59 protein-coding genes and 1 pseudogene (1 of these 60 running past the window's edge) are annotated in these 57,671 nt (G+C 47.6%); 52 read left to right on the forward strand and 8 right to left on the reverse strand.

The window, feature by feature from the left end; all coding sequences use genetic code 11:
* Positions 1–101: 101 nt before the first annotated feature.
* Positions 102–632 carry a DUF2529 domain-containing protein gene (locus V7126_RS00610; RefSeq protein WP_046130281.1) on the reverse strand — a complete coding sequence of 177 codons (531 nt, stop codon included), beginning with the start codon at positions 630–632 and terminating at the stop codon, positions 102–104.
* Between the two features lie 178 nt (positions 633–810).
* Between V7126_RS00610 and spo0F the strand changes: the two genes are divergently transcribed.
* The 10 genes from spo0F to V7126_RS00660 all read left to right on the forward strand — a co-directional run bounded on the left by spo0F (position 811) and on the right by V7126_RS00660 (position 11,564).
* A complete protein-coding gene (gene spo0F, locus V7126_RS00615) occupies positions 811–1,185 on the forward strand; it encodes a sporulation initiation phosphotransferase Spo0F (protein ID WP_046130282.1) in 375 nt (124 codons plus the stop codon).
* Positions 1,186–1,390: 205 nt separating this feature from the next.
* On the forward strand, positions 1,391–2,248 hold the full coding sequence (locus tag V7126_RS00620) for a class II fructose-bisphosphate aldolase (RefSeq protein ID WP_046130283.1): 858 nt from the start codon (positions 1,391–1,393) through the stop codon (positions 2,246–2,248).
* Between the two features lie 174 nt (positions 2,249–2,422).
* Positions 2,423–3,058: a fructose-6-phosphate aldolase gene (fsa, locus tag V7126_RS00625; protein ID WP_046130285.1), complete on the forward strand. Its 636-nt coding sequence runs from the start codon at positions 2,423–2,425 to the stop codon at positions 3,056–3,058.
* 253 nt (positions 3,059–3,311) lie between these two features.
* A complete protein-coding gene (locus tag V7126_RS00630; RefSeq protein ID WP_046130286.1) occupies positions 3,312–4,601 on the forward strand; it encodes a UDP-N-acetylglucosamine 1-carboxyvinyltransferase in 1,290 nt (429 codons plus the stop codon).
* A gap of 63 nt (positions 4,602–4,664) precedes the next feature.
* Positions 4,665–5,630 (forward strand): class II fructose-bisphosphatase, encoded by a 966-nt coding sequence (glpX, locus tag V7126_RS00635; protein ID WP_046130287.1) that lies wholly within the window; start codon positions 4,665–4,667, stop codon positions 5,628–5,630.
* A gap of 441 nt (positions 5,631–6,071) precedes the next feature.
* Complete coding sequence (rho, locus tag V7126_RS00640) at positions 6,072–7,355, forward strand: transcription termination factor Rho (protein ID WP_046130289.1); 1,284 nt, start codon at positions 6,072–6,074, stop codon at positions 7,353–7,355.
* A 120-nt stretch (positions 7,356–7,475) separates the two neighbouring features.
* A complete protein-coding gene (gene rpmE / locus V7126_RS00645) occupies positions 7,476–7,676 on the forward strand; it encodes a 50S ribosomal protein L31 (protein WP_006639435.1) in 201 nt (66 codons plus the stop codon).
* Between the two features lie 82 nt (positions 7,677–7,758).
* Positions 7,759–8,343 carry a thymidine kinase gene (locus tag V7126_RS00650; RefSeq protein ID WP_175076684.1) on the forward strand — a complete coding sequence of 195 codons (585 nt, stop codon included), beginning with the start codon at positions 7,759–7,761 and terminating at the stop codon, positions 8,341–8,343.
* A 350-nt stretch (positions 8,344–8,693) separates the two neighbouring features.
* The gene (gene malS, locus V7126_RS00655) at positions 8,694–10,397 is read left to right on the forward strand and encodes an oxaloacetate-decarboxylating malate dehydrogenase (protein ID WP_046130291.1); all 1,704 of its coding nucleotides are present in this window, start codon (positions 8,694–8,696) and stop codon (positions 10,395–10,397) included.
* 207 nt (positions 10,398–10,604) lie between these two features.
* Positions 10,605–11,564 carry an AEC family transporter gene (locus V7126_RS00660; RefSeq protein ID WP_046130292.1) on the forward strand — a complete coding sequence of 320 codons (960 nt, stop codon included), beginning with the start codon at positions 10,605–10,607 and terminating at the stop codon, positions 11,562–11,564.
* Positions 11,565–11,611: 47 nt separating this feature from the next.
* Here the strand turns inward: V7126_RS00660 and racA are convergent, their stop codons facing one another.
* A complete protein-coding gene (gene racA / locus V7126_RS00665; protein ID WP_046130293.1) occupies positions 11,612–12,163 on the reverse strand; it encodes a chromosome-anchoring protein RacA in 552 nt (183 codons plus the stop codon).
* Between the two features lie 134 nt (positions 12,164–12,297).
* On the reverse strand, positions 12,298–12,681 hold the full coding sequence (gene gloA2 / locus V7126_RS00670; RefSeq protein ID WP_046130294.1) for an SMU1112c/YaeR family gloxylase I-like metalloprotein: 384 nt from the start codon (positions 12,679–12,681) through the stop codon (positions 12,298–12,300).
* 121 nt (positions 12,682–12,802) lie between these two features.
* Between gloA2 and prfA the strand changes: the two genes are divergently transcribed.
* Both prfA and prmC read left to right on the forward strand, forming a co-directional pair.
* Positions 12,803–13,873 carry a peptide chain release factor 1 gene (gene prfA, locus V7126_RS00675; protein ID WP_046130295.1) on the forward strand — a complete coding sequence of 357 codons (1,071 nt, stop codon included), beginning with the start codon at positions 12,803–12,805 and terminating at the stop codon, positions 13,871–13,873.
* Position 13,874: 1 nt separating this feature from the next.
* Positions 13,875–14,756, forward strand: coding sequence for a peptide chain release factor N(5)-glutamine methyltransferase (prmC, locus tag V7126_RS00680; protein WP_046130296.1), 882 nt, complete (start codon positions 13,875–13,877; stop codon positions 14,754–14,756).
* 95 nt (positions 14,757–14,851) lie between these two features.
* Here the strand turns inward: prmC and V7126_RS00685 are convergent, their stop codons facing one another.
* On the reverse strand, positions 14,852–15,841 hold the full coding sequence (locus tag V7126_RS00685) for a LacI family DNA-binding transcriptional regulator (RefSeq protein ID WP_046130297.1): 990 nt from the start codon (positions 15,839–15,841) through the stop codon (positions 14,852–14,854).
* 353 nt (positions 15,842–16,194) lie between these two features.
* Between V7126_RS00685 and V7126_RS00690 the strand changes: the two are divergent.
* The 27 genes and pseudogenes from V7126_RS00690 to V7126_RS00820 all read left to right on the forward strand — a co-directional run.
* Positions 16,195–16,506, forward strand: a pseudogene (locus tag V7126_RS00690) (DegT/DnrJ/EryC1/StrS family aminotransferase); the annotation flags it as partial.
* Entirely contained in the window at positions 16,493–17,341 is an 849-nt protein-coding gene (locus tag V7126_RS00695) for an HAD-IIB family hydrolase (protein WP_046130299.1), read from the forward strand. The pseudogene V7126_RS00690 and the gene V7126_RS00695, both read left to right, overlap by 14 nt.
* Positions 17,342–17,754: 413 nt before the next feature.
* Complete coding sequence (locus V7126_RS00700; protein ID WP_175076685.1) at positions 17,755–18,939, forward strand: MFS transporter; 1,185 nt, start codon at positions 17,755–17,757, stop codon at positions 18,937–18,939.
* Between the two features lie 120 nt (positions 18,940–19,059).
* A complete protein-coding gene (gene spoIIR, locus V7126_RS00705) occupies positions 19,060–19,719 on the forward strand; it encodes a stage II sporulation protein R (protein WP_046130355.1) in 660 nt (219 codons plus the stop codon).
* Positions 19,720–20,056: 337 nt separating this feature from the next.
* Positions 20,057–20,500, forward strand: coding sequence for a GNAT family N-acetyltransferase (locus tag V7126_RS00710; protein WP_046130301.1), 444 nt, complete (start codon positions 20,057–20,059; stop codon positions 20,498–20,500).
* 158 nt (positions 20,501–20,658) lie between these two features.
* Positions 20,659–21,702 carry an L-threonylcarbamoyladenylate synthase gene (locus V7126_RS00715; RefSeq protein ID WP_175076686.1) on the forward strand — a complete coding sequence of 348 codons (1,044 nt, stop codon included), beginning with the start codon at positions 20,659–20,661 and terminating at the stop codon, positions 21,700–21,702.
* 70 nt (positions 21,703–21,772) lie between these two features.
* Positions 21,773–22,333 (forward strand): manganese efflux pump MntP, encoded by a 561-nt coding sequence (locus tag V7126_RS00720; protein ID WP_046130303.1) that lies wholly within the window; start codon positions 21,773–21,775, stop codon positions 22,331–22,333.
* Positions 22,334–22,475: 142 nt separating this feature from the next.
* Complete coding sequence (locus V7126_RS00725; protein WP_046130304.1) at positions 22,476–22,928, forward strand: low molecular weight protein arginine phosphatase; 453 nt, start codon at positions 22,476–22,478, stop codon at positions 22,926–22,928.
* Between the two features lie 166 nt (positions 22,929–23,094).
* Positions 23,095–23,544 (forward strand): ribose 5-phosphate isomerase B, encoded by a 450-nt coding sequence (gene rpiB, locus V7126_RS00730; RefSeq protein ID WP_046130305.1) that lies wholly within the window; start codon positions 23,095–23,097, stop codon positions 23,542–23,544.
* Between the two features lie 15 nt (positions 23,545–23,559).
* Positions 23,560–24,102, forward strand: a complete 543-nt coding sequence (locus tag V7126_RS00735) for a TIGR01440 family protein (protein WP_175076687.1) — start codon at positions 23,560–23,562, stop codon at positions 24,100–24,102.
* Positions 24,103–24,335: 233 nt separating this feature from the next.
* Positions 24,336–25,583: a serine hydroxymethyltransferase gene (gene glyA / locus V7126_RS00740; RefSeq protein ID WP_046130307.1), complete on the forward strand. Its 1,248-nt coding sequence runs from the start codon at positions 24,336–24,338 to the stop codon at positions 25,581–25,583.
* 149 nt (positions 25,584–25,732) lie between these two features.
* Positions 25,733–26,362 carry a uracil phosphoribosyltransferase gene (gene upp, locus V7126_RS00745; protein WP_046130308.1) on the forward strand — a complete coding sequence of 210 codons (630 nt, stop codon included), beginning with the start codon at positions 25,733–25,735 and terminating at the stop codon, positions 26,360–26,362.
* Between the two features lie 398 nt (positions 26,363–26,760).
* Positions 26,761–27,144, forward strand: a complete 384-nt coding sequence (locus tag V7126_RS00750) for an ATP synthase subunit I (RefSeq protein ID WP_175076688.1) — start codon at positions 26,761–26,763, stop codon at positions 27,142–27,144.
* Positions 27,145–27,151: 7 nt separating this feature from the next.
* A complete protein-coding gene (gene atpB, locus V7126_RS00755; protein ID WP_046130310.1) occupies positions 27,152–27,886 on the forward strand; it encodes a F0F1 ATP synthase subunit A in 735 nt (244 codons plus the stop codon).
* 48 nt (positions 27,887–27,934) lie between these two features.
* On the forward strand, positions 27,935–28,147 hold the full coding sequence (gene atpE, locus V7126_RS00760; protein ID WP_020453260.1) for a F0F1 ATP synthase subunit C: 213 nt from the start codon (positions 27,935–27,937) through the stop codon (positions 28,145–28,147).
* A 162-nt stretch (positions 28,148–28,309) separates the two neighbouring features.
* Positions 28,310–28,828 carry a F0F1 ATP synthase subunit B gene (gene atpF, locus V7126_RS00765; RefSeq protein WP_046130311.1) on the forward strand — a complete coding sequence of 173 codons (519 nt, stop codon included), beginning with the start codon at positions 28,310–28,312 and terminating at the stop codon, positions 28,826–28,828.
* Positions 28,825–29,379 carry a F0F1 ATP synthase subunit delta gene (locus V7126_RS00770; protein WP_046130312.1) on the forward strand — a complete coding sequence of 185 codons (555 nt, stop codon included), beginning with the start codon at positions 28,825–28,827 and terminating at the stop codon, positions 29,377–29,379. The genes atpF and V7126_RS00770 overlap by 4 nt, the downstream gene beginning before the upstream one ends.
* A gap of 7 nt (positions 29,380–29,386) precedes the next feature.
* On the forward strand, positions 29,387–30,895 hold the full coding sequence (atpA, locus tag V7126_RS00775) for a F0F1 ATP synthase subunit alpha (protein WP_046130313.1): 1,509 nt from the start codon (positions 29,387–29,389) through the stop codon (positions 30,893–30,895).
* Positions 30,896–30,983: 88 nt separating this feature from the next.
* Entirely contained in the window at positions 30,984–31,838 is an 855-nt protein-coding gene (gene atpG / locus V7126_RS00780) for an ATP synthase F1 subunit gamma (RefSeq protein ID WP_046130314.1), read from the forward strand.
* 25 nt (positions 31,839–31,863) lie between these two features.
* Positions 31,864–33,285, forward strand: coding sequence for a F0F1 ATP synthase subunit beta (gene atpD / locus V7126_RS00785; protein WP_046130315.1), 1,422 nt, complete (start codon positions 31,864–31,866; stop codon positions 33,283–33,285).
* Between the two features lie 23 nt (positions 33,286–33,308).
* Positions 33,309–33,704, forward strand: coding sequence for a F0F1 ATP synthase subunit epsilon (locus V7126_RS00790; RefSeq protein ID WP_046130316.1), 396 nt, complete (start codon positions 33,309–33,311; stop codon positions 33,702–33,704).
* 328 nt (positions 33,705–34,032) lie between these two features.
* Positions 34,033–34,266 (forward strand): DUF1146 family protein, encoded by a 234-nt coding sequence (locus V7126_RS00795; protein WP_046130317.1) that lies wholly within the window; start codon positions 34,033–34,035, stop codon positions 34,264–34,266.
* 145 nt (positions 34,267–34,411) lie between these two features.
* Positions 34,412–35,152 (forward strand): YwmB family TATA-box binding protein, encoded by a 741-nt coding sequence (locus V7126_RS00800; protein ID WP_046130356.1) that lies wholly within the window; start codon positions 34,412–34,414, stop codon positions 35,150–35,152.
* Positions 35,153–35,184: 32 nt separating this feature from the next.
* Positions 35,185–36,492 carry a UDP-N-acetylglucosamine 1-carboxyvinyltransferase gene (murA, locus tag V7126_RS00805; protein ID WP_046130318.1) on the forward strand — a complete coding sequence of 436 codons (1,308 nt, stop codon included), beginning with the start codon at positions 35,185–35,187 and terminating at the stop codon, positions 36,490–36,492.
* Positions 36,493–36,694: 202 nt separating this feature from the next.
* Complete coding sequence (gene spoIID / locus V7126_RS00810) at positions 36,695–37,711, forward strand: stage II sporulation protein D (protein WP_216899294.1); 1,017 nt, start codon at positions 36,695–36,697, stop codon at positions 37,709–37,711.
* Positions 37,712–37,987: 276 nt separating this feature from the next.
* On the forward strand, positions 37,988–38,680 hold the full coding sequence (locus tag V7126_RS00815; RefSeq protein WP_046130320.1) for a VWA domain-containing protein: 693 nt from the start codon (positions 37,988–37,990) through the stop codon (positions 38,678–38,680).
* Positions 38,681–39,021: 341 nt separating this feature from the next.
* On the forward strand, positions 39,022–39,717 hold the full coding sequence (locus tag V7126_RS00820; RefSeq protein ID WP_046130321.1) for a VWA domain-containing protein: 696 nt from the start codon (positions 39,022–39,024) through the stop codon (positions 39,715–39,717).
* A gap of 50 nt (positions 39,718–39,767) precedes the next feature.
* On the opposite strand, the gene V7126_RS00825 is transcribed toward V7126_RS00820, so the two are convergent.
* Entirely contained in the window at positions 39,768–42,119 is a 2,352-nt protein-coding gene (locus V7126_RS00825; protein WP_175076689.1) for an FdhF/YdeP family oxidoreductase, read from the reverse strand.
* Between the two features lie 13 nt (positions 42,120–42,132).
* A complete protein-coding gene (locus tag V7126_RS00830) occupies positions 42,133–43,395 on the reverse strand; it encodes an L-lactate MFS transporter (RefSeq protein WP_175076690.1) in 1,263 nt (420 codons plus the stop codon).
* A gap of 194 nt (positions 43,396–43,589) precedes the next feature.
* Between V7126_RS00830 and fdhD the strand changes: the two genes are divergently transcribed.
* From fdhD to V7126_RS00845, 3 genes are all read left to right on the forward strand, one after another.
* Positions 43,590–44,381, forward strand: coding sequence for a formate dehydrogenase accessory sulfurtransferase FdhD (gene fdhD / locus V7126_RS00835; protein WP_046130324.1), 792 nt, complete (start codon positions 43,590–43,592; stop codon positions 44,379–44,381).
* A gap of 14 nt (positions 44,382–44,395) precedes the next feature.
* Positions 44,396–45,421, forward strand: coding sequence for a GTP 3',8-cyclase MoaA (gene moaA, locus V7126_RS00840; RefSeq protein ID WP_175076691.1), 1,026 nt, complete (start codon positions 44,396–44,398; stop codon positions 45,419–45,421).
* Positions 45,422–45,609: 188 nt separating this feature from the next.
* Positions 45,610–46,089: a hypothetical protein gene (locus V7126_RS00845; RefSeq protein WP_046130326.1), complete on the forward strand. Its 480-nt coding sequence runs from the start codon at positions 45,610–45,612 to the stop codon at positions 46,087–46,089.
* A gap of 39 nt (positions 46,090–46,128) precedes the next feature.
* Here V7126_RS00845 and V7126_RS00850 read toward each other — a convergent pair whose 3' ends face one another.
* Complete coding sequence (locus V7126_RS00850; protein ID WP_046130327.1) at positions 46,129–46,512, reverse strand: GRAM domain-containing protein; 384 nt, start codon at positions 46,510–46,512, stop codon at positions 46,129–46,131.
* Positions 46,513–46,671: 159 nt separating this feature from the next.
* Between V7126_RS00850 and V7126_RS00855 the strand changes: the two genes are divergently transcribed.
* Positions 46,672–47,079: an Rrf2 family transcriptional regulator gene (locus tag V7126_RS00855; protein ID WP_175076692.1), complete on the forward strand. Its 408-nt coding sequence runs from the start codon at positions 46,672–46,674 to the stop codon at positions 47,077–47,079.
* 70 nt (positions 47,080–47,149) lie between these two features.
* The gene (locus V7126_RS00860; protein WP_046130329.1) at positions 47,150–47,791 is read left to right on the forward strand and encodes an NAD(P)-dependent oxidoreductase; all 642 of its coding nucleotides are present in this window, start codon (positions 47,150–47,152) and stop codon (positions 47,789–47,791) included.
* Between the two features lie 40 nt (positions 47,792–47,831).
* On the opposite strand, the gene V7126_RS00865 is transcribed toward V7126_RS00860, so the two are convergent.
* A complete protein-coding gene (locus tag V7126_RS00865; protein WP_236809791.1) occupies positions 47,832–48,212 on the reverse strand; it encodes a DUF5362 family protein in 381 nt (126 codons plus the stop codon).
* A 267-nt stretch (positions 48,213–48,479) separates the two neighbouring features.
* Here V7126_RS00865 and btr point away from each other — a divergent pair, with 267 nt between their 5' ends.
* The 8 genes from btr to V7126_RS00905 form a co-directional block, all read left to right on the forward strand.
* Positions 48,480–50,072, forward strand: a complete 1,593-nt coding sequence (btr, locus tag V7126_RS00870) for a bacillibactin transport transcriptional regulator Btr (protein ID WP_175076694.1) — start codon at positions 48,480–48,482, stop codon at positions 50,070–50,072.
* A 91-nt stretch (positions 50,073–50,163) separates the two neighbouring features.
* A complete protein-coding gene (locus V7126_RS00875) occupies positions 50,164–51,117 on the forward strand; it encodes an ABC transporter substrate-binding protein (protein ID WP_046130331.1) in 954 nt (317 codons plus the stop codon).
* Between the two features lie 7 nt (positions 51,118–51,124).
* The gene (locus V7126_RS00880; RefSeq protein ID WP_046130332.1) at positions 51,125–52,129 is read left to right on the forward strand and encodes a FecCD family ABC transporter permease; all 1,005 of its coding nucleotides are present in this window, start codon (positions 51,125–51,127) and stop codon (positions 52,127–52,129) included.
* Positions 52,130–52,133: 4 nt separating this feature from the next.
* Positions 52,134–53,141: a FecCD family ABC transporter permease gene (locus tag V7126_RS00885; RefSeq protein WP_175076708.1), complete on the forward strand. Its 1,008-nt coding sequence runs from the start codon at positions 52,134–52,136 to the stop codon at positions 53,139–53,141.
* A 41-nt stretch (positions 53,142–53,182) separates the two neighbouring features.
* Complete coding sequence (locus tag V7126_RS00890) at positions 53,183–54,049, forward strand: alpha/beta hydrolase (protein ID WP_335496048.1); 867 nt, start codon at positions 53,183–53,185, stop codon at positions 54,047–54,049.
* A gap of 193 nt (positions 54,050–54,242) precedes the next feature.
* Complete coding sequence (locus tag V7126_RS00895) at positions 54,243–55,013, forward strand: 2,3-dihydro-2,3-dihydroxybenzoate dehydrogenase (RefSeq protein WP_046130335.1); 771 nt, start codon at positions 54,243–54,245, stop codon at positions 55,011–55,013.
* A gap of 25 nt (positions 55,014–55,038) precedes the next feature.
* A complete protein-coding gene (dhbC, locus tag V7126_RS00900; RefSeq protein ID WP_175076695.1) occupies positions 55,039–56,256 on the forward strand; it encodes an isochorismate synthase DhbC in 1,218 nt (405 codons plus the stop codon).
* 20 nt (positions 56,257–56,276) lie between these two features.
* Positions 56,277–57,671 carry the 5' portion of a (2,3-dihydroxybenzoyl)adenylate synthase gene (locus V7126_RS00905; RefSeq protein WP_175076696.1) on the forward strand. 237 nt of this gene lie beyond the right edge of the window, so only the first 1,395 of its 1,632 coding nucleotides appear in the window; it begins with the start codon at positions 56,277–56,279; the stop codon falls past the right edge of the window.

Consider the following 57,671-nt stretch of genomic DNA (forward strand, 5'->3'; position numbering starts at 1 on the left):
CTTTAGGGGAGCATATCAGTTTGCTGACAGGCTTTTTTCAGCTTTTGCCGCATATGTAAGGCCGGCCTCATCCATGATTAGTTTCCTATAGGCAGCTATTTTTATTGGTATTCCTGCAAAATTTCCTTTAATGTAAAGGACAGGGCATGATATACGTAAAGGCAGACCATCAGGGACGGAAATCCGAACCTTGTTCCGTCTTCATCCGGAAGAAGCGGCATTTTCAGCTTAGAATCGATATGGACGTCGGCGAATGCAGCGATCGGCGCGCCGTCTTTTCCCGAAGGGGATACGGCCACGAGCCCGACCCCTTTTTCATTCAGCTTTTCCGCCATGTTCAGCTCGTTTTCATCCGCTGAAGCCGCACAGAACATCAGCACTTTGTCCGCCGTTTGAAAAGCCGGCCAGTTTTCTTCATCCTGCGGAAGCGGTTTGACGGAAGGAAACGGTTCAGAACTGTAAAGCGCTTCTTTTAAAATGCCCTCCAATTCATTTTTTCCATATACATAAACCGAGTGGTCGCTGATGACCGCCTGAGCCAACAGCCGGGCTCCGTCTTCGATCGATTGGGCTTCCCCCTCTTGAATCCGATTGAAGATTCCCGACAATTGAGTGGTGAAAATTTTAAGCAAGCTGACTCCTCCTTTTTTACTGTCTGTTCATTATATAACAAAAGAGAATCATGGGAAAAATCCTCTAAATATGTCGCAAACTTAAATTTTTTAATTAAAGGAAAAGGGAAAAACAAAACAGAATAGATAAACTACTGCTTAATTTTGGCGAAAATTATAATTATAGAGGTGTAGAAAAATGAATGAAAAGATTTTAATTGTCGATGACCAGTACGGGATTCGGGTTTTGCTTAATGAGGTTTTCAATAAAGAAGGGTACAAAACCTTCCAGGCCGCAAACGGAATCCAGGCTCTCGATATTGTCAAAAAAGAACGGCCCGACCTGGTTTTGCTTGATATGAAAATACCGGGAATGGATGGAATCGAAATTTTAAAAAGAATGAAAGTCATAGATGAAGGCATCCGCGTCATTATTATGACGGCGTACGGAGAGCTCGACATGATTCAGGAATCAAAGGAGCTGGGCGCCCTGACCCACTTTGCAAAGCCTTTTGACATCGATGAAATCCGCGATGCGGTCAAAACGTATCTTCCCATTAAATCCAACGGCTGACAGAACGAAAAGTTTTTGATCTTGTCACAAGCGATGATGTTGCCGATTTGTCGATAAATTGTTATTCTATATAAGTAGAGAAAAGCTATCTAACGTTTAATGAACAAAACATTTTACATATGGCAGGTTTTTCTGGTCATGCTAGATAGGTGAGGAAGCTTTTTTCGAAAAAAGCAAATCAGGCTACATAAGGAGGACTTTCGACATGCCTTTAGTATCTATGACGGAAATGTTGAACAAAGCAAAAGAGAACGGATATGCTGTCGGACAATTTAATCTAAATAACCTTGAGTTTACACAAGCGATTTTACAGGCTGCTGAAGAAGAAAAATCCCCTGTTATCCTTGGCGTATCTGAAGGTGCCGGACGCTACATGGGCGGATTCAAAACCGTCGTTGCGATGGTAAAAGCGCTGATGGAGGAATACAAAGTGACCGTTCCGGTTGCGATCCATTTAGACCACGGTTCAAGCTTCGAATCTTGCGCCAAAGCGATCCATGCGGGATTCACTTCAGTTATGATCGACGCTTCCCACCATCCTTTTGAAGAGAACGTTGCAACAACTGCAAAAGTGGTTGAGCTTGCTCATTTCCACGGTGTCTCAGTTGAAGCTGAGCTTGGAACTGTAGGCGGACAGGAAGACGATGTCGTTGCTGACGGCGTCATCTACGCAGATCCAAATGAATGTAAGGAGCTTGTTAAGCGCACAGGCATCGACTGCCTTGCACCTGCATTAGGTTCGGTTCACGGCCCTTACAAAGGCGAGCCAAACCTTGGCTTCAAAGAAATGGAAGAAATCGGAAAAACAACTGGTCTTCCGCTCGTTCTTCACGGCGGCACAGGCATTCCGACTGCCGACATTAAGAAAGCAATTTCTTTGGGTACGGCAAAAATCAACGTGAACACTGAAAACCAAATCGCTTCCGCGAAAGCTGTTCGCGAAACGCTGGCTGCAAAACCGGAAGAGTACGATCCGCGCAAATACCTCGGACCTGCTCGCGATGCGATCAAAGAAACGGTTATCGGCAAAATGCGCGAATTTGGTTCTTCAAACAAAGCATAATGACATTTTGAAAAACGTCCGCTTCTCCGTGGAGCAGGGCGTTTTCGGGGAGACACAAGTTTCCCGCCCGGTTAAAAGCCGCCTGGTAGCGACAGGCGGTTTTATCCATATCATCCGGAAAGCGCAAACATGTTCCACAGTTCAGACATTTTCATGACAGGAGGTTTTATCAATATGCTGTTTTTTATTGATACCGCAAATATTAACGAAATCAAAGAGGCTCATTCTCTCGGCGTGCTTGCAGGGGTTACGACAAACCCCAGCTTAGTGGCAAAAGAAAACGTTTCGTTCCATGATCGCCTGCGTGAAATTACCGAGGTGGTTTCAGGTTCCGTCAGCGCTGAGGTTATTTCCCTGAAAGCGGAAGAGATGATTGAAGAAGGAAAAGAACTTGCGAAAATAGCGCCGAACATTACGGTGAAAATTCCGATGACGCCGGACGGTCTGAAAGCCGTTAAAGCGTTGACAGATCTCGGCATCAAAACAAATGTAACGCTGATCTTCAGCGCAAACCAGGCGCTTTTGGCAGCAAGGGCGGGCGCTACTTATGTTTCCCCGTTCCTCGGGCGGCTGGATGACATCGGTCATAACGGCCTTGATCTCATCAGCGAAGTCAAACAGATTTTTGATGTGCACGGTTTGGATACGCAAATCATCGCCGCATCAATCCGCCATCCGCAGCACGTGACAGAAGCTGCATTAAGAGGGGCGCACATCGGCACGATGCCGCTGAAAGTCATTTACCAGCTGGCGAAGCACCCGCTGACTGATAAAGGAATCGAGCAGTTTTTAGCTGACTGGAATAAATAAAGCAAAGAGGCTGAATGTGAGTGGCAAGTGGAGGCGATCCCTCCGTTTGTCACCATTTTGTCTTGCAAAGAGAATTGACGGTTTTAACGCAGAGAACCTTGCCGCGCGAGAGCCCCGCAATATCTTCCTGATAAATTTTGAAATGTGTTGTATTCTTTCTCTTTTAATTGGATAGATTTTGAAAAGAACCATCTATTTTTAGTTAAATCATTGTACGCTCCATTAGCTATCTTCTTTAAGGAAGGAGACGATCATGGAAAAGTTAAATATAGCTGGTGGCGATCCTTTAAATGGAACAGTGCATATAAGCGGAGCCAAAAACAGCGCTGTCGCACTCATCCCCGCAACAATTTTGGCTGATTCGACGGTTACCCTTGAAGGCCTTCCCCACATATCCGATATTCTCACGCTTCGAGATCTGCTGAGGGAGATCGGCGGGAATGTTCATTTCGAAAAGGGAGAAATGGTCGTTGATCCTGCACCGATGATCAGCATGCCCTTGCCGAACGGGAAAGTCAAACAGCTTCGGGCTTCTTACTACTTGATGGGAGCGATGCTCGGCCGCTTTAAAAAGGCGGTTATCGGCCTTCCTGGAGGCTGCCATCTCGGTCCGAGGCCGATTGATCAGCATATCAAAGGTTTTGAAGCGCTCGGAGCAGAAGTGACGAATGAACAAGGTGCGATTTATTTGCGTGCAGAGGAATTAAAGGGCGCGAGAATTTATCTTGATGTCGTCAGTGTTGGAGCAACGATCAACATTATGCTGGCTGCAGTACTCGCCAAAGGCAGAACCGTGATTGAAAATGCTGCGAAGGAACCGGAAATCATCGATGTTGCCACCCTGTTAACGAGCATGGGGGCAAAAATCAAAGGAGCCGGAACGGATGTGATTCGCATCGAAGGCGTCGAATCTCTTCACGGCTGCCGCCACTCGATTATTCCGGACCGGATTGAAGCCGGGACCTTCATGATTGCAGCTGCTTCCATGGGGCAGGAAGTGCTGATTGATAATGTGATACCGACGCATTTGGAATCATTGATCGCCAAGCTTCGCGAGATGGGCGTTCGAATCGAGGAGAGCAGCGAGCAGATTCTGATGATCGGCGGACAGAAGGAGCTGAAGCCGGTCGACCTTAAAACGCTCGTGTATCCGGGATTCCCGACGGATTTGCAGCAGCCGATGACTTCGCTTTTAACGAAGGCAAACGGGACAAGCGTTGTCACCGACACCATTTATTCCGCGCGCTTTAAGCATATTGACGAGCTGCGGCGGATGGGTGCATCGATGAAGGTTGAGGGAAGATCGGCGATCATTACGGGGCCAGTTCCCCTTCAAGGCGCAAAAGTAAAAGCGAGCGATCTCAGAGCCGGAGCCTGTCTCGTCGTGGCCGGACTGATGGCGGAAGGAATCACCGAAATTACCGGTCTTGAACACCTTGACAGAGGATACAGCATGCTCGAGGAAAAGCTGACAAACCTCGGTGCGACGGTCTGGCGCGAGAAGCTGACAGATCAGGAAATTGAGCAGCTCCAGAATTCCTAGCGGATGAAAACAACGAATGATCATACACAAACCGATTTTAGGGTGAGAGGAGATTAGATAGGAATGGAAAGAAGCTTATCAATGGAACTTGTACGTGTAACGGAGGCGGCGGCGCTGAAGTCGGCCCGTTGGATGGGAAGGGGTAAAAAAGACGAAGCGGATGACGCGGCCACAAGTGCCATGAGGGATGTATTTGACACCATTCCGATGAAGGGGACGGTCGTCATCGGGGAAGGCGAAATGGATGAAGCTCCTATGCTTTATATCGGAGAAAAGCTTGGGAACGGCTATGGCCCCCGTGTGGACGTAGCGGTTGACCCCCTTGAGGGGACAAATATCGTGGCGAGCGGCGGCTGGAATGCTCTCGCCGTTATCGCTGTAGCTGATCACGGGAATTTGCTCAATGCGCCTGACATGTATATGGATAAGATCGCCGTGGGCCCCGAAGCGGTCGGCTGCATCGATATTGAGGCGCCTGTGATTGATAATTTGAAGGCTGTGGCGAAAGCGAAAAACAAAGATATCGAAGATGTCGTGGCGACCATTTTGAACCGTCCGCGCCATGAGAAGATCATTCATGAACTCCGGGAAGCCGGCGCGAGGATCAAGCTGATCAATGACGGCGATGTAGCCGCAGCGATCAACACTGCTTTTGACCATACGGGCGTTGATATTTTATTCGGATCAGGAGGCGCGCCGGAAGGGGTTTTATCCGCAGTTGCCCTGAAAGCCCTCGGAGGAGAAATCCACGGGAAGCTGCTTCCGCAAAATGAAGAAGAGCTTAAACGATGCGAGAAAATGGGTCTTGATACGTCAAAAGTGCTTCGGATGGAGGACCTCGTCAAAGGCGATGATGCGATTTTTGCCGCGACGGGCGTGACGGACGGAGAGCTGCTGCGCGGCGTCCAATTTAAAGGATCTGTCGGAACCACGCACAGCGTCGTCATGAGGGCAAAATCAGGAACCGTCCGATTTGTAGACGGAAGACACAGTCTCAAGAAAAAACCGAACTTGGTCATCCGGCCTTAAAGGGAAAGAAAAAGCGGGGAATATTAACCCGCTTTTCCCCTGTATATAGCCATATGAATTGAACGAATATCGATCCTCTGATACAATTCAGGCAGCCTTCGTTTTCAAAACAGGGTCATCTCTATCAATTTTATGTCAAAACACAAATCAAGTTGAATATGATCGTCAAATAAGGTAAAAATAAAGAGTGCTGCGAAATTTGTTCCGGGCACCCCGAAGAGGGAGCCAAAATTCCTGCCGCATCAACACGATATGCGATAAAATCTTCTCTTGTTTCAGTCCTCGCTTCTTTCTCGACCATACTTATAATCCTTTTCAATTCGACGATATATATGGGTGGAAGCGTTGCCGATAGAAGCTGAATCGGCTGTATCAATAAAATCGTCTCTTTTAGTATGCTAATGGGACGAAAGCAAATATTTATGAAGCGTGGTGTTCTTAGTGAAAGATGTATCCATTTCATCTTTGGAAAATATGAAATTAAAAGAGCTGTATGAGCTGGCAAGGCACTATAAAATCTCGTATTACAGCAAACTGACAAAAAAAGAGCTGATTTTTGCCATTCTGAAGGCCAATGCCGAACAGGAAGATCTTCTGTTTATGGAAGGCGTCTTGGAAATCATCCAGTCGGAAGGCTTTGGATTCTTGAGGCCGATTAATTATTCCCCGAGCTCAGAGGATATCTACATTTCCGCATCCCAAATCCGCCGTTTCGATTTGAGAAACGGTGATAAAGTATCCGGGAAGGTCCGACCTCCAAAAGAAAATGAACGGTACTACGGTCTGCTCCACGTTGAAGCCGTCAACGGAGATGACCCCGAATCAGCCAAAGAACGCGTGCATTTTCCGGCCTTAACGCCTCTGTACCCGGATCGCCAAATGGTGCTGGAAACGAAGCCTAATCATCTGTCAACACGCATCATGGACATGATGGCGCCTGTCGGCTTTGGCCAGCGCGGTTTAATTGTCGCTCCGCCTAAAGCGGGTAAAACGATCCTGTTAAAAGAAATCGCTAACAGCATCACGACCAATCATCCGGAAGCAGAGCTGATCGTGCTTCTGATTGATGAAAGACCTGAAGAAGTCACCGATATTGAACGCTCTGTGGCCGGTGACGTTGTCAGCTCGACGTTTGACGAAGTGCCGGAAAACCATATTAAAGTGGCCGAACTCGTATTGGAACGTGCCATGAGGCTCGTCGAGCATAAAAAAGACGTCGTCATTTTAATGGACAGCATTACAAGACTGGCCCGCGCGTACAATTTAGTCATTCCGCCAAGCGGCAGAACCTTGTCAGGGGGAATTGACCCAGGGGCATTCCACCGTCCGAAACGCTTCTTTGGGGCAGCCCGGAACATTGAAGAGGGCGGAAGCTTAACGATATTGGCAACAGCTCTCGTCGACACGGGTTCACGCATGGATGACGTCATTTATGAAGAGTTTAAAGGAACAGGCAACATGGAGCTTCACCTTGACCGTTCTCTTGCAGAAAGAAGAATTTTTCCTGCCATTGATATCCGCCGTTCGGGTACGCGCAAAGAAGAGCTTCTCGTTCCGAAAGAACATCTTGACCGCCTGTGGTCCATTCGCAAAACGATGTCAGACACGCCGGACTTTGTCGAGAAATTCATGAGAAAAATGAAAAAAACCAAATCAAATCAGGAATTCTTCGATATGCTGATCCAGGAATGGAAACAGTCCAACATGTCAGCTGCAAGACGCTAAACTTTCGTTTGCAAAACATCCGGAACGCTGTTATAATTCTATCATGTGCGTTCCGGAGATTTTGTCCGGAATAATAACTCTGTTTCCGAATTGGATTCAGGGCGGAAGGAGATGACAGACATGAAAGCAGGAATTCATCCTAATTTCAAAAGAGCAACAGTGAAATGCGCTTGTGGAAACGAATTTGAAACAGGTTCAGTAAAAGAAGAGGTACGCGTTGAGATTTGTTCTGAATGCCATCCGTTCTACACTGGCCGCCAAAAATTCGCTTCTGCTGATGGTCGTGTTGATCGCTTTAATAAAAAATACGGTCTTAAGTAATAATAGATACTACCAACAGGCAGGAATTGTTTCTTGCCTGTTTTTTACGTGCCGAAAATCGCTGGAGAGGGGTTATAGTTGAATGTACGTCATGAAGCAAAGCGGCTGGCTCGAACTCATCTGCGGAAGCATGTTCTCGGGCAAATCGGAAGAGCTGATCCGCCGGGTCAAAAGGGCGACCTTTGCAAAGCAGGAAGTGAAAGTGTTCAAGCCTGCGATCGATAATCGCTACAGCCGCGATTCCATCGTGTCTCATAATGGGACAGCCATTGTGTGCCACTCAATCACGTCTCCAAAAGAAATATTCGAACACATTAGCGAAAAAACGGATGTGATCGGCGTTGATGAAGTGCAGTTTTTTGATGAAACGATTGTCACAGCTTTAAACACCCTTGCCGATCAAGGTTACCGCGTCATTGCCGCCGGACTTGATCAAGATTTTCGCGGAGAGCCGTTCGGCGTTGTACCGGATCTCATGGCTTTGGCGGAAACGGTGACAAAGTTGCAAGCAGTATGTTCTGTATGCGGCTCACCTGCAAGCAGGACACAAAGGCTGATCAATGGAAAACCGGCCTCATATCACGATCCGATTATTCTGGTGGGCGCATCTGAAGCGTATGAAGCGCGCTGCCGTCATCACCATGAAGTTCCGGGTAAACCTGAATAGATTTTTTCAGGGAAACATCAAATACGTTTTGCAGAAAAAAATGGGGGAAAACACTTGGTAATAACAAGTGTTTTTTTTATTGAGTCCATATTATGGGATTAAGTGTAATTAAAAAACTTATTTAAGAATACGAAAAAATTATCTAATTTTCATCGCTTGAATTATGACAAAAGCAGGCATAAAATGACTTACTGTAGTAACAAAAATGTAAATAGATTTTAGGTATTGTTCAGATTATTGTCAAAAACGCGCGTACACATTTGACAAATCCAAGTGGAGAAGACAAATGCCTCTATCAGTCAGAGTAATTATTTCACCTTATTAACATTTTGAGAAAGAAGGTAATTAGCGTGAATAACATGAAAAGAACGAAGGAAGGATACTTAGAAACTTCTTTAAGAGGAAAAGACGTACTATCGATTCCTGCGTTAAATAAAGGGGTTGCATTTTCTCCTGAAGAGAGAAAGGATCTCGGCCTTGAAGGTTTGCTGCCTCCAACAGTACTTAGTCTTGACCAGCAGGCGGAACGTGCTTATGAACAATTTTCGAAACAGCCTGACCGTCTTCGCCAAAACGTATACTTAAACGACCTTCAAAACCGAAACGAAGTTCTATTTTATAAATTATTGCAAAATCACCTGCGCGAAATGCTTCCGGTTGTTTATACACCGACTGTCGGGGAGGCGATTCAAGAATACAGCCATGAATATCGCAGACCGCACGGTGTCTATTTATCTATCGATGATATTGACGGCATTGAAACAGCGTTTAAAAACCTTCAAGCTTCAGCCGATGATATCGATTTGATCGTTGCAACAGACTCTGAAAGCATTCTCGGCATCGGCGACTGGGGTGTCGGAGGCATCAATATTGCGATCGGTAAGCTTGCCGTTTACACAGCAGCAGCTGGAATCGATCCAAATCGCGTAATTCCGGTTGTGCTTGATGTCGGAACGAACAACGAAAAGCTTCTGAACGATCCGTTATACATCGGAAACCGCCATCCTCGCGTAGAGGGCGAGCGCTATGACGAATTCATAGATGCTTATGTCAACACAGCATTAAAATTATTCCCTAATGCGCTTCTGCACTGGGAAGATTTTGGGAATAAAAACGCCCGCAAAATTATGGGTAAATATACTGATAAGATTTCAACGTTTAATGATGATATCCAAGGAACAGGTGCGGTTACGCTGGCGGCTGTTTTAGCGGCTGTTAAGAGAACCGGCACATCATTAAAAGATCATCGCGTCGTCATCTTCGGACCGGGTTCAGCCGGAATCGGAATTGCTGATCAGATCCGCGACACAATGGTTCTTGAAGGGCTGTCTGTTGAGGAAGCAAATCGGGCGTTCTGGACAGTCGATTACAGAGGATTGTTAGTCGAAGGCATGGACGATATCCGCGACTTCCAAGAACCATATTTGCGCAAAACGGACGAAGTGGCTGACTGGAAACGCAACGAAAAAGGCGAGATTTCTTTCGAAGAAGTCGTTCGCCAAGTGAAGCCGACGATCTTAATCGGAACATCCGGTGTGGCGGGAGCCTTCACTGAAGAAATCGTCAAAGAAATGGCGGCTCATACTGAACGTCCGGTTATTATGCCGATGTCCAACCCGACACCGCTTGCTGAAGCTGTTCCTGAAGACCTGTTCAAATGGACTGACGGAAAAGCGCTGGTCGCAACGGGAAGCCCGTTCGAGCCTGTCAATTACAACGGTGTAGCGCACGAAATCGGACAATCCAACAACGCTTTTGTATTCCCTGGACTGGGACTTGGAACGATCGTCGCAAAAGCGAAATTGATTACCAACGGAATGTTTGCAGCATCCGCAAATGCAGTTGCAAAAATGGTTGATAATGAGAAGCCTGGCGCAGGGCTTCTTCCAAAAATTGACGATCTCCAAGCCGTGTCCATTCAAGTGGCAATAGATGTTGTCAAAGCAGCTATTGAAGACGGAGTGGCACAAGTTCAGCCGGAAGATGTCGAAAAAGCAGTGCGCGATGCAATGTGGCGCCCGGAATACAAAACAATTGTTGCAAAACGCGACTAATATTTTTGATAGAGGAAATGATAAATGTAAATTCGGCGGCTGCGGCAGATATCCTGTTCGAACGCCGCCGTTACAAAACGGCTGAGGTCTTTGGACATTGCGTCCATGGCCTAAAGCCATTAAAGAGGGATCGGCAGCTTTGGACTCGCCTCCAAAGACCGCCGTTATTAAGTCCTTAAATAGGACAACATAGAGGAGGAAACAGCTGTGAGCTTTTTAAATATTTTAATCCTCCTTGCGCCAATATTTTTTGTTATTGCGCTGGGATGGTTTGCGGGTCATTTTGGAAGTTATGATGCTAAATCAGCAAAAGGGGTAAGTACGCTCGTTACGAAATATGCGCTTCCTGCTCACTTTGTGTCAAGCATCTTATCTACGCCGAAAGATAAATTTTATAGTCAAATTCCGTTGATGATTTCATTGATTGTCGGTATCGTCGGTTTTTACGTCATTATTTTACTTATTTTAAGATTTTTGTTTAAATACGATTTAACGGATGCTTCAATGTTTTCATTAAACTCTGCCCAGCCGACATTCGCTTTTATGGGAATTCCTGTTTTGGGAAGCTTGTTCGGAATGCAGGAAGTTGCGATTCCGATCGCGATTACAGGAATCGTCGTCAATGCAATGCTCGATCCTTTGGCAATTATCGTAGGTACTGTAGGGCGTTCGTCTAAAAAACAAGACGAAAACAGCAACGAGAGCATTTGGAAAGTGACAGGAAAATCCATTTTGCACGGTTTGTCTGAGCCGCTTGCTTTTGCGCCGCTCGCAAGTATCATTCTTGTACTATTAGGTCTGCAAATTCCTGAATTGCCGCAGAAAATGCTTGATATGCTCGGAGACACAACGTCTGGTATCGCTCTGTTCGCAGTCGGTGTAACAGTCGGTATCCGCAATATCAAATTCAGCGTGCCTGCATTGAGCATCGCCTTGTTAAAGGTCGCTGCCCAGCCTGCCTTAATGTTTGTGATCGCCATGATTTTCGGTTTGTCTTCTGCCGACCTGACAAAAGCAGTGCTTCTTGTCGCATTCCCTGGTTCTGCAGTGGCTGCGATGATCGCTACAAACTTTGAAAGCCAGGAAGCGGAAACGGCATCTGCATTTGTGATCAGTGCGGTGCTGTCGATTATTTCACTGCCGATTTTAATCGCAATTACCGCTTAAAATAAAAAGCTTGCGAGCCGGTTACCGGCCTTGCAAGCTTTTTTTCTTTAAAAAGAGAAGATCGACTTAAACCTGCTTTTCGTTTTTTCTTCCCGTCTCGGGGGCGTGTCTTTTTCGATTTTACTGTTTTCCAATTCGCGTATTTTGAGTTCGAGTGCTTTGATGTGCTCCCGTTCTTCTTCGAGTTCGCGCCTTTGTTGAAGAAGCTGATAACTGACGACATCATCCGCTTTCTGCTCCAGCTTTCTTTCGAGTTCTGCGATTTTTTTCTGGAGCAGTTCCCGTTCAAGCTGTTCATGCCGCAAAAAGCGCTGCACCGTTTCTTCGATGGCTTGGCTGACGTGTTCCGGGGCGTTCGGCTGATCGGCATCATGCCTTTTGACCAGGAACCTTTTTTTAGGCCGATTCACCGTGACATCCTGCATAGGGGTTCCGTTTTTGAGCTGCTCTTTTACATCTTCCAAAACCGCGATGTCGTCATCAGTAAAGAAATAGTGGCCGAGCTCGTTTCGGGAAGCGGGCAATTGCAGATGTTTGACCCAGCGCTGCACCGTTTTTGTTGAGACGCCGAGTTTCTTTGCCGCATCGGACGTATTCATGGTCATTCCTCCTTTTGAATCTGTAGCTTTAATCTAACAGGGGTATTCGACCCGAATGGGAAGCTTCCTTCCCGTTAGACAAAAGAAGAAGGGATTCGGCAAAGAAATCGGTTTTTCTCCAGACTGTCCAAGCCTTATGCTTCATACAGCTCGAGAGGCAGGCCGTCGGGATCGGAGAAAAACGTAAACCGTTTGCCGGTTTCGGGGTCGGTGCGGACTGCTTCTGCCGTTATGCCTTTTTCCAGCAGTTTTGAGACGGCATGGTCGAGGTCGTCTGCCGCAAAAGCCAAATGGCGGAGGCCGGCCGCTTCAGGACGTGTCACGCGTTCAGGCGGATTCGGAAACGAAAACAGTTCAATGACGTACCGGCCGTTTAATGCGAGATCGAGCTTATGCGAATCTCTGTCTTTTCGATAAGTTTCGGCGATGATCTCAAGGCCGAGCTTGTCGACATAAAATGCTTTTGAGGCTTCATAATCTGAGCAGATAATGGCGATGTGATGGATCGATTTCAGCATGGGAAAAGCTCCTTTTTTCTTAACAGTATAACAAATCCTATGATTTGCCATGTGGTTTTGACGGGGAAGCCCCCCTATACTATAATTAGAATGTTACGCACAGCAAACAGAGGTGAAGAGCGTGTTAGACCGTTTAAAATCAATAGAAGACCGTTACGAAAAATTAAATGAACTGTTAAGCGATCCGGAGGTCGTAAACGATCCGAAGAAGCTTAGAGAATATTCAAAAGAACAATCTGATCTGCAGGAAACAGTTGAGGTATATAGACGTTATCGAAACGCATCCGAGCAGCTGGATGATGCGAAGGTGATGCTTGAAGAAAAGCTTGATCAAGAGATGCGCGAGATGGTAAAAGAAGAGATTTCAGAGCTGCAGGAAGAAATCGAAACGCTGACAGACAAGCTGAAGGTCCTGCTTATTCCGAAAGATCCGAACGATGACAAAAACGTCATTATGGAAATCCGCGGCGCGGCTGGCGGTGAGGAAGCGGCTTTATTTGCCGGAAACCTGTACCGGATGTACACCCGCTATGCCGAGCTGCAAGGCTGGAAAACAGAAGTGATGGAGGCCAATGTGACCGGCACGGGCGGCTATAAAGAGATTATTTTTATGATCAATGGAAACGGAGCGTACTCAAGGCTTAAGTATGAGAACGGTGCACACCGCGTACAGCGTGTTCCTGAAACCGAATCCGGAGGGCGGATCCATACGTCGACGGCAACCGTTGCCTGTCTCCCGGAAGCGGAGGAAGTCGAAGTCGAAATCCATGAGAAAGATATTCGCGTCGATACTTTCGCCTCAAGCGGACCGGGGGGACAAAGCGTAAACACGACGATGTCCGCCGTCCGCCTGACGCACATTCCGACGGGGGTTGTCGTCTCATGCCAAGATGAGAAATCACAAATTAAAAACAAGGAAAAAGCGATGAAGGTATTGCGCGCGCGGATTTATGACAAATTCCAGCAAGAGGCGCAGGCTGAATATGATCAAAACCGTAAATCGGCGGTCGGTACGGGAGACCGTTCCGAGCGTATCCGCACGTACAATTTTCCGCAAAACCGCGTGACGGATCACCGCATCGGCCTTACGATTCAGAAGCTCGACCAAATACTCGAAGGCAAGCTTGATGAAGTGATTGACGCCCTGATTGTTGAGGATCAGGCAAGCAAGCTTCAACAGTCGGAGAGCTAAGATGAAAACGGTTTTCGAAGCCCTCAAGTGGGCTTCTTCTTATTTAATTGAAGCGGGCAGAGATCAAAACGCCGCGGAAATTTTGCTGACAGATCAGCTGAACATCGACCGCAGCAAACTGCTGGCAAGCTTCCATGATGTCATATCAGAATCTGATTTTTTGAAGTTTAAAAAGTCTGTCGAGCTTCATCGTCAAGGAGTGCCTGTTCAATATATCACCGGAAAAGAGTCCTTTTACGGACGGGAATTTTCGGTAAATGAACACGTTCTGATTCCGCGTCCTGAAACAGAGGAGGTCGTTGAAGCGGTTCTTTCCGAAGCGGAAAGAGTTTTTCCCGGAACGGAGCGCCTTAAAGCCGTCGACGTCGGTACTGGGAGCGGGGCGATTGCGGTGACCCTTGCGCTTGAGAGCCCGCGTTTTTCCGTTACGGCGACGGATATTTCGGAACAGGCTTTAAGTACGGCAAGACACAACGCTTGCCGGCTTGGAGCGAAAGTGGATTTCATCGGCGGCGATTTACTTGAGCCGCTTATCAAGCAAAACAAAAAAGCGGATGTCATTGTGTCGAATCCTCCTTATATATCTGAGGAAGACATGAGGACGCTGTCCGATGTCGTCCGTCTTCATGAACCTGCGGGAGCCTTGACGGACGGTGCTGACGGATTGCAGTTTTATAAGCGTTTCATGAAAGAAATTCCTTTTGTCATTGGAGATAAAGCGCTGGTTGTTTTTGAAATCGGCTGGACGCAGGGGAGCGCCGTCAGGGACATGTTTCACCGTTTCTTTCCTGATGCGGACGTCCAGGTGAAAAAGGACCTGAATGGAAAAGACCGAATCGTCTGCGCTGCAATCGAAAAAGGCCGGATGTCTCCGGCGCAATAAGAAGCAGATCGTCTGTTCAGGCGGTCTGCTTTTCTGTTTTCAAGAGGTGATTTTATCGGAATAAAATAAAAAATAGTTCAAGATTAATATATACCCTAAACAGATTGTCTTATTTTTAATGTAGGGGACAGTGTCACGACATTCCTCTGTAAGCTGCTTTCCCCACTCAGAAGGTTTACCATTGCACATACTGCTCTTTGAGCCAGCTCTTCAACAGGTATATCGATTGTCGTGATTTCCGGATCGGTCACCTCACAGATCGATTGATTGTCATATCCAAGCACTGCAAGCTGCTTTGGCACTTCATATTGATAATACAGGGCCCTTTTAATAATTCCTGCGGCCACTTGGTCGTTTCCCGTAAAAATGGCGGTCGGCTTTTCGGACATGTGGTGGATCTGGTCCATAATGCGGAAGCCGTCATGAATGGTAAATGCGTGGCTGAACATCCACTTCTCCTGGAAACGTAAACCTGCATCAGACAATGCTTTCATAAACCCTTCTTTTCTCATAATCTGGGCCTTGCTGTGTATCGTGTCACAGCAAAAGGCCATTAAATGATGCCCCTTTTGAATAAAAAGCTCCGTTCCTTTATATCCGGCTTCGAATTCGTCATAGCAGATCACCGGCACGTCCGCTTCGGCGTGGAATTCATTTGCCAAGACTGCGGGACCGTATTTGAGGTATTTTTTGATGACATCCCATTCATTTTCAAGGCTGCATAACATGACGCCGTCGACTTCTTTCCTCTTGAGCAGCTCCAGTACTTTCAGTTCATTCTGCTTTTGATAAAACGTCTGAAACACAATGACTTTGTATTGGTATTTCAGCGCCTCAGCGGACATATGCTTCATGAGCTGCGCGAAGAATGGGTGGTCCGCGTGAGGGACGGACACTGCGAGAAACATCGTTTTGTTGGATCTAAGCTTTCGTGCAGACATGTTCGGGATGTAGTCCAATTTTTCGATGACTTCCAAAACCCGCTTCCTTTTTTCTTCAGATACATAGGGATGATCGTTCAGTACCCTTGAAACAGTTGTTTTTGACACATTGCTTAATTTTGCAATTTCATCAATCGTAGGCATAAAATCACTTCCTGAAAAAAAGAGTTGTTATGGTATCGATTCCATCATTTAAGATATGTCATGAAATAGACAATTTCCTATGGGGTGAAATTGATGAAAACCGCAAGCGAAAACATGACTTGCACAAGCAAACAGCTATTTGTGCTTCTGAATGAATGATTTGAAGGAAGGGAAGCTCGCTTGTGAATGCCGTATAGACGACACACTGGCCAATCAAAAATGAAAAGAGACATGCTGCAGGACCAATTCGACATGACCGTCAATTTGCTGAACAGAATGGATTTCCCGCCCTCCAGAGTTGATTTTATGCCGCTTCATCAAATAATCTTAAAAGCTTATATTTAGCAGATCGTTATATTGTGCATTTGCAGCAGTATGAAGACAGAGGTCTGATCAAACTGCTGCAAATGACCGATGATCACGCATGGCATTTGTTTGCAATAAAAATAATAAACGGAAATCGAGACCGAGTCAAAGATATGATGCTTAAATTTCACAATGTCAAAACAGATATATACTACTCGATTTTATCCCATCATCAGCACAAATCGCTTCCGGTCACTGAATCAGTGCGTAAACAAATGCTTCAGCGTCCTCTCTATTCTGGACTTTACCGCAGAAGAACAAAAAAAGTAATGGAGGCTTTAATTGATGTCGTATCATGAAACACTTTCTTTTCACACCTTGCAGCAAGTAAACAAACCGAAGTACGCCGTATTTTGCGATTTTGATGAGACATATTTCGCCCACAGCATCACCGATGAATCGAGAAAAGCGCTTATGGACCTTGAAACATTTATTCATTCGCACCATCTTGATCACAAGATTTTGCTCGGCTGGGTGACCGGGAGCAGCCTATCATCCGTTCTTGCAAAAATGAAGCGGGGAGGCTTTCGTTATCTTCCGCATTTTATAGCCAGTGATCTTGGCACTGACATCACCTATTTCTCTGAAGAAGGTCAAGACTCTGATGAAGATTGGGAAGCCCGATTGCAAGAATCAAATTTCTCCCATGAGCTTGTCGAAGAAATCATGCGGACTCTCTCTAAAAAATATGAGATTGCGCTTGTGCCTCAGACTCAGCATGGTTTTTCCCGCTATAAAATCAACTATTACTATACATCGTCGGATGAGAGCACAGATAAGAGAGCGCTTGAAGCCGTCAGGCGGCTTGCAAGAGAGCATGGAATAGGAGTGAATATCAACCGCTGCAACCCTTTGGCAGGCGATCCGGAAAACAGCTATGATGTGGACTTTATCCCCTTACGGACGGGCAAACCGTACATTGTGGATTTTATATTGGATAAATTCGAGATAGAGAGGAAGAATTCATTTGCTTTCGGCGACAGCGGAAACGATGTGGATATGCTTAAAAAAACCGGACATGGTTATCTGGTGGGGAATGCGACAGCGGAAGCCAAGTCGCTCCATTCCCGTATTACAGAAGGTAGCTATACGGCTGGAATTTTAGAAGTGCTAAAAGCCAATATCAAACGATAAGAAGTGTCCTTAAATGCACAAAAACCGATGAGTGCGGCTTTAGCATAGAGGTCAACTGCCAAAACGGCGTATTTTACTATCATTCGCGACAGAAAAATGAGTTTTCTGCTTAAGACTGGGCTAACCGAGCGGATGATAGCGATGCCGGACACGTGGCTGACAGACACTGAAAATGAATTTTACGGATGGGCCGATTCCTTCAGAGTTCAGCTGATCCAATGGATGAAGCAATTTCAACTCTCTTGCCACTTTTGAAGATGGATACAAAACGGGAGTTCTATTTAAATGAATTTTTCAATAAAGGTCAGCAGTTGTCCCTTTCAAAACAAGCAAACTAAGCATTTATGAAAAACCCTTGCCGGCCGTACCAATGGCCGCAAGGGTTTTATGTCTGCAACGAAGGAGTGAATCAAATGAAAAAAATATTTCTATTCGGCTGTTCGTTTTATTTTCTTGTAGGGATTATCCATATCCTGCTGGGGAGCCTGTCGCCGTATATCATTCAAGAATATCAACGGGGTCTTCACGATCTATCCTTCCTGATCTTTTTTCAATTCACCGGTTTTTTAAACGGCGTTCTGCTTGCGCCGATATTTGTCAGACGCACCTCTCATGCTGTTGTATTGACGTTTGGTCTTCTTCTCATTCTCATTACGCTTTTAGGCGTCTTCCTTTTTGATATGTTCATCTTTTTCATCATCATGGGGTTTTTGCTGGGCTTTGGCGCGGGCACTTTAGAAACAACGGTGGGAGCATATGTAATTACGCAGTATAAAAATGCGAAAGGGATGAATATTTTGGAGGTTTTTTTCGGATTAGGCGCTTTGCTTTTTCCATTTCTAATTTATATCCTTACGGAACGATATACTTGGCATTTCCCCTTGTACGCTCTATTTATCTTCGTTTTTGCGCTTACGTGCATGTGGGCGGTTTATTTGCGCAAAAAAACCCCCGACACTACATCCGGTCAAACGGCTGATCAAGTAGAACCGACTGCCTCAGCCATATTTGAAATCGGAAGAAAGGAAAAAAACATTCTCCTCTTTCTCATTTTCGCTTTTGTTTATGCGGGTATTGAGACCAATTTCGCAAACTTTCTGCCGGCGCTGATGCTTGAAATAGGAGCCGGGGACATCAGCGTGATCAGCGTTTCGCTTTTTTGGACCGGAATAGTGTGCGGACGTTTGCTAACAAGTATTTTGGGCGGTCGCTTAACATCTGTTTCCTTTCTGATCTTCAGCGCCGCAGCTTTGACCGCTTTGCTTTTGATCTTGGCGTACTTTCCGGTTCACAAAACACAGCTGCTCCTTGTATTTTTCATCGGGCTGTCAGCAGCCGGTATTTTTCCGTGCGCTGTCACTCTGGCCTCGTTGGCTGGAAGGCCTTTTACAGAAGAAATAACCAGTTTCTTCATTTCATCCGCAAGCTTAGGCGGAGCACTTCTTTCTTTCTTGATCGGGTGGGCGCTTGATGTCAGCGCAGCCGCTGTCTTTCCGTTTCTATTGTTCGTCGGATTGGGGGGCTTGCTGCTGGTGATCAGCGCGGTGATTTTTTTATCAGGTCTGCAAAAAAACAAGCAGAGCCATTTGGATATGTAGACCTTTTAGGGAGAGATTGCAAGCTTAGTAGGATTTTTTTCAGCATCCGTTTAAAACGTTCCATCTTTGACCATAATGTTGCTAGAAAAGGTTGAAGAACGGAGAGGAACGGTGGGGAAAATGAAGAAATCAAACATTGCCTGTATGTATATTTTTCTATTATTAATAGGAGCGCTTGCAAATCTGACGGCGGAAGAGACGGCCCAATCATCAGGCGGAAAGCCTGCCGTGATTCCTGATGAAGCGATTAGGCTTCGGATTTTGGCAAACAGCGACAGCGGCAGCGACCAAAGCATCAAACGCAAAATCAGGGATGAGGTCAATAAACAAATTACGAAATGGGTGGAAAACCTGACCTCGGTTGAGGAAGCGAGAAAACTTATCAGGTCAAAGCTGCCCGAAATCAAAGAGGTTGCCAAGAACATCATGAAACGCGAAAATGTCCGGCAATCCGTGTCTGTCCGTTTTGATCGAGTTTCATTTCCGACAAAGCTTTACGGCAATATGGTGTATCCGGCCGGAGAATATGAAGCGGTTTTAATCACGCTCGGAAAAGGAGAGGGAGCAAACTGGTGGTGCGTCCTGTTTCCGCCGCTGTGCTTTCTTGACTTTTCGAATGGGGAAGCCGTGAAGTCGCCTGAAGACGAACAAACCGCTGCCGGGGAACGGCATGAAGAGAAAGAAGCCGCAGCGGATACAATGGCGTTAGGCAAAGAAAAAGAAGACGACAAAGAAGTTAAATTCTTTCTTGTCGAGTGGATTACCGGGCTGTTCTCTTGAAGAGACCGCCCTGCTTTCGAGCAGGGCGGTTTTTTTACTGTTTGAATTCTATTATTTTTGTTGCTGGTTATTCGAGCTCTTACGATATGATATAATTTTCCAAAACGGTGCGGGGAGGAAATGTGTCTATTGCTCCTTTCGGATGCGCCTTTATTGCGCGGCAGAAGAGAAAATGTCTTATCAATAGTGCAAATGTTTAGATTGTATACTTATTAAAGCGCGAGTTCCTGCTAATCAAGATTGAAAAATGAATAGTCGGTTTTCTTCCAAATCAAAAGGTATATTTTACTGTCGCCCTCATAGATTGAATAGAGAAGCTAAAAAACGGGGTGAAAAGATGTTCTACCAATTGAGGTTAGCGGATGCAAAAGACATGGATGCGATTGAATCCTTCTTAAAAGAGGCGGGGACAAGCCATAAAGGAATTGAAGCAAATCATGGCCAGTTCATCATGATGGAAGATCCCCAGAAGAAAATCGTCGCCTGCCTCGGGATGGAAGAATTTCAAAAGAAAAAAGGGCTTTTGCGCTCGCTTGTCGTTTCTGATCAGATCAGTCAGGCCCATATCGTCTCTCTGTTTCAAAGCATGCAGGCACTGTGTGACAAGAGGGAGATTCATACATTGTATTTAATCGCAAACAAGCGGACGTCCATGGATTTCTTAGAGGTGCTGGGCTTTAAACAAGCGGAAAACGTGCCGAATGAACTATATCATTCCGAACATGTCTCAGAATCTCTGAAGGTAAACGGAGCTGTTTTAATGGTAAAAACGTCAGCATAACAGCTGATTTATACACAGAGATATCCACGGTTTCAATAGCGTTATCCACAATTTGTGGACAACGCTTGTTTTCTTTGCGTGCATCTTTTATACTTTTCAACATGATTTATATGACTAATTAAGGTTTTTTAGTGTTTGTTAAGGGAGATCTGATATGAATGAATACAAAAGTATGGACTGTGGATGCAAAAGGTGATTTGTCCACAAACTATCCACAAATTACACAAGCGGCAATGCTGCTTCGCGATAATGAAACGGTTGCCTTTCCGACGGAAACGGTTTACGGCCTTGGTGCAAACGCAAAGAATACAGACGCCGTTGCCAAAATATACGAAGCAAAAGGACGGCCGAGCGACAATCCCCTCATTGTCCACATCGCCGATATCAGCCAGTTGAACGAATTTGCCGAGGTTGATTCAGAGAAGGCCAAAACGCTTATGGAACTGTTTTGGCCGGGGCCGCTGACGATCGTTCTGCCGTGCAGGGAAGGAGCGTTATCCACAAGGGTGACGGCCGGGCTTGCTACGGTGGCCGTCAGAATGCCCGATCATCTGGTTGCGCTCGAACTGATAAAGAGAGCAGGCGTTCCTGTCGCGGCTCCGAGCGCAAATGTATCCGGCAAACCGAGTCCGACGAAAGCAGAGCATGTCGTTCACGACTTGAACGGCCGGATCGCCGGGATCGTCGACGGCGGGCCTACCGGGGTGGGCGTGGAGTCAACGGTTGTTTCCTTCACCCGGGGCATGCCGGTTATTTTAAGGCCCGGCGGCGTCACAAAAGAGCAGCTCGAAACAGCAGTCGGTCCCGTCTTGATCGATCAGGGAATCACGGATGAAAAGAAAGCGCCGCTGGCGCCCGGAATGAAATACACCCATTACGCGCCGGAAGCGCCGCTTGCGATCGTAAAGGGAAGCCCTGAAGACATACAGAGGCTGATTGAGCAATACCGAAAAGACGGAATGAAAGTCGGCGTTCTCACCACAGAAGAGCGGGCAAGCGCATATCAGGCGGATGCCGTCCGCGTCTGCGGAAGGAGAGACCGCCTTGAAACGGTTGCTTCCGGGTTGTATGACGCTCTTCGCAGCTTTGACGAATGCGGGCTCGACTTTATTTTTGCCGAGTCTTTTCCTGAGGAAGGCGTGGGCCGTGCGGTAATGAACAGGCTGATGAAAGCGGCCGGACACCGTGTGATCGAAGCGTAGCTCGGGATTGTTCTATCCCTTATTGGACGTGCATAAGCTAGAAGAGCTGGCGTGTCCAAGGGGGAATCTCATGAATGTTGACGTGTTGATAGGTGAAATTTTGACGCTGAGTATCATGGCCTTTGCACTCGGCATGGATGCTTTTTCGGTGGGACTTGGAATGGGAATGGCCAGGCTGAGAAGAAGCCAAATCTTTCACATCGGCGTTATTATCGGATTGTTCCATCTGATCATGCCGCTTGGCGGAATGCTGGCAGGGCAGTTCCTGTCAGGCGCGCTCGGTGCGCTCGCAGGGTATATCGGCGGGGCTCTCCTTTTGGTGCTCGGCATTCAAATGATTGCCGCGTCTTTCAGTAACAAAGAGGAGCGGATCGTTTCTCCTTCCGGCTTCGGCCTCTTTATTTTTGCCGTCGGCGTCAGCCTTGACAGCTTTTCAGTCGGCCTCAGTCTGGGCCTTTACGGAACAAGGCCGATTTTAACGATCTGTTTATTCGGTTTGTTCAGCATGGTGTTAACATGGGCGGGGCTTTTGCTCGGAAAGCAAGTTCAAGCGTGGCTTGGCTCGTACAGCGAAGCGCTCGGCGGTGCCATTTTGCTCAGTTTTGGATTAAAGCTTTTGCTGCCCATTTAAAAAATAGGCGAAAGAATGCATTCGCTTTTCCATAACATAATAAAGTCGGCAAAGAGGGGGAAACCCCTCTTTTTGATTTCTGAAGCGGAATTTATTATTTTTCGGTTAAATCCATTATAATAAGGGAAAGGAGTGAACGAAATTGAACATACTATTTGTCTGTACTGGAAACACGTGCCGAAGCCCGATGGCTGAAGCGCTTTTTAAATCTGCGGCTTCCCGGAAAAAGCTGGACGTCTCCGTCAAATCGGCCGGATTGTTTGCTCCTGAAAACGGCAAGGCTTCATTGTACGCGGTCGAAGCTCTGTTTGAAAAAAATATCGCGCTCAATCATTCGTCAGCTCCGCTTTCCAAAGAAAAGGTCGAATGGGCCGATCTCGTTCTGACGATGACAGAGCAGCATAAGCATTTAGCGGAGCAGGAATATCCGAACCATCAAGGCAAAATCTTTACATTAAAAGAGTATGTCAAAGGGAAAACCGGAGACATCACCGATCCGTTCGGCGGATCCCTCAGCGATTATCAAAAAACAAGGGATGAGCTTGAGCATTTGCTGCATCAGCTTGCTGATAAGCTTTCCGGACACGCAAGGTGAAAGAAGCGGAGCCGGGCCCGGTTGCAAAACGGACCGCAGAGAGTAAAATAAGACATAATCAAACATCGCATATTAAAGACGTGTCAAACATTCAGCGCCCGGCGGCCGCCTTGTTTAACGGTCTTTCGCATCCTTTGCGACACATAAAATGAGGAGGAATCATCCCATGAAAGTAATCATTGCATCAGATCACGGCGGGATCAATATTAGAAAAGAAATCGTATCATTGATGGAAGAGCTGAACATCGAATATGAAGATTTGGGCTGTGAATGCGGTTCAGGATCTGTGGATTACCCGGATTATGCGTTTCCGGTCGCCCAAAAAGTGGCGAACGGAGAAGCGGACAGGGGGATTTTGATTTGCGGCACGGGCATCGGGATGAGCATTTCGGCCAATAAAGTCAAAGGCATCCGCTGCGCGCTTGTTCATGACGTATTCAGCGCCAAAATGACAAGAGAGCATAATGACACAAATGTTCTGGCAATGGGTGAAAGGGTGATCGGCCCGGGATTGGCGAGGGAAATCGCAAAAGTCTGGCTGACGACTGAATTTACGGCGGGTCGTCATGCGGTCCGCATCGGAAAAATCGCCGAATATGAAGACAAGCATATATAAAGGGTGTCATCGTTTATGAAAAATCTCGAACAGACGTGGACTTCTATTCTGGAAGAATTTCATAAAGAAGCGGTCTTGCGAGCCGGCCAGGTCGTTGTGATCGGATGCAGCACAAGCGAGGTGGCCGGCAAGCACATCGGAACGTCAGGAAGCGAAGAGATAGCTGCTGCGATCTACAGCGGTCTTGAGGCGCTTCGGCAAAAAACGGGCGCCGTTCTTGCATTCCAATGCTGCGAACATTTAAACAGAGCGCTGGTCGTTGAAGAAGAAACAGCCCGAGCCCTCCGCCTGCCGACCGTTTTTGCCGTTCCTGTTCCCAAGGCCGGGGGATCGATGGCCGCGTACGCGTTCAGAAAAATGAAAGCGCCGGTGCTTGTTGAAGAGATAAAAGCCGACGCGGGAATCGATATAGGCGACACGTTCATCGGAATGCATTTAAAACCTGTCGCAGTTCCCGTCCGCGTCTCCGAAAAGACGCTCGGCGAGGCGCATGTGACGCTTGCGCGGACAAGGCCCAAGCTGATTGGCGGAGCCCGGGCCGTTTATGAAACCGAATGACGCAAGCTGCCGGATGCAAAAAATGTACCGATCATCCGGCTTTTTTCTTTTTTGAAATAATGTTTTTGCAAGCGATATGTCGAACTATACTATTCTTGTGATCTTTAAATATTCGGTTTTCGGAACAATAAAAAACGAATTTTAAAAATAATCTCTTACATTTGCATGAAAAACCGTGTACAATGAGATGGTATAATTAACGAAATGGAAACAGATAGGAGAGGATCTCGCTGATGAAACATTTAGCTGCGCAAGATGAACAAGTATTTCGCGCCATCCAGGATGAGCGGAAACGTCAACAGTCGAAGATTGAGCTGATTGCTTCAGAAAACTTCGTAAGCGAAGCGGTCATGGAAGCGCAAGGCTCCGTCTTAACAAATAAATATGCAGAAGGGTATCCCGGAAAGCGTTACTACGGCGGCTGCGAACATGTAGACGTTGCGGAAGACATCGCCCGCGACCGCGCGAAGCAAATTTTCGGCGCCGAGCATGTCAACGTTCAGCCTCATTCAGGAGCACAAGCAAACATGGCCGTATATTTCACCATTTTGGAGCACGGCGATACGGTGCTCGGAATGAACCTTGCCCACGGCGGACATTTGACGCACGGAAGCCCCGTTAACTTCAGCGGTGTTCAATACAACTTTGTAGAGTATGGCGTTGATAAAGAAACCCAATACATTGATTACGAAGATGTCCGTGAAAAAGCGCTCAAACATAAGCCTAAGCTGATCGTGGCCGGAGCGAGTGCATATCCGCGCACAATCGACTTCAAAAAGTTCCGCGAAATCGCCGATGAAATCGGAGCGTACGTGATGGTTGACATGGCGCATATCGCTGGGCTCGTTGCTGCGGGTCTTCACCCGAATCCTGTTCCTTATGCCGATTTTGTGACGACGACGACTCATAAAACACTGCGCGGCCCGCGCGGAGGTATGATCTTATGCCGCGAAGAGTTTGCAAAGCAGATTGATAAAGCGATCTTCCCTGGAATTCAAGGCGGACCGTTAATGCACGTGATCGCCGCGAAAGCTGTTTCCTTTGGCGAAGCCTTGAAAGACGAGTTCAAAACGTATGCGCAAAACGTCATCAACAACGCCAAGCGCTTGGCGGAGACATTGACGAAAGAGGGCATTCAGCTTGTTTCAGGCGGAACCGACAACCACCTTGTGCTTGTTGACCTTCGTTCTCTCGGCATTACGGGCAAAATCGCCGAAAATGTACTTGATGAAGTCGGAATAACAGTGAACAAAAACGCGATTCCGTATGATCCGGAAAAGCCTTTTGTCACAAGCGGAATTCGCGTCGGTACAGCAGCGGTTACAAGCCGCGGCTTTGACCTTGAAGCGATCGAAGAAGTGGGAGCGATTATCGCGCTCGCGCTGAAAAACCATGATGACAAGGCGAAGCTTGAAGAAGCGGAAAACCGCGTAAAAGCCCTGACAGACAAATTTCCTTTATATACAGGATTGGACTACTAAGATGAATCCCGCCGCCCCTTAAATGGGCGGCTTTTTGCCGTGTTTGCGCCGATTTTAGTTGAAACCTGCTGTTTTTTTTTGTAGAATCAATAGAAGTGTGAAAAAATGACCGTTTTTTCGGAAACAACAAAAAGGAGCTGAAAACGGAAATGGGAAAGGTATACGTATTTGACCACCCGCTTATACAGCATAAGCTTACATACATCCGCGATGTAAAGACCGGAACGAAAGAGTTCAGGGAGCTTGTGGACGAGGTTGCAACGCTGATGGCGTTTGAAATAACGCGCGATCTTCCTCTTCAAGAAGTCGATGTTGAAACACCTGTTCAAAAAGCTAAATCAAACGTGATCGCCGGTAAAAAACTCGGCGTTGTTCCGATTCTCAGAGCAGGGCTTGGAATGGTGGACGGCATTTTGAAGCTGATCCCGGCGGCAAAGGTCGGTCATGTGGGGCTTTACCGAGATCCAGAAACGCTAAAGCCTGTTGAATACTATGTCAAGCTTCCGTCTGATGTCGAAGAACGCGAATTCATCGTTGTTGATCCGATGCTTGCAACCGGTGGCTCGGCCGTCGAAGCGCTGAACAGCCTGAAGAAACGCGGTGCGAAAAACATCCGTTTTATGTGCCTGATCGCAGCACCGGAAGGCGTTGATGAAGTTCAGAAGCACCATCCGGACGTCGATATTTACATCGCTGCACTCGATGAAAAATTAAATGAAAAAGGATATATCGTTCCCGGCTTGGGCGATGCCGGAGACCGGATGTTCGGAACGAAATAAAGACAAGAAAATCCTGAAAAAGGGTTTTCTTTTTTTGTGTTTTATTCCATAATTAAACATGTATGCGGTAAATAAGGCGGAATTGTGAACATTTTGTGAGAAGCTTCCTGATTATGAAAAGTTTTTTAACTTTAAACAGATTGACACCTTAGGGGGGCTATTGTATGCTAAAATAGGCTATTATGATAAGGTTTTCATAGCGGTTATCATAATGACCAGTCCTCTGTTAAAATCCTTTGAAAACCCCATATTGGCAGGCGACAGACTGAATTTCACCCGACCAATTTCAGGGTGTGTGAAGTCTTGAACAGAACGCTTTGTTCTGTCGAATGGTCAACCGCCTAGTTTACCGTAATCATAGATAGATATATTAAAATTTTTCATCAGGAGCGTATTTAATGACCGATGCAAGTCTTTCATTCCGTAGGCAACAGAAATATATGTTATATATTTTAGCAGTCTGCGTGTTAGGCTATGGATTTTTGCCATATCAGGCGGTTTTTTTAGGCCTGATTACCGGCGCTGTTTTCGGCAATTTCAATCTCTGGCTGCTGACCAAGAGGATGCAGGCCTTTGACAAAGCAGTGGCGAAGGGCAAAATGATCCGCTCTATCGGGACCGCCTCCAGACTGTGCAATGCCATCATAGCGGCGGCCATTGCTTTCAAATTTCCTGAGTATATTCATTTGGCAGGCGTCATTGTGGGGTTGATGACAATTTACCCTGTCATTATGATAGATTCCTTTATCCAGCTAAAACGTTCATCAATGGAAGAGAGGTGAAAACCCTTTGAATCACGAATCCAGAACAGTTGAGTTTCTAGGCCTTACCTTTGATTTAACAAGCGTTCTCATGATCACCGTAACAAGCATCATCGTCTTTCTGATAGCGGTGCTGACCACAAGAACACTTGCGATCCGCCCCGGGAAAGCACAGAACTTCATGGAGTGGATTGTCGATTTTGTGCGCAATATTATCGGCAGTACAATGGATCTTAAAATCGGCAGAGACTTTCTCGCCCTCGGCGTGACGCTTTTAATGTACATATTTGTTGCAAATATGCTCGGCCTGCCGTTTTCCATTACAGTCGGCCATGAATTATGGTGGAAATCGCCGACAGCAGATCCTGCGGTTACATTAACTCTTGCCGTAATGGTTGTGTCGCTGACCCATTATTACGGGGTGAAGAGAAAAGGGTTGAAGGAATACGCTTTGGATTTCGTCAGACCGATTCCGTACTTGGTTCCGCTGAAAATCATAGAAGAATTCGCGAACACATTAACATTGGGATTGCGTCTTTACGGTAACATTTTTGCCGGCGAAATTTTGCTCGGCCTATTGGCGGGACTGGCGACTAACTTCTATTCCCAAAACATTTTCCTGGGACTGGTCGGAACGGTTGGCGCGGTTGTGCCGATGATCGTTTGGCAGGCGTTCAGCTTGTTCGTAGGTACAATCCAGGCATTCATTTTCACGATGCTGACAATGGTTTACATGTCTCACAAAGTTAGTCATGAACATTAATAATAAGACATATCCGATAAGGATAACAATTAAAGGAGGAACTTTTTCATGAATTTAATAGCAGCTGCAATCGCAATTGGATTAGGTGCACTTGGTGCAGGTATTGGTAACGGTTTGATCGTATCACGTACGGTAGAAGGCATCGCTCGCCAGCCTGAAGCTGGTAAAGAGTTAAGAACGCTTATGTTCATCGGGGTTGCATTGGTTGAGGCCCTTCCGATTATCGCCGTTGTAATTGCCTTCCTAGCATTCTTCGGCTAAAAGCCTAGATATCTTTAGTAAATGGCGAAGATCACTTATGGCCTTCGCCATTGCTTTATGGTTGCTTGAACTGTCCGGCCCGCAGGAAGCCCTCTTTTGATAGAGGGGGGTTTTTCAAACGGTCTTGAGAGATAATCTGCAAGAAGGGAGTTGCCGTATTCGATGTCTTTTATACCACAGGTTATGGGAGCAGGAGTTGGGTTTAACGCCGGAACGATGCTGTTCCAGCTTGTTGCCATGTTGATTTTATTAGCGCTCTTGAAGAAATACGCTTTAGGACCGCTGTTAAATATAATGAAAGAACGCGAAGACTACATCACAGGCGAAATTACGTCTGCCGAGAAAAAGCATGAAGAAGCGAAAAAACTCATTGAAGAGCAGCAGGCGCTTTTGAAGGAAGCACGCGAAGAATCCCATTCGCTCATTGAAAATGCGAAAAAACTGGGAGAGCAGCAAAAAGAAGAAATCATTAAGGCTGCGCGCCAGGAAGCGGAGCGCATGAAAGAATCCGCAAGAAGCGAGATCGTCAAGGAAAGAGATCAGGCTGTCAGCGCACTGCGCGAACAAGTGGCTTCACTTTCCGTCATGATCGCTTCGAAAGTAATCGAAAAAGAGCTGGACGAACAAGCTCAGGAAAAATTAATCCAGGATTATCTTAAAGAAGTAGGAGAAAGCCGATGAGCCAATCAGCTGTCTCAAAACGCTATGCAGCCGCTCTTTTTGATATCGCGCTTGAGTCCAAGCTTGTGAACGAAATAGAAGAAGAGCTGACCGTTGTTAAACAACTGTTTTCAGAGCATAAAAAACTGATCGCCGTGCTGAGCCATCCAAAAGTGCCGTCAGAAAAGAAAAAGCAAATCTTAAAAGATTCGTTCGGGTCTGCCTCGACTGCAGTCTTGAACACGCTGTACCTTTTGATTGACAGAAGCCGCATTTCGATCGTGCCGGATCTTGCCGACGAATATGTCAAAATGGCCAACAGGCATCGCCAGACAGAAGACGCGGTCGTGTATTCTGTCAAACCGCTCAGCGAAGAAGAAATTTTTTCTTTTTCCCAAGTGTTTGCAAAAAAAGCCGGAGCCGCTTCATTACGCGTGAAAAACGAAGTGGACCCGGATCTGATAGGCGGAGTGAAAATCCGCATTGGAAACCGCATCTATGACGGCAGCGTAAGCGGAAAGCTTGCCCGCATAGAGCGCCAATTAGCAGGTGAAAATCGAAAGAAGGGGTGAAACCTAAGTGAGCATCAAAGCTGAAGAAATTAGCACTCTCATAAAACAGCAAATTGAAAACTATCAGTCTGAAATAGAAGTTCACGACGTAGGTACGGTTATTCAGGTTGGTGACGGTATCGCACGCGTACACGGCCTTGACAACTGTATGTCAGGTGAGCTTGTTGAATTTTCAAACGGAGTTTTAGGCCTTGCCCAAAACCTTGAAGAATCCAACGTAGGTATCGTTATTTTAGGACCTTTCAAAGACATCCGCGAAGGCGATGAAGTGAAAAGAACGGGCCGGATTATGGAAGTCCCTGTCGGCGAAGAGCTGCTTGGACGCGTCGTCAATCCTCTAGGCCAGCCTGTCGACGGACTCGGTCCGGTGTTAACGAGCAAAACCCGTCCGATTGAAAGTCCGGCTCCGGGGGTTATGGATCGTAAATCCGTACACGAGCCGCTTCAAACGGGAATCAAATCAATCGATGCTTTAATTCCGATCGGCCGCGGCCAGCGTGAGCTGATTATCGGTGACCGTCAAACGGGTAAAACGTCGATTGCGATCGACACAATTCTGAATCAGAAAGACCAGGATATGATTTGTATCTATGTCGCGATCGGTCAGAAAGAATCAACAGTCCGCGGCGTTGTCGAAACGCTTCGCAAACACGGCGCCCTTGACTATACGATCGTTGTGACGGCTTCCGCTTCACAGCCTGCTCCTTTACTGTACCTTGCGCCGTACGCAGGGGTTGCGATGGGAGAGGAATTCATGTACAACGGCAAGCACGTGCTGGTTGTATATGACGACCTTTCAAAACAGGCTACCGCATATCGTGAACTGTCCTTGCTTCTTCGCCGTCCTCCTGGCCGTGAAGCATTCCCTGGAGATGTATTCTATCTTCACTCCCGTTTGCTTGAGCGCGCTGCAAAACTGAGCGACGCCAAAGGCGGAGGATCTTTGACGGCACTTCCGTTCGTTGAAACGCAAGCAGGCGACATTTCGGCGTACATTCCGACAAACGTCATTTCAATCACTGACGGACAAATCTTCCTGCAGTCTGATTTGTTCTTCTCTGGCGTGCGTCCTGCGGTCAACCCGGGATTGTCTGTATCCCGTGTCGGCGGATCCGCGCAAATCAAAGCGATGAAGAAAGTTGCCGGTACGCTGCGTCTTGATTTGGCATCATACCGTGAGCTTGAAGCATTCGCACAATTCGGCTCAGATTTGGATAAAGCGACACAGGCGAAGCTGAATCGCGGAGCCCGTACGGTTGAAGTACTTAAACAGGATCTGCACAAACCGCTTCGCGTTGAAAAGCAGGTTGCGATTCTTTATGCTCTGACAAGAGGCTTCCTTGACGATGTGCCTGTTGAGGATATCAGACGCTTTGAAGAAGAGCTCTTTATGTATCTTGACCAAAATCATAAAGATCTGCTCGATTCAATCGCGCAGACAGGAAACCTTCCTGCCGATGAGGACATGAAGGGTGCAATCGAAGGCTTTAAACGCACGTTCGCGCCAAGCAACTAAACAAAAAAGAGTGAGAAAAAGGCTATCTTTTTCTCTCTTTTTCACGTCAATGCGAAGGAATTTGAAAACAAAAAGGTGGTGAAACCTTTTGGCCTCATTACGGGATATTAAATCCAGGATTGCTTCAAATAAAAAAATGAGTCAAATTACGAAAGCCCAGGAAATGGTTTCTGCTTCAAAGCTGAACAGGGCTGAAAACAAAGCGAAATCGTTTGTTCCTTATATGGAAAAAATGCAGGAAGTCGTTGCCGATATAGCGATCGGATACACAGGCAGGCACCCGATGATGTCAAGCCGCCCGGTGAAGCGGACCGGATACCTTGTCATCACAGCTGACCGCGGCTTGGCGGGGGCGTTTAACGCAAACGTGCTCCGCAAGGCGTATCAAAGGATTCAGGAACGCCATCAATCCAAAGATGAGTATGCGGTCATCGCTGTCGGAAGAATGGGCCGTGATTTCTTTAAAAAGCGCGGAATTCCTGTCATTTCTGAAATGACAGGGATCAGGGACGAAGTGACGTTTTCAGAAATCAAAGATTTGGCGAACAGCACGGTGCAAATGTTTATTGACGAAACCTTTGATGAACTGTATTTGTTCTACAACCATTTTGTCAGCGCGATTTCCCAGGAGGTAACGGAGAAAAAGCTGCTGCCTTTGACAGATATTGCGCCTAACAAGAAAAAGACGTCATTTGAGTTTGAACCGGATGAAGAAGAGATTCTGGAAGTGCTCCTTCCCCAGTATGCGGAAAGCTTGATTTTTGGCGCGCTTCTTGACAGCAAAGCGAGCGAACATGCTGCGAGAATGACGGCGATGAGAAATGCGACAGACAATGCAAAAGAGATTATCGCCGACCTTGAACTGTCATACAACCGTGCCCGTCAGGCATCGATTACGCAGGAAATTACGGAAATTGTCGGCGGTGCAGCTGCCTTAGAATAGAAAAAGTTTGTCAGGAGGGATAGAGATGAAAAAAGGACGCGTTAGCCAGGTATTGGGACCGGTCGTTGACGTTCGTTTTGAAGACGGTCACTTACCTGAAATATATAATGCGATTAAAATTTCACACAAAGCGCAAAACGAAAACGAAGTAGACGTTGAACTGACGCTTGAAGTAGCGCTGCATCTGGGCGATGATACAGTTCGTACGATTGCGATGGCATCTACGGACGGCGTAACGCGCGGAATGGAAGCCGTCGATCTTGGAGAGCCGATCTCCGTTCCTGTAGGAAGCGCGACGCTTGGACGCGTATTCAACGTGCTTGGAGAGAAAATCGATCTGGATGAGCCGCTCGCGGCTGATACTCCGAAAGATCCGATCCACAGAAAAGCGCCTGAATTTGATCAGCTGTCAACAGAGGTTGAAATTTTAGAGACGGGAATCAAAGTTGTCGACTTGCTTGCTCCGTACATTAAAGGCGGAAAGATCGGCCTGTTCGGCGGTGCGGGTGTTGGTAAAACGGTATTGATTCAGGAGCTTATCAACAACATCGCTCAAGAGCACGGCGGTATCTCAGTGTTTGCAGGCGTTGGAGAGCGTACACGTGAAGGTAATGACCTTTACTATGAAATGAAAGATTCCGGTGTTATCAATAAAACGGCAATGGTTTTCGGCCAGATGAACGAGCCGCCTGGCGCACGGATGCGCGTTGCGCTTACTGGACTCACTATGGCTGAGCATTTCCGTGATAAAGAAGGCCAGGACGTATTGTTCTTTATCGATAATATCTTCCGGTTCACACAAGCAGGATCTGAAGTATCCGCCTTGCTTGGCCGCATGCCTTCAGCAGTTGGTTATCAGCCGACGCTTGCGACCGAAATGGGTCAGCTTCAGGAACGGATCACATCAACTAATGTCGGATCTGTTACGTCGATTCAGGCGATTTACGTCCCTGCGGATGACTACACTGACCCGGCGCCGGCTACGACGTTCGCTCACTTGGATGCGACGACGAACCTTGAGCGTAAGCTGTCGGAAATGGGGATTTATCCTGCGGTTGACCCGCTTGCATCCACTTCCCGTGCGCTTTCGCCTGAAATCGTCGGTGAAGAGCACTATCAAGTGGCGCGCAGCGTTCAGCAAATCCTGCAGCGCTACAAAGAGCTTCAGGATATCATCGCGATGCTCGGAATGGATGAGTTGTCTGATGAAGATAAGCTGGTCGTAAGCCGTGCTCGCCGCGTACAATTCTTCCTGTCGCAAAACTTCCACGTAGCTGAACAGTTCACTGGACAAAAAGGTTCTTACGTACCTGTCAAAGAAACTGTAAAAGGCTTCAAAGAAATCCTTGAAGGCAAGTATGACCACCTTCCTGAGGATGCGTTCCGCCTTGTCGGCCGGATCGAAGAAGTTGTCGAAAAAGCGAAGGAAATGGGTGTAGAAGTCTAAACGGGTCCTAGGAGGGTAAAAGCATGAAGACCTTAAAAGTCAATATCGTTACTCCCGACGGCCCAGTATACGATGCGGACATAGAAATGGTAAGCGTTCGGGCAGAGAGCGGTGAGCTGGGCATTTTGCCCGGCCATATTCCGACGGTTGCTCCGCTAAAAATTGCTGCAGTCCGTCTGAAAAAAGACGGTCAAACTGAGCTGGTTGCCGTCAGCGGGGGAATAGTGGAAGTACGCCCTGATCATGTCACCATTCTGGCACAGACGGCTGAAACATCTGAAGAAATCGACAAAGAACGCGCCTTGGCCGCAAAACGGCGTGCAGAGGAACGTCTGCAAAAACATTCTCCAGATATTGACATCGTTCGGGCTGAGCTTGCTTTAAAACGAGCGATTAATCGACTTGAAGTTGCAAAATAAAGATTTTGATCCTTCCCATTTGCATGGGAAGGATCTTTTATATGTGAAATGTTGAAAAAAGTTCACAAATTGTTCAACTTTTTGATTTGAATCTCTCTATAATCAAAATAGTAAGCTATTTTCTCTTCCTTTTTGGAGAGGGATTATCTTTTCACCTAATCTACTTTCCGCAGTCATTCTTCAAACAGGGGACCTCCCGGATATGGAAAGAAGTTCTATGCACATTAGTATTAACACCAAACATTAAAACTGATAAAATAATTTGCAATGATCAGCGTTTATCCTTATTCCGCATCAGAAGAGAAAACGTAAGGAGGCGTCATCAGTAATGGAAGAGATCGGACAACAGGCTGCTGTCAGTATTTTCGTTCATCTTTTTTTTATTGCATTGACCTGGTGGGCTCTTCTGGCGGTCAACATCGATCCGCTTATCAGGAAGGGAAAAATCCTGCAGGCGAGGCTCTTGATGATTTTGCTCACGATAGCGATCGGCTCAACGGTCAGCAACTTTTTCTTGGATTATCTTTATTATTCCAAACAGCTGCAAAATTTATTTTTATAATTCGCCAATCGGTATTTGAGTATGGACAAATGTGGGATAAAACCGCGGTCAGTCCATCGGCAAATTTGCGGGACTGACCTTGTTTTTCCACGTATGCTTTTCCTTCGATCCGTCAAAAATGGAGAGTAGGAGAGGATGGTGCGTGATGAAAAATAAACAAACGGTTAACGCCCTCATTTTTATTGTGATTTTATTTCTGGCCGTTCACGTATTTAGAACGCTTGATGCCGCGGGGAATACACCGCTTGAGCAGCTTGCCGAAGGGTTGGTCCGCCACGATATTATTCTTGAAGAATGGACGCTGCATACAAAAAAACAGTTTTCGCTTAATGAAAAAGAATTTTTTGAAAAAGTGCAACATTTAAAGAAGCAATATCGACAGTATGAATGGACTTTTACAAGGGAAGACGGCACAGTAAAAGCGACTGGAATGTATGCTGACCCAAAAAATCGCGTCCGCTCAAAAATACATGTGGTCTCTACCCTCAAAAACGAGGAACCTGTTTCGTATATATTATATGAGCAAAAAGGCGCGGGCCTACGGGAAAACTGGAACGATACATATGAGCAGTTTGAACGGGATGCATTCGATATAATGCGAGAAAAGACCGCAGTTTTTACTTGTCTAAAGGGCCATCTAAATGGTATGATGGATGTTGTTTTGCAAAAAAAAGCAAACGAGCTATTGAAAGAATTTAACGCAACGTCAGTTGAGGATTTAATCGAACCAAATTTCGTATCTGTTTCTGCCTTTACTAACGAGTGGAAGGAATCCATCAAAACAAAAAAACATCAAATGAATTTGCAAGTCTCGCTTAGAAACGCGGGAATGGGCGAAAAACTTACCGTCACGGTTGGAACACCAATCGTCACGACTGAATATTAATATAGAGAAATTGGGACGCGGAGGGGAATACCTTGGAAAAAATCATCGTCCGCGGCGGTCGAAAGTTAAACGGCACAGTCAAAGTTGAAGGAGCAAAAAATGCCGTTTTACCAGTAATCGCTGCATCTTTATTAGCCAGTGAAGAAAAAAGCGTAATATGTGATGTGCCTACGCTCTCCGATGTATATACGATTAACGAAGTGTTACGTCATTTAGGCGCAAATGTTCATTTTGAAAATAATACAGTTACAGTTGATGCATCTCGTGCTTTATCAACTGAGGCTCCGTTTGAATATGTTCGGAAAATGCGTGCATCTGTATTGGTAATGGGTCCGCTTCTTGCTCGCACAGGCCATTCTAGAGTGGCACTCCCTGGAGGATGTGCGATCGGATCAAGACCGATTGACCAGCATCTGAAAGGTTTTGAAGCAATGGGGGCTAAGATTAAGGTCGGAAACGGCTTTATTGAAGCAACTGTTGAAGGCCGCCTTCAGGGCGCTAAGATTTACCTTGATTTCCCTAGTGTCGGAGCGACCGAAAACCTGATTATGGCTGCCTCTTTGGCTGAGGGCACGACGACTCTTGAAAACGTTGCGAAAGAGCCTGAAATCGTCGACTTGGCCAATTACATTAATGCAATGGGTGGAAAAATCCGAGGTGCCGGTACGGGCACCATTAAAATTGAAGGTGTTAAAACGCTCCACGGCGCCAAGCACACCATTATCCCTGACCGGATTGAAGCGGGAACTTTCATGGTAGCCGCTGCGATCACGCAAGGGAATGTTCTCGTGCAGGGAGCTGTTCCTGAGCATTTGACATCTTTAATTGCGAAAATGGAAGAAATGGGCGTTCAAATTATCGAAGAAGCAGACGGTCTTCGGATTATCGGTCCGGCAGAATTAAAGCCGATCGATTTAAAGACAATGCCGCATCCGGGCTTCCCGACTGATATGCAGTCGCAGATGATGGCCCTTTTAATGCGTGCAAACGGAACGAGCATGATTACGGAAACCGTATTCGAAAACCGCTTCATGCATGCCGAAGAATTCCGCCGAATGAACGGAGATATTAAAATTGAAGGGCGTTCTGTCATCATTAACGGTCCTGTCCAGCTTCAAGGCGCAGAGGTGGCCGCAACAGACTTGCGTGCAGGTGCGGCTCTGGTTCTTGCCGGTCTTGTTGCTGACGGACATACACGCGTTACAGAGTTAAAGCATTTGGATCGGGGATATGTCAACTTCCATCAAAAACTCGCGAACCTTGGTGCTGATATTGAACGCGTTAATGATGAAGAAGTTCATCTTGAAAATAAAGAAGTTGTATCAGATGTTAATGCATAATATTTTATGAATCAGTATGTCGAGCAGACATACTGATTTTTGTTTTATCGTTCAATCATTCTATATCAATATGTCTCCCATATCTATCATTATGTACCGAAAGCGCGGTTTACATACATATAGAGAGCCAAAAAGTACTGTCATATTAGCTTGTCCCCGCCCATAAAATGAAAGAGACAAAACAGAAATGGGGGCAGCTAATTTGAAACAGCTATTTATTGTACTAGCAGGGATTTGCATGCTGATTTTACTCGTACCAACACTGCTTGTTCTTCCTTTTCACGGGGAAGCCGGGACGCCAAAGACCGCCAAACACACCGGGATAAAGAAGGAAAAAGAGCCGGCGGCATTAAAAAAGTCTCCCGTTTCGATTCCGGTCTACAGAACGGCTGACCGCCAAGTAGAAGATATCCCGCTTGAAGAGTATGTCATCGGGGTCGTCGCCTCTGAAATGCCGGCTGATTTTGAAATCGAAGCTTTGAAAGCACAAGCGCTTGCAGCACGCACGTACATCGTGAGGCAAATGGTATCAGATCAAGCCGTCCAATCTCCGAAAGGTTCGCTTGTCGATGATACGCAAATGTTTCAGGTGTATAAAAGCAAATCAGAGCTTCGCCGGATTTGGAAGGATGATTATGACTGGAAAATCAAGAAAGTGACACAAGCTGTTGCCAGTACACAAGGAAAAATTTTAACCTATGACCATAAACCGATTGATGCTTCATTCTTTTCGACGAGCAACGGCTACACGGAAAATGCAGGAGCCTATTGGACAAGTGATATCCCTTATCTGAAAAGCGTAAAAAGCGCCTGGGATAAACAATCGCCCAAATTTTTAAATCACAAAACCTTTACGGTCGCTGAATTCGAGACAAAGCTCGGCGTTACGCTCGATGGTTCGGCAAACGTCGGAAATATAACGAAGCGGACTCCGGGAAAGCGCGTGGCAACGGCTGTGATCAACGGAAAGAAGCTGGATGGAAGGGATATTCGCGAAAAGCTTGACCTGAAATCGGCCGATTTTGATTGGAAAAGGAAAGGAAACCAAATCATCATCACGACGAGGGGATTCGGCCACGGCGTCGGAATGAGCCAATATGGGGCTCATTATATGGCGAAGGACGGAAAAAAAGCAGAGGACATCGTCAAATATTATTACAAAGGAACAGCAGTATCCAACGCAGGTGAGTTTTTAAACAAATATACGGCAAAAAAATAGGTTACCAAATGTGTCAACGCAATGACGCTCATCTGCCTGAAATCAGGATACAAATATTTCAAAATTAATGTGCCAGAGGGCTTGTCGAACAGCGTCCAAAGAACGTTAATTCGATGCAGACGAGCGGCGGGCCGGGTGTTAATGACCAATTGAAGCGCTTCATATATGCAAAAGTAAATAACGGTGAAGAGGAGGCATGCCCTATTTATTTCTCCCTGGTGTTCTTCTACGATAATAAGTGTTTAGCATCTTAAAAATGAAAGGAGACAGGGGAGAATGAAGAAAAAACTCACAGTAGGTATTCTGACAGCCTTGGTTTTAAGCTTGGGATCGCCTGCTTTTGCGGCGGAAAAGAAGCAGGAGGCAGCTGTTGCAGAAGATGCGCCTAACGTTGCGATCATGCTTGATGCAAGCGGAAGCATGGCGAAAAAAATCGATGGAGTAACGAAGTACGAGCTTGCCAAACAAGAAGCCTTCAACTTCAGCTCCAAGCTTCAGAATACAAATGTACTTATGCGGGTTTTCGGTTCAGAGGGAAACAATAAAAATTCAGGAAAGATCCAATCTTGTAATGCAATCAGAGGTGTATACGGTTTCCAGCCATTTGAGGAACAAAGCTTCCGCAACTCATTGAACGGCATCAAGCCGACAGGCTGGACGCCGATTGCAAACGCGCTGCAGGACGCCAAAAATGCATTTGACCAGCTTGACAATAGCGGGAAAAACGTTGTTTATCTGCTGACAGACGGTGAAGAAACGTGCGGAGGAAATCCTGTCAAAGTAGCGACAGAATTGCGCAAATCAGACCGCGACACGGTTGTCAATGTCATCGGTTTTGACTACGGCAGAGGATATCACGGCCAGCTGACGAGCATTGCAAAAGCTGGAGGCGGCGAATATTTCGAGGCTAAAACGAAAAACGACATTAAAAAAATCTTTACTCAGGAAGCCGTCAAGCTTTCAAAATAATGATTGAAGGCCCGCGGAGATAGCCGCGGGCTTTTTTTGTGCGTATGACATTACAAATGTTAAGTTCCTGTGTCAGAACCTTGAACACCTCTCCATCCTTAGGCGGTGTTATCGGCTGTCTCTGCACTTTTTTGGGAGGATCATGGCTTTTTTAGCAGACTTTATTGGTAGGACTTAAGTGAAATTGTCGTTCGAAACGAGTAAGAATTTTGAAAATCAAGCGATTTCAAAAAGGATTTACGGCCTATTTATTTCTGTCAGACCTTCTTTTACGATGTTTGTGAACTTGTTCCCGGGGGGACAAGCTCTTGAAAACCAATTGAAGAGAGGAATGTGAAAGGATGAAAAAAGGACTCGCTTTATTGTCCACGTTCGCGATTGCTTTGTCTTTGGCACCGTCGGCTTTTGCGGCTGAAGGCGGAAATGCTGCGGACAGCAGCAAAAAAGACGTACAAAACGTCGCGATTGTACTCGATGCAAGCGGAAGCATGGCAAGAAAAATCGATGGGGAAAAGAAATTCGACATCGCCAAAGATTCTGTCAACGATTTCGCTGATTTGCTTTCAGACGATGCGAATGTCATGCTGAATGTGTTCGGACATAAAGGTAACAACAAATTATCAGGAAAAGCGGAATCATGCGGAACGACAGAAACGCTTTTTGATTTGCAGCCGTTTTCGACAGACGGATTCCAAACGGCATTAAGCGGAATCAAGCCTACAGGCTGGTCTCCGATTGCAAAATCTCTTTATGATGTAAAAGATCAACTGTCTGATAAAGACGGGAAAAATTACGTCTACATCGTGACAGACGGTGAGGAAACGTGCGGAGGAGACCCTGTTCAAGCAGCAAAAGACCTGCGCAAATCCAATATCAAAACGATCGTCAATATCGTTGGTTTTGATGTGCAAACGGCAAATGAAAAAACGAAGCTGCAAAATGTAGCAGAAGCAGGCGGAGGCAAATTGATTGAAGCCGATTCAGCGGCAGAATTTAAACAAGTATGGAAAGAAGAAGGCGAAAAACTGTCTGACTAATCCATATTGGAAAGGGGCGGCATCCGGAGGCCGCCTCTTTTGATATGATCTTATTCTATCGTCATCTCAAGTTCTTCAATGCGTTTTTCAACGTAGCGCTGATCTTTTCTTGAATGAAAGGTTTCCGCTTTTTCAATAATGACCTCTGTGTTATACTCGGGAATTTTGGCATGGCTTTCATACATGCCTTTAGGAATCAGCACATTACCCTCAGGCCAGTAGACGGCGGCGTTTCCCTGCTTCACATCCGCAAATTTGGCACGTCCCTGAAAGGTTCCGAAACGGTTGAACAGGACGATCGCTTCGCCGTTTTTTATATCAAGCGCTTCAGCGTCTTTCGGGTTAATTATGACGTCATAGCGGTCCGCATCATTAAACGGATCTTTTTTGCTGTAAATCATGGAGTTAAACTGTTTTCCGCGCCTTGTTGTTACATAGAAGCGTCCTTCCGTCTGCCTGTTTTCAGGAAGGTCAACAGGGATCAGATTTCCCTTTCCGTCGGCTGTCGGACATATGCCGCCCTCGCAAAGCCAGGCGCCTCCCCATTGAAAGACGTCCCCGCGCTTTTTCAAATGCTGAATCCCGTCATAGTTCCGGTTGGCAACGGCAATTTCCCGGCGGATTTCCGCAACGTTTTTGAAATCGATCAGCTCTTTGTCTTCCGGCCGGACGCGTTTGGCGAGATCGATATAGATGTCCCATTCTGAACGGGATTCACCGATTCGCGGCCCTTTAATTTCCGGGCTGAAGTAGACCATCCGCTCTGTGCTCGTCGAAGTCCCGCCGCCGGGCTGTTCATATCTCGTCATCGCCGGCAGCACGATGACTTCTTCTTTTGCATCAAGAAGCGTCGATGTGTTCAATATAATATCCTGATGAACCCTGAGTTCGGCCTCCTGAAGGGCTTTTTCGATAAAAGCGGGATCAGGCATCGTTTCCAGAAAGTTGCCGCCGCTCGTGTAAAACACTTTTGCTTTTTTCGGATGATCGTCGGGAAGAAGCATGTTTTCGATTGTCTGACCGATTGTGTCTCCCTGCCACCCCGGAATCCGAAAGCCCCAAATCTTCTCAATCCGCGCCCTATGTTCTTCATCGAAATCACCGCCGGGCAATGCGAACGGGTCTGCTCCCATTTCGCCTGAACCCTGAACGCCGCTGTGACCCCTGATCGGCATGACGCCGCAATGTTGTCTCCCGATAAAGCCTTGCAGGAGGGCGAGGTTTGCCACCTGTGAGATGTTGTCGGTCGCAAACCGATGCTGGGTGAGCCCCATGCTCCAGACGAAAACGCCTGTATTCGCACGGGCGAGCAATAGGGCAAATTCTTTCATTCTCTCCTTTGACAAACCGGATGACGCTTCAAGTGCATTCCATGTTAGCTTTGATATATGCCGTTTTAGCTCTGTAAAGCCGTTTGTGTGCGTTTTGACAAAGGTCCGGTCGATCGCTGAACCAGGTGCATGCTCCTCCATGTCAAACCAGTGCTTCATCACGCCGTTTATGAAGGCGATGTCCCCGCCGATATTGACTTGATACACATCATCGACGATCTTCGTTCCGAAAAGAGCGCTTTCAGGTATTGACGGAATCCAGTAGTTTTCCATGGCGGGTTCTCTGTATGGATTGATCATGATGATTTTTGTCCCCGCTTTTTTGGCGGCGTACATATATTTGGTGGAAACGGGCTGATTGTTGGCGGCGACAGACCCCCAGAAGACGAGGACGTCCGTGCCGATCCAGTCCCGGTAGCTGCAGCTGGAAGCGCCGATTCCGAGCGAGCGTTTTAAAGCCGTTTTGCTTGGCGAATGGCAGATCCTTGATGCATTGTCAATGTTGTTTGTGCCGAGAAAGCGGGCCGCCTTTGCCGCCGTGTAATAGACTTCATTGGTAATGCCGCGGGCGGTCAGATAAAATGCTAGCTGTCTGCCGTCAATCGATCTGATCTTGCCGGCGATCCGGCCGAGCGCCTCGTCCCACGATATTCTCGAGAAAGTTCTTTCGCCTTTTTTTCTGGACAACGGATAGGGGATGCGGCCCAATTTTCTAAGACATGAGCTGTCCAGCTCCCTCAGCTTCCCGATGTCGGCAAACAGCCATTTATCTTCTATCGCAGGCATTGTGTTTAAGCGGAGGACGTTCAGTCTTGTCGTGCATAAATGAGGGCCTGTAAGCGTCTGATCGCGCAGACCGGATACCCCGAGCGCACATCCGTCGCATACGCCTTGCGTCAAAATTCTGTAGGCGTACGGGAGGCTGTCTTTATTATCCCAGGCGGCTTTCATCGTATCTCTGATATGTTTTGGCTTTACCTTTCCAAGCCCCATCGGTGCTAGAGAGGCCCACAGTTTAGGCGCCGGCCGTTTGTCTAATTTCATCGGTCCTTCATGCTTTGTTTCTCCCATTTTCCCACTCCTTTCATCCCTTAACCGAATCGGAAAAACGAATGTCCGCTTTGTTTCTCAATTGTTTCATGTCGACCCTGATGAAAATTGATAGGCACAGTCCGATTCCGAACAGCACGGCGAAAACCGCCAAGCTCTGTGAGTAGCTTCCTGTCACATCGCGGATCCATGAGGAAAACATCGGTCCGGCGAGGCCGGCTGCAGCCCAAGCGGTCAGTATGTAACCGTGAATCGCACCGAGCTGCTTTGTCCCGAACAAATCGCCGATGTAGGCCGGAATCGCGGCAAATCCCCCTCCATAACATGTATAGATCAGCGCCATGAAAATAGAAAACATGATGTGATCTGTCATAAACGGCAGCAGCGGAAAAGCGATGAGCTGGGCGGCAAAAAAGGCGGTATACGTATTCGGACGTCCGATATAGTCCGATATGGAGGCCCAGCCGATGCGTCCCAAACCGTTGAACGCCCCTAAAATTCCGACAAGCGCAGCTGCTCCGGCGGTCGACATTCCCGCGCTTTCCTGGGCCAGCGGGGAAGCGATTGAGATGATGGCAATTCCGCATGTGACATTAATAAAGAGCATCATCCATAAATAATAAAACCGTCTTGTTTTCGCCGCCTCATTTGCGGTAAGCTGTGATAAATCCGTACTGCGGGGTCTTTTGCTTTTTTTAGAAGAAAGTCCTTTCGGCTGCCAGTCTGTTTCAGGCGGGGACAAATAAAGAGAAGAACACAGCATGATCAAAAAATAGCAGATGCCGAGGATAAAGAAGGTATTCGCAATGCCGGCAGTAACGATCAGAGCCTGCATCACCGGACCGCTGATCAAGGCTGCAAAACCGAATCCCATAATTGCAAGCCCTGTAGCGAGGCCGCGGCGGTCGGGAAACCATTTGACAAGCGAGGATACAGGCGTGATATAGCCGACGCCGAGCCCGATGCCGCCGAAGACGCCGTAAAACAAATAAAGCATCGGCAGGGATCCGAGCTGGACGGCAACCCCTGAGAACGCCACACCGGCTCCGAAGAAAAAGGCGGCAAGCATTCCGGCTTTTCTCGGGCCGTGTTTTTCGACGAAGTGTCCTAAAAAAGCGGCCGGCAAACCGAGAAACAAAATCGCGATGCTGAACGTCAGGCTGATCTGGCTCAGGCTCCAGCCGAACCGTTCTGCAAGCGGATTCGTAAAGACGCTCCATGCGTATACCGACCCGATTGACAAGTGAATGCCGACTGCGCATAAAGCAATGATCCATCTGTTTTCCACTTTTTTCATTTCGATTCCTCCTAAAGGGGAAATGAAAACCGCTATATAGAGGCAGGTGCAGGTCATTAATGATAGCGCTTTCAAAAGATAGTATCATATTTTCAAGCTATCAACAAGATGAAACTCCCAAATTTAGTCTTTGAAGGTTGTGAAACATGACGATATGCGAGTATAGTAATAGGAGAAAGGGGAGGGATTTACCAATGGGAAAAAACATCACAGCAATCCGCAGTATTTTCCGTTATGATAATGGAGAACTGACAAAAGAAGAGGATCAAATGGCGACAGAATATCCCCTGACTGTGATGGTCAACGGCGAAGAATTCGTCACGCTTGTATGCTCGCCGGACCACCTGGAAGAACTTGTGATCGGATTTCTCGCCTCTGAAGGGGTCATCCGATTTAAAAAAGAGATTAAAAGGTTTACAATAGATGAAAGTCTTGGTTTCGCATATGTTGATCTTGTCAGTTCACAAAAGCTCCGGCTTCAGGATTACACAAAACGCGTCATCGGTTCCTGCTGCGGCAAAGGCCGGCATTTTTATTTTCAGCAGGATGTCAAAACGGCTAAAACGGCTCTTCAAGTCGTGAAGATCAAGCCTGAGAACTGTTTGGCCCTTATGCGGGAAATGCAGGAAAACAGCAGGCTTTTTCAGCATACGGGAGGCGTCCACAATGCCGCTTTGTGCAGCGACGACAAGGTGATGGTGACGCGGTCTGACATCGGAAGGCACAATGCGCTGGATAAATTGTACGGATACTGTTTGCTTCATCAGATTCCGGTGCATGACAAACTGATCGTATTCAGCGGCAGAATTTCCTCTGAAGTGCTGCTGAAGGCCGCGAAAATCGGCGTTTCCGCGGTGATTTCCAAATCGGCTCCGACAGAACTTGCGATCCAGATGGCGGAGGACTTGAATATTATGACGATTGGATTTGCGAGAAACCGGTCGTTTAACGTATACACCCATCACGAACGATTACAGCTATCATAAAGGAGGCAACGCGCATGACCGCACACACAGAACAAGTATTGGATCAAAAAGGCCGGCCGCTTCGGGATTTGCGAATCTCCGTTACCGACCGCTGCAATTTACGGTGCACATATTGCATGCCTGCCGAGATTTTTGGACCGGATTATCCGTTTTTGCCGAAGGGAGAGCTGCTTTCATTTGAGGAGCTTGAACGTTTGGCGAGTCTTTTCGTCAAGGCGTTCGGGGTTGAAAAAATCCGCCTCACGGGCGGAGAGCCGCTGATGAGAAAGGATATGCCCGATTTGGTCGAAAAACTGGCACGGATTCCGGGGCTGCGCGACATTGCGATGACGACGAACGGCGTGCTGCTCCCGGTTTACGCGGAAAAGCTCAAAAAAGCCGGATTAAAGCGGGTGACGATCAGCCTCGATTCTCTTGAAGATGCCCGTTTTAAGGCGATCAACGGAAGAGGCATCCCGGTCAGCAAGGTGCTTGATGGTATCGAAGCGGCGAAGCAGGCCGGACTCGGCATCAAAATCAACATGGTCGTCCAGAAAGGGGTCAATGAAAAAGACATTTTGCCAATGGCCCGTTATTTTAAAGAAAAAGGCCATATTTTGCGGTTTATCGAGTTTATGGATGTCGGCAATTCAAACGAATGGAAGCTGAACGCCGTTGTCACGAAAGCCGATATCATCAGTCTTCTCAATGAGGAAATGCCGATTGAACCGGTCGATCCCAACTATAAAGGGGAAGTGGCAGAGAGGTACCACTACCTTGATGGTTCGGGGGAGGTCGGCTTTATTTCTTCCGTATCAGACGCTTTTTGCAGCACCTGCAACAGAGCGAGGCTATCGGCAAAAGGAGAGCTTTTTACATGCCTTTTCGCTTCAAGCGGCTTCGATCTCAGATCGCTTGTCAGAAGCGGCCGGTCCGACCAAGAACTCGCGGGCGCGATCAGCTCAGTCTGGAGAAACCGGACCGACCAGTATTCGCTTGACAGGGCGCTATCAAAGGCCGCACCGAGGAAAAAAGTTGAAATGTCTTATATCGGCGGGTAGACAACCTGCATCTGAAATCGGGGCGGCACATTGCAGGCGCCGGATCGGAAAAAATAAGCGCAAGACGATTCCAGGAAGCAAACAAACCGTTTGCTTCCTTTTTGTTTTTTCTGACATATCATCAGGTTTGGCAGGGGGAGAATGCGGTAATTTAAAAAAGCAATGGTTGAGACAGAAAGGGTGATTTGATGTTCGGATTCGACGATATCGCAAAATTTTTCTGGTCGTTTTTGCTCGTCTTTCCCGCAGTATCGATTCTTCATGTCTTGGGCCACGGCCTGATGGCGTTGCTTTTCGGAGGCAAGGCGTCCCTTGAGATCGGCATGGGCAAAAAACTGCTGAAAATCGGCCCGGTTCAGATCAGAAGCATTTACTTTATGGACTCGTTTTGTAATTACGGGGAATTAAAATACGACAACCGGATAACAAATGCGCTCATTTATGCGGGGGGATCGATATCTAATCTGGCGTCTATTTTTCTCGTGAACACGCTGATTGCAAAAGATGTGTTGGCTGAAAATATCTTTTTATACCAGTTTGTTTATTTTTCGACCTATTATGTGTTTTTTGCGCTTATTCCGGTGCGGTATTCCGAGAATCACCTTTCTGATGGAATGGCGATTTATAAAGTGCTGAGATACGGGGAAAAGTATGAGATCAATAATTAATCAATAGAAAATCCGGAGCTCCTCACCCCGGATAACAGGTTACCCTTTGACGCCGTCTGCGGACGGCTGTTTATATTGCCGTACGGCTTCGATGAATGTGTCCAAAGCATCACACCCCGCATCATACCGAAAATCTTCCTGTTCCCCGTTATTCATCACAACGATATGCTCGCCGCCTAACAATCTCCCTTTCATACGGCGAAACGATGAAATGGTGCGGTAAGGCATATCGAGATAGAACGGGGCTCCGAAAAGAGAAGAATAAAACAGCAGCCGTTTTCCGGTGGCGGCAAGAAGGCCGCGGTAGGGTGTATAGCGGGCGGCCATTTTTGCATTATAGGCGCAAAGAATGACTGATTTCACTTCTTCGTCCGGTTCGAGCCGGCTTTGAATGGCCGCTTTTCCTTCAGCGATCTCCTTCATCAAAAACACTCCCTTCAAGATGTGTTACGATCTTCCTGAATAAAAGTTTCGCCGCTTCACTAAAATAAAGCTCCCGGTTTAGTCAAAAATAAAGTATATTAAAGGAGTTGACAAAAAGACGTCCTGTAACTAAAATAATTACAACGGTGGTGAAAACATATGGTAAACAGCCGTCTTGCTGTTGCAATTCATATTCTTTCTTTAATCGCGTCAAATCCGCGCGAGCAGGTTTCTTCAGAAATCATTGCCGGGAGCGTCAATACGAATCCGGTTGTCATCAGGCGCATGATCAGCCTCTTGAAAAAAGCGGACATCCTGACGTCGCGGCCCGGTGTTGCTGGCGCCAGCCTGAAAAGGGCTCCCGAGGACATTTCCCTGCTTGATATTTACCGCGCAGTCCAAAGTCAGGAAGAACTGTTTGCAATCCACGAAAAACCAAATCCGGACTGTCCGGTCGGGAAACGAATTCAATCAACGCTCGATGAAACCTTTTACAGCGTTCAGCGGGCAATGGAAAACGAATTGGCCAGCAAATCGCTTAAAGACATATTATTTCATCTCTTGTAAACGAGAGATGATTTTTCACCGCCTGGATGTAACTGAATTTGTTACAAAAATGAAAATGGAGGTTGTAACAATGAAAATCGGCATTATCGGGGCCAGCGGAAAAGCGGGCAAATTGATTTTAAAAGAAGCGGCAGGAAGGGGACACGACGTGACGGCGATTGTCAGAGACGCATCAAAAGCCGAAGGCAGCGGTGCGGCCGTCATTGAAAAAGACGTTTTTGATCTGAAGCCGGAAGATGTGAAAGGTCTTGATGTCGTGGTCAATGCGTTTGGCGCTGCGCCGGGGCAGGAGCACCTTCACGTTGAAGCGGGAAGAAAACTGATCGATTTGTTCAAGCAGGTTCCTGAAACAAGATTGATTGTTGTCGGAGGGGCGGGCAGCCTTTACGTTGATGAAGAAAAAACAACCCAGCTGTACAACACGCCTGAATTCCCGAAAGAATATCTGCCGACAGCAAAAAATCAAGGGCAGAATTTAGAGGATTTAAAACAATCAAGCGGTTTGAAATGGACTTTTATCAGCCCTGCGGCCTTTTTCAATCCTGAAGGAAAACGCACGGGCTCCTATCAAAAAGGACAGGAAAACCTCATCGTCAATTCCGCTGGAGAGAGCTATATCAGCTATGCGGACTACGCCATTGCGGTTGTAGACGAAGCCGAAAACGGCGAGCATATCAATGAACGGTTTACGGTTGTAGGTGAAGCGGAATAAATGTTAAGAGGGCCTTTCGGGAAAAAGGCTCTTTTTCATGCTATTCGAAGTTATACTGGATTTCATTGTATCCGGCAACGGCTCCGATGCAAAACAAAATAATAAAGAATATGATAAATAATAAAACAAGGACAACATTCGCCCCCAGATAAAACACTTCCCATTTTATAAAGGTAGCGTAGTTTTCCAGCATGGATTCGTGCGGTTCTTCAGATATTTCTTTGCTCATCAGCGATGCGGAGCTTGCCGATTTCAGCAAATATACGCCTGAAACGATCATTAATACGCCGGGTGCTGCTCCTATCACAAACAGCGGGAGGCCGAAGAGCGCTGTAAAGGCGCCTGTAATAATAATCAAAATTCCCGCGGCTTTTCCCCATTTTGAAATGATGTTAAGAGAATTTCTTAAACTTTCAGTCATCATAAACATCCTTCCGCCTTCCAAGATATATAATAAATTCTATTTATTTATACAATAAAAAAGAGTATTTTTGAATGATGAATTTTAAGAGATGGAAACGTTTTTAAATGATTTCCCGGAGGAAGCGGGTTTTCGGTATGGTATAGTATGTTCTAAACACCCCGCTTTACCGGTAGTTTTGATTCCGGTAACCGGCCGATTTTACAATAGGTCCTGAAAGGGTGTGTTTTTGCATTGATCTACCTTTTTTAGAAAGGCGGTTTTACTGTGAAATCCTCTTATCTTTATCGTCTCCTGCAAATCGATCATATAAAAAAAAACGGCGATCTTCCAAATGAACAGCAGCTTGCCGATTCGTTCGTCTTTGTTTTTCATTTGAAGGGCAAAGGAAGAATTGAGATTAATGAAGCGGGTGTTCCGCTGCAAAAAGAAACGCTCTATATCTGTCCTCCTTATGAAACGTTCGGCATTACGGCGTCCTCAGATGATGTCAGCGTATTTCTCATCAGGCTGCACGCGTATGCAAGCGCCAAGCGGCACCAAACGCTTGAGCCTGACACAGATCCAGACCTCTTTTCCGACATTCAGATGATGAATGTGCATTCGGTCGGAAATTTGTCCGCCCGTCTTCAGGAGCTTTTTTCATTATGGCCGCCTTCTTCTGCGCTCCAGGAGATGAAGTGCCAGCTGGAGCTGCAGCACCTTCTTTACGACATCTGCTCGGCAAGGCTGTTTCACCCGGCTGATACCGCATCAGCCATCGCCGACACGAAAGCGTATATTGAAGAGCATGCCGATGCACACATCACGCTTGATCAGCTGGCACACATGGCCGGTATCAGTGCTAAGCATTACAGTGAAACGTTCAAAAAGCTGTACGGGCAAAGCGTGACAGAGTTCATAACGGAAACCAGGATGACAAAAGCGAAACAGATGATGGCCAGGGCCAGCTACAAGCTGAGGGAAATCGCCAGCCAGACGGGATACCAGGATGAATTTTATTTCAGCCGGACGTTTAAAAAGCATACCGGGCTTTCCCCGAGCGCCTACATGAAAAAAAGGCGCAGGAAGCTTGCTGCCTACGGCCAGAACACGATCGGACAGCTCACACCGCTACACCTCATTCCTTATGCGGCTCCGCTTCATCCGAAATGGACGGCGTATTACTACAAGAATTTTGCGGCAGACATCCCGGTTCACCTTAGCGCTTACCGCTTTGATGAACCGCGTGAGGAAAATCTGCGAATCCTGGCCAAAGCTGATCCTGAGCTGATTATCAGCATGGATGACGTTTCAGAAGAAGAACGGGAGCGTCTGAACGGAATCGCCGATGTCGTCTATCTGCCGTCACAGGAAGATTGGAGAACGCAGTTCACCTTGGCCGCCGCTCATGTCGAAGAAGAAGCGGAAGCGCGCAAATGGCTGGCGTCCTATGAGAGGCAGGCCGAAGCTGCGAAAAAAGCGCTTCAGGCTGTCGGGCAGCAGCGCTTTATGTTTTTGCGCCTGCATAAACGCGAACTCTATCTCGCCCACAATCGCTCTGTCCGGGATGTTTTTTTCGGCGACTTAGGCCTTGAATCGGCTGTTTTTTTGGATGAACCGACGGATCAGGCGATTTCGTTGGAAACAATCAAGGCATATCACCCGGATTGCATCATGATCTTCATTTACAAAGAACCTGAAACGATCGCCTATTACCACGAGCTGCAGAAGACGGCTGCCTGGCAGGATCTAAAAGCTGTGCGCGAACAGCGTGTGTACCGCATTCAGTCAGATCCTTGGCGCGAATATTCGGCTTGCAGCCATGAACGGATCATTCGCCATGCCGTTCGGCTGCTGTCCGGAAAAAGTTCATTTTAATTGCCGGATATTGTCCATGGTGTTATCAAGAAGGCTTACCTATAATTTTAATTGATAATTATTATCAATTAAATCAGGGGGTCTTAGATAGATGAGAAAAATCTCTATATGTTTATGCATTTTGCTTCTCGCTTTGACTGCGGCAGCGTGCGGCAGCCAAAAAGAAGAGACTGGCGGCGCTGCAAAAAGCGCACAATCATCAGAGAAAAGCATTCAATATCTCGGTCATACATACAAGGTGAAGGTTCCGACTGACCGAATCGTGATTACGGGAAGCGTGGAATCGATGGAAGACGCGAAGCTTCTTGATGTTCACCCTGCAGGTGCGATTTCTTTTTCAGGAAAGTTCCCGGCCTTGTTTAAGAGCATTACCGATAAAGCTGTTGCCGTCGGCGAAAAAACGGAACCTAACCTGGAAAAAATCCTTGAGCTTAAGCCTGACGTCATTTTAGCCTCTACGAAGTTTCCCGAGAAGACGGTGAAAAAGCTCGATAACATCGCGACTGCGATTCCTGTTTCCCACGTTGCTTCCAATTGGAAAGACAACTTGAACCTTTTGGCTCAATTGACGGGAAAAGAGGATAAGGCAAAGAACATCATTTCGGACTATGAAAGCGATCTGAAAGACGCTAAAGCAAAATTGGAGAAAGCCGCAAAGGATACAAAAGCGCTCGTCATCAGAATCAGACAGGGAAATGTGTTTATCTATCCTGAAGAGGTATTCTTCAATTCAACGCTGTACGGCGAGCTTGGCTACACAGCGCCTGATGAAGTAAAGGCTGCCAAAACCCAGGAACTGATTTCGCTGGAAAAATTGAGCGAGATGAATCCGGACTACATGTTCGTTCAATTCTCTGACGACGAGAATGCCGACAATCCGAATGCGCTGAAAGATTTAGAGAAAAATCCGATTTGGAAAAGCATTTCAGCGGTGAAAAAGGGTCATGTATTCGTGAATGCTGTAGATCCGCTTGCACAAGGAGGAACAGCATGGAGCAAAGTTCAATTTTTGAAAGCGGCGGCGGAAAAATTAACGCAGGACTAAACGTGATATGCACGCAAAGCGAATAACACGAATCATCATCATCGCAGCTCCGTTTGCCGTGATCTTATCCATATTTCTCTCCGTGTGCTTCGGAGCAAAGCAGCTTCATTGGGAAACCGTGTATTCGGCGCTGTTTCATTTCGACCAAGGGAATACAGACCATCAAATTATCTGGCATTCCAGGCTTCCGCGCGCAGCAGGCGCCCTCTTGATCGGGGCGGCGCTGGCCGTGTCGGGGGCGCTGATGCAGGGAATCACCCGAAACTATTTAGCTTCGCCTTCGATTATGGGCGTTTCCGACGGCTCGGCATTTATCATCACGCTGCTGATGGTATTGATTCCGCAGTCGTCCGCTCTTGAGATGATGGGGTATTCGTTTATCGGCTCAGCCGTCGGCGCGGGTCTCGTTTTCGGACTGGCTGCCGTGATTCCCAACGGCTTTATGCCCGTTCAGCTGGCGATTATCGGCACGGTGACGAGCATGCTGCTCAGCAGCCTGTCTGCGGCGATGTCAATCTATTTTCAAATTTCGCAGGATCTCAGCTTTTGGTACAGCGCCAGGCTGCACCAGATGAATCCGGAACTTCTGACATACGCCGTACCTTTTTTTGCACTCGGCATCATCCTGGCTCTTTCTCTCAGCGGAAAAGTGACGGCTTTGTCGCTGGGGGAGGATATTTCTGAAAGCCTCGGGCAGAAAAAAAGAGCCGTCAAGCTGACAGCGATGGCAGCGGTCGTCTTGCTTACGGGAAGTTCTGTCGCCTTGGCGGGGAAAATCGCTTTCGTCGGCTTGATCGTTCCGCACATCACGCGTTTTCTCGTCGGTTCTGACTACAGCCGGCTGATTCCCTGTTCCTGCATCATCGGCAGCGTTTTTCTGATTTTGGCCGATCTTGCCAGCCGGCTGATCAATTATCCGTTTGAGACACCGATTGAAGTCGTGACTTCCATCATTGGCGTTCCTTTCTTCCTTTACTTGATTAAAAGAAAAGGAGGGGAACAGCGTGCCTAAAAAAATAGCAGTCATCTATGCCGTTTTGATCGTGCTGATTCTTGCAGTCTGTTATTTCAGCATCACGATGGGAGCGTTCTCCGTTCATCCGGCGGAGCTGCTTTCAGCGCTTTTTGGAATCAACCCGAACGAGCAGTACGCCATTCTGCTGTTTGATTTGCGGCTTCCCCGCATCGCAACGGCAGGTCTCGTCGGTCTCGGTCTCGGGATAGCCGGCGCCGTCATTCAGGCGGTGACAAGAAACGGACTGGCCGATCCCGGAATATTAGGAATTAATGCGGGAGCGGGAGCCGCCATCGTCGGCTATATGCTGATTTTTCAAGGGCAGACGGAAGCGACCAATCTCCTCTCCGCAATGGGGATGCCTTTCTTCGGGCTGCTCGGGGGCCTTTTGGCGGCCGTATTCATTTTTGTGTTTGCCTGGCACGGAGGAAACCTCGATTCCGCGAGGATCATTCTTGTCGGGATTGCTATTAACTCGGGTTTCAGCGCCATATCTTTGTACTTGTCATTGAAAATGAACCCGAATGATTATGAAATGGCGATGGTCTGGAGAAACGGAAGCATCGGTTCGGCCAACTGGACATACATTCAAGCCGCTCTGCCGTGGTTTTTGCTGTTAATTCCGTTTCTTCTCGCCAAATGCCGGCTTCTTGATACGATTCGGTTTCACGAAGATACGGTGAAGAGTCTCGGCGTTTCATCGAATGCGGAAAAAACGCTGCTGCTTATCGCCTGTGTCGGGATCATCAGCGCCTGTGTGTCGATCTCGGGAAGCATGGCATTTGTGGGCTTGATCGCGCCGCATATTGCACGAAGGCTTGCAGGCGTGCTGCACAGCTATTCGCTGCTCTTAAGCGGACTGATCGGCATGTTCCTCGTCCTGTGCGCCGATTTGGCCGGGAAATTGCTGTTTCAGCCGTTAGAGGTTCCCGCGGGGATTCTTCTTGCGATTTTCGGCGTTCCTTATTTCCTGTACTTGCTGTTCAGACAAAAAAAGGCGGCTTCATAGACCGTCTGTTTCAACTAACATAGAGGGGAGGGGGAAGGCAGATGGTTCATGAAAAACATGATGAGGCTGCCAAGGACGCTGAATGCCCGCCGGTAGCCATACCGGGGACGAAGCAGCGTCTCATGCGGTCGTCTTCAGGGGATCGCAATTACCGGGTTTTTATAAGCAGCCCAATTGAGGAGCCGCCTCCTTCAGGATATCCGGTGATTTATTTGCTGGACGCCAATTCGGTGTTCGGCNNCGGCACGATGGTTGAGGCCGTACGAATGCAGTCGCGCCGCCCTGAAAAGACCGGGGTGGTCCCTGCCGTTATCGTCGGTATCGGCTACGAGACGGATGCCCCGTTTGATCCGGCGCGGTATTATGATTTTACGCTGCCGGTGCGTCCGGAAAATCTGCCTGAACGGCCGGATGGAGCGGAGTGGCCTGAATCCGGCGGAGCGGAAGCTTTTCTGTCATTCATCGAAGAAAAGGTGAAGCCGGAAATCGAACGGGAATTTAAGATCGATATGAGCAGGCAGGCCATTTTCGGCCACTCTCTCGGCGGTCTTTTTGTCCTGCAGGTTCTGTTTACAAAGCCCGAATTATTCCAGACATACATCGCAGGCAGCCCGTCGATTCATTGGAATCAATCATTTTTTGAAAAAGAACGCGAATTTGTCTCCCGATTGCATGCGGCAGATGCAAAGGTCGATGTATTGCTTGGGGCCGGAGAGCTGGAGAGAAGCCATAAAAGCCGTATGAACGACCGTGCGGAAAAGCTGGCAGAGCGCTTATCGGCTCTTGAAGAATTCGGAGTGCGGGCGGAGTTTCATGAGTTTGAGGGAGAGGGCCATATATCGGTTTTGCCGGTTTTCATCAGCAGGGCTTTGCGGTTTGCGCTAAACCCTGACAGACAGGCCAGATAGGAAGCGGGGCGGGGACCGATCTGCCCCCTTCGCTAAATAATGAAAGTGATACAAATATACCAAAGCGCGGATCAATCAACCGGAAACAATTTGACCGTTAGCAGTAATTGGTATATTATATTTTTAAACGATAATGATTATCATTATCAATTAGTGTGTGATTCAAAGTCTTCAGGAAAGGAAATGACCACAAATGAAAGGCAAAGTTGCTTTAGTTACAGGAGCTGCCCAGGGAATCGGGGAAGCGGTGGCAAGGGCGCTTGCGGAAAGCGGCGTGTCGGTTGCTGCGGTGGATCAAAATGAACGAGGGCTTCGTTCCATTGTGACAGACTTGGAAAAGAAAGGCCTGCATGCCAAGGCATTTGCCGCAGATGTCGGAAACAGTGCAGCCGTTGAGGAGACCGTGGGCATGATCGAACGCGATATAGGTCCGATCGATTATTTGGTCAATGTCGCCGGCGTGCTTCGGACCGGGTTGATCACATCGCTCAGTGATGAAGATTGGGAGAAGACGTTCAGCGTCAACACAGCAGGGGTTTTTCACGTATCCCGCTCGGTTGCCGGCCGCATGATTACGAGGAGGAACGGCTCGATCGTTACCGTAGGCTCCAATGCCGCGTGTGTCCCGCGAATGCAAATGGCCGCTTATGCAGCTTCAAAGGCAGCGGCTTTAATGTTTACGAAATGTCTTGGCCTCGAGCTGGCCGAATACAATATTCGCTGCAACATCGTATCGCCGGGATCGACGGATACGCCGATGCAGCGGTCCATGTGGTCTGGCCGGGACGGGGCACAGGCAGTCATCGACGGATCGCCGGAAGCGTTCAAAACGGGAATTCCGCTTGGCCGTCTGGCTTTGCCGGCTGATATCGCAAATGCCGTTCTCTTTTTATTGTCCGAATCATCACGCCATATTACGATGCATGACTTGCGCGTTGATGGCGGGGCTACCTTGGGAGTTTGACCGAATTTAAAAGGAGGTTTTGGAAATGATTGATCACCGTATCGCACAAGAAACGCCGGCCGACCAGCTTTTACGCGAGTATCGGCCCGATGCTGCGTTTTTCTTTTCTTCTCCGGAGCGGACCATTCTGGCCAAAGGCGTTTTCGCCGAAGTCCCTGAAGAAGGGGGCCATAGGCTGGAACATCTGGCTCAGCAGGCTGCTTCCATCCTCAAAGATGCCGAGCAGTCCGGACGGCAGAACCCCATCATTGTCGGTGCTGTCCCCTTTGACGAAACAAAGCCCGCGCAGCTTACCGTGCCGAACGAGGTCTGGTGCGCCGGCCCGCTGACGCTTGAACAGGATGCACAAATACATCCGGGTCCGGGACCTGCTTATGACATTGAGCCGATTCCTCAGCCCGGGGAGTATATGCGGGGGGTCGAAAAAGGATTGGCCCGCATTGCTGAAGGGGATGTCAGCAAAATTGTGCTGTCCCGGTCGCTGCGCTTGACATCACCGGCCAGCATCGATATCTCCCATGTTCTTTGCAATCTTGCACAGCACAATCCGGGCGGATACACTTTTGCAGTGGATTTGTCCAAGCAGGCAGCGGCGTCCGCATCTGCCGGAAGAAAGCGCCGCAGGACATTGATCGGAGCCAGCCCCGAGCTGCTGGTTTCAAGAAAAGGACTGCACGTTTACGCAAATCCTCTGGCGGGTTCGAGGCCGCGGAGCGATGATCCTGTGGAAGACCGGCGCCGTGCAGACGAGTTGCTTTCTTCTTCAAAAGATCGCCATGAACACGCGGTCGTCACCGAAGCTGTAGCTTCAGGGCTCAAACCTTTCTGCAGGACATTAGACGTGCCGAGGGAGCCTTCGCTGATCAGCACGGAGACGATGTGGCACCTTTCCACAGAGATCAAGGGCGTGCTGACAGACGCGTCGATATCGTCATTAGAGCTTGCTGCGGCGCTGCAACCGACCCCTGCTGTCTGCGGCACGCCGACAGATGCCGCCAGGGCGGCTATTAAGGAAATTGAGCCGTTTGCCCGGGGCTTTTTCACCGGAATGGTAGGCTGGTGCGATGCCTCCGGAGATGGGGAGTGGGTCGTGACCATCCGCTGCGCCGAGGCGGAAGAACGCGCTCTCCAACTGTTCGCCGGAGCCGGCATCGTAGCCGGTTCAAGGCCTGAAGACGAGCTGGCAGAGACGTCAGCCAAGTTTCGGACGATGCTCCTTGCGATGGGGCTGAACAATGAATAGAAAAAATTGGGGGGATGAATATGCTTGCAGGATGTCCGACATGGCCGGACGAATTTGCTGAAAAATATCGAAAGGAAGGGTGCTGGCGAGGCGAGACATTCGGAGGAATGCTGAGGGAACGGGCAGACAAGCACGGCAGCCGGATTGCGGTTACCCGTGGAGATGCTCACATGAGCTACGGGGAATTGGATATGAGAGCCGACCGTCTGGCGGCGGGATTTTTGGAGCTGGGCATCAAAAAGGAAGACCGCGTCATCGTCCAATTGCCGAATACACCGGAGTTTTTTGAGGTTTGTTTTGCCCTGTTTCGGATCGGTGCGCTGCCTGTATTTGCGCTTCCTTCACATCGGCAAAGCGAGATCGCTTATTTTTGTGAATTTGCCGAAGCGGCTGCATACATCATTCCTGATACACACTCAGGATTTGACTACCGCGTGCTTGCGAGGCAAGTCCGCAGCAAGCTGCCGGAATTGCGCAATGTCATTGTCGCCGGCGATCCGGAAGAATTCCGGGGGCTCAGCGATCTGTATAGAGATGCAGATCCCGGCCGCCATCCGCATGTTAAGCCGGATGATGTCGCTTTTCTCCAATTATCCGGCGGAAGCACGGGGCTGTCCAAGCTGATACCGAGAACGCATGACGATTACATATACAGTTTGAGAATCAGCGCCGATATTTGCCGGCTAGATCATAACAGCGTATATCTTGCTGCTTTGCCGATGGCCCACAATTATCCGCTCAGTTCGCCGGGCGTGCTCGGAGCGTTGTATGCGGGAGCCAGGGTCGTTCTTGCAGATGGGCCAAGTCCTGACGAAACCTTTCCTCTTATCGAAAAGGAGAGGGTTACCATCACGGGGGTCGTTCCGCCGATTGCTTTAATCTGGCTCGAAGCCGCATCATCGCGAGCAGAAGACCTTTCAAGCCTCGAAGTGTTCCAAGTCGGCGGCGCCAAATTCAGCGCTGAAGCCGCCCGCCGTGTAAAGAGCGTGCTCGGTTGTACATTGCAGCAGGTGTTCGGCATGGCGGAAGGTCTGGTCAACTATACAAGGCTTGATGATCCTGAGGACATTGTCGTCAATACTCAAGGCAGGCCGATGTCGCCGTTAGATGAAATTAAGGTCGTCGATGAAAACGGCCGCGACGTTGAACCGGGGCAGACGGGTGAGCTGCTGACCCGCGGGCCGTACACGATCCGCGGCTATTACAAAGCTGAAGAGCATAATGCGAAAGCATTCACGCCGGATGGCTTTTACCGCACTGGAGATCTGGTCAAAGTCAACTCATCAGGTTATCTGATCGTTGAAGGTCGTGCAAAGGATCAGATCAACAGGGGCGGAGAGAAAGTCGCTGCAGAGGAAGTGGAGAACCACCTTCTTGCCCATCCCGGCGTACATGATGCCGCTGTCGTTTCCATG

Source organism: Bacillus sp. JJ675, from assembly GCF_036963165.1.
GTDB lineage: Bacteria > Bacillota > Bacilli > Bacillales > Bacillaceae > Bacillus > Bacillus glycinifermentans.

What these genes read in the sequence shown, in the direction of transcription:
- spo0F (WP_046130282.1), top strand. Translation starts at nt 811, where the DNA reads ATGAATGAAAAGATTTTAATTGTCGATGACCAGTACGGGATTCGGGTT.
- V7126_RS00620 (WP_046130283.1), top strand. Translation starts at nt 1,391, where the DNA reads ATGCCTTTAGTATCTATGACGGAAATGTTGAACAAAGCAAAAGAGAAC.
- fsa (WP_046130285.1), top strand. Translation starts at nt 2,423, where the DNA reads ATGCTGTTTTTTATTGATACCGCAAATATTAACGAAATCAAAGAGGCT.
- V7126_RS00630 (WP_046130286.1), top strand. Translation starts at nt 3,312, where the DNA reads ATGGAAAAGTTAAATATAGCTGGTGGCGATCCTTTAAATGGAACAGTG.
- glpX (WP_046130287.1), top strand. Translation starts at nt 4,665, where the DNA reads ATGGAAAGAAGCTTATCAATGGAACTTGTACGTGTAACGGAGGCGGCG.
- rpmE (WP_006639435.1), top strand. Translation starts at nt 7,476, where the DNA reads ATGAAAGCAGGAATTCATCCTAATTTCAAAAGAGCAACAGTGAAATGC.
- V7126_RS00650 (WP_175076684.1), top strand. Translation starts at nt 7,759, where the DNA reads ATGTACGTCATGAAGCAAAGCGGCTGGCTCGAACTCATCTGCGGAAGC.
- racA (WP_046130293.1), bottom strand. Translation starts at nt 12,163, where the DNA reads ATGAATACGTCCGATGCGGCAAAGAAACTCGGCGTCTCAACAAAAACG.
- gloA2 (WP_046130294.1), bottom strand. Translation starts at nt 12,681, where the DNA reads ATGCTGAAATCGATCCATCACATCGCCATTATCTGCTCAGATTATGAA.
- prmC (WP_046130296.1), top strand. Translation starts at nt 13,875, where the DNA reads ATGAAAACGGTTTTCGAAGCCCTCAAGTGGGCTTCTTCTTATTTAATT.
- V7126_RS00685 (WP_046130297.1), bottom strand. Translation starts at nt 15,841, where the DNA reads ATGCCTACGATTGATGAAATTGCAAAATTAAGCAATGTGTCAAAAACA.
- V7126_RS00695 (WP_046130299.1), top strand. Translation starts at nt 16,493, where the DNA reads ATGTCGTATCATGAAACACTTTCTTTTCACACCTTGCAGCAAGTAAAC.
- V7126_RS00700 (WP_175076685.1), top strand. Translation starts at nt 17,755, where the DNA reads ATGAAAAAAATATTTCTATTCGGCTGTTCGTTTTATTTTCTTGTAGGG.
- spoIIR (WP_046130355.1), top strand. Translation starts at nt 19,060, where the DNA reads ATGAAGAAATCAAACATTGCCTGTATGTATATTTTTCTATTATTAATA.
- V7126_RS00710 (WP_046130301.1), top strand. Translation starts at nt 20,057, where the DNA reads ATGTTCTACCAATTGAGGTTAGCGGATGCAAAAGACATGGATGCGATT.
- V7126_RS00715 (WP_175076686.1), top strand. Translation starts at nt 20,659, where the DNA reads ATGAATACAAAAGTATGGACTGTGGATGCAAAAGGTGATTTGTCCACA.
- V7126_RS00720 (WP_046130303.1), top strand. Translation starts at nt 21,773, where the DNA reads ATGAATGTTGACGTGTTGATAGGTGAAATTTTGACGCTGAGTATCATG.
- rpiB (WP_046130305.1), top strand. Translation starts at nt 23,095, where the DNA reads ATGAAAGTAATCATTGCATCAGATCACGGCGGGATCAATATTAGAAAA.
- V7126_RS00735 (WP_175076687.1), top strand. Translation starts at nt 23,560, where the DNA reads ATGAAAAATCTCGAACAGACGTGGACTTCTATTCTGGAAGAATTTCAT.
- glyA (WP_046130307.1), top strand. Translation starts at nt 24,336, where the DNA reads ATGAAACATTTAGCTGCGCAAGATGAACAAGTATTTCGCGCCATCCAG.
- upp (WP_046130308.1), top strand. Translation starts at nt 25,733, where the DNA reads ATGGGAAAGGTATACGTATTTGACCACCCGCTTATACAGCATAAGCTT.
- V7126_RS00750 (WP_175076688.1), top strand. Translation starts at nt 26,761, where the DNA reads ATGACCGATGCAAGTCTTTCATTCCGTAGGCAACAGAAATATATGTTA.
- atpE (WP_020453260.1), top strand. Translation starts at nt 27,935, where the DNA reads ATGAATTTAATAGCAGCTGCAATCGCAATTGGATTAGGTGCACTTGGT.
- atpF (WP_046130311.1), top strand. Translation starts at nt 28,310, where the DNA reads ATGTCTTTTATACCACAGGTTATGGGAGCAGGAGTTGGGTTTAACGCC.
- V7126_RS00770 (WP_046130312.1), top strand. Translation starts at nt 28,825, where the DNA reads ATGAGCCAATCAGCTGTCTCAAAACGCTATGCAGCCGCTCTTTTTGAT.
- atpD (WP_046130315.1), top strand. Translation starts at nt 31,864, where the DNA reads ATGAAAAAAGGACGCGTTAGCCAGGTATTGGGACCGGTCGTTGACGTT.
- V7126_RS00790 (WP_046130316.1), top strand. Translation starts at nt 33,309, where the DNA reads ATGAAGACCTTAAAAGTCAATATCGTTACTCCCGACGGCCCAGTATAC.
- V7126_RS00795 (WP_046130317.1), top strand. Translation starts at nt 34,033, where the DNA reads ATGGAAGAGATCGGACAACAGGCTGCTGTCAGTATTTTCGTTCATCTT.
- V7126_RS00800 (WP_046130356.1), top strand. Translation starts at nt 34,412, where the DNA reads ATGAAAAATAAACAAACGGTTAACGCCCTCATTTTTATTGTGATTTTA.
- V7126_RS00815 (WP_046130320.1), top strand. Translation starts at nt 37,988, where the DNA reads ATGAAGAAAAAACTCACAGTAGGTATTCTGACAGCCTTGGTTTTAAGC.
- V7126_RS00820 (WP_046130321.1), top strand. Translation starts at nt 39,022, where the DNA reads ATGAAAAAAGGACTCGCTTTATTGTCCACGTTCGCGATTGCTTTGTCT.
- V7126_RS00825 (WP_175076689.1), bottom strand. Translation starts at nt 42,119, where the DNA reads ATGGGAGAAACAAAGCATGAAGGACCGATGAAATTAGACAAACGGCCG.
- V7126_RS00830 (WP_175076690.1), bottom strand. Translation starts at nt 43,395, where the DNA reads ATGAAAAAAGTGGAAAACAGATGGATCATTGCTTTATGCGCAGTCGGC.
- fdhD (WP_046130324.1), top strand. Translation starts at nt 43,590, where the DNA reads ATGGGAAAAAACATCACAGCAATCCGCAGTATTTTCCGTTATGATAAT.
- moaA (WP_175076691.1), top strand. Translation starts at nt 44,396, where the DNA reads ATGACCGCACACACAGAACAAGTATTGGATCAAAAAGGCCGGCCGCTT.
- V7126_RS00845 (WP_046130326.1), top strand. Translation starts at nt 45,610, where the DNA reads ATGTTCGGATTCGACGATATCGCAAAATTTTTCTGGTCGTTTTTGCTC.
- V7126_RS00850 (WP_046130327.1), bottom strand. Translation starts at nt 46,512, where the DNA reads ATGAAGGAGATCGCTGAAGGAAAAGCGGCCATTCAAAGCCGGCTCGAA.
- V7126_RS00855 (WP_175076692.1), top strand. Translation starts at nt 46,672, where the DNA reads ATGGTAAACAGCCGTCTTGCTGTTGCAATTCATATTCTTTCTTTAATC.
- V7126_RS00860 (WP_046130329.1), top strand. Translation starts at nt 47,150, where the DNA reads ATGAAAATCGGCATTATCGGGGCCAGCGGAAAAGCGGGCAAATTGATT.
- V7126_RS00865 (WP_236809791.1), bottom strand. Translation starts at nt 48,212, where the DNA reads ATGACTGAAAGTTTAAGAAATTCTCTTAACATCATTTCAAAATGGGGA.
- V7126_RS00875 (WP_046130331.1), top strand. Translation starts at nt 50,164, where the DNA reads ATGAGAAAAATCTCTATATGTTTATGCATTTTGCTTCTCGCTTTGACT.
- V7126_RS00880 (WP_046130332.1), top strand. Translation starts at nt 51,125, where the DNA reads ATGCACGCAAAGCGAATAACACGAATCATCATCATCGCAGCTCCGTTT.
- V7126_RS00895 (WP_046130335.1), top strand. Translation starts at nt 54,243, where the DNA reads ATGAAAGGCAAAGTTGCTTTAGTTACAGGAGCTGCCCAGGGAATCGGG.
- dhbC (WP_175076695.1), top strand. Translation starts at nt 55,039, where the DNA reads ATGATTGATCACCGTATCGCACAAGAAACGCCGGCCGACCAGCTTTTA.